The following is a 57,671-nucleotide window of genomic DNA, read 5'->3' on the forward strand; positions in this document are numbered from 1 at the left end:
CTATTGTACGTTATGTGTTTAGAGATGCATTAGAGAGTTCAATGAATGACTATGGTCAACATTTAATAAGTGGATTTGAAAAAGTGAGAGGAATTGAAGAAAAGCACATTGACTTTACACAGAAAATCTTCTTTGAAGGTAACATTAGATATGAAGACCAGCATACAAAGCTTATAGGTGAGCATATTAAAGAACGCATTAATGAGGAGTTCCAATGGAATTTATTTTTCCGTATTTTATTTGCAATCGAACCTGAAAATAACAGGGGCGACTTTGAAACCTTCATGCATTATTATACTAAAAAAATATATGATAAGCTTGCTACCAATAAACTCAGTACTAATTTTACAATAGAGGAAACAAAGGAAATTATAGAAACCTTATTGGCACAATTCTCTAACTGTTTTATTAAAATTAATTCTGTAGAATTACTTTATGACAATATGGCAGACCAGGCGGTTAAACATATTAATAGCGTAGTAGATGCACTTTATAAAAATGTATGGACTTATGAACAGTGGGAAAAGGAAAAAGATATATACAGTGATTTGTTAGAAGTAAAATTATTGATGATGTTTAATATAGATGTAGACTATAATAAAGCCTTATCTTTACTTGATCGCATTCGTGCAACAAAATCCAATATAGAAATACCAAAGGGTATGGTCAAGTATGTATATAGGTTGTAGGGAGGGAAAAGAAATGTTTAATGTACAAATAGTAGATGATGAACCTATTATACGTATGGGTATTGAAAAAATGTTAAATTGGAATGCGTTAGGATTTGAAATTGTCTGTATGGCCCAGAACGGCAAACAAGCTTTAGAGCAATTAGAGGTAGAGAAGATAGATGTTATTATTACTGATATTGAGATGCCTATCATGAATGGATTGGATTTTATTAAAGAAGTAAGACAGCAAGAAGCAAGTACAGGAGTAGCAAGCAGAGAAGTAGTTGTACTGACTGCATATGAAGACTTTGAGTATGCAAGAACAGCTATTAAGTATGGTATTGCTGAATATGTATTAAAGCCTGTAGATATAGAAGAAATGACTCAAATATTAAGTCGCCTTAAAGAACGCCTAGAAGAAAGAAAATCTATATAATGAGGAAAATACACATATAAGTTAGGAGAAGGGCCTTGAATAGGAGAGGAAAAGGAATAAGGGGAGTTCTGATTACAACTTATTTATTGACAATGGGAATAGCTTTAATTATAGGTTTTAGTATTTTTAATAAAATTAACGAACAGATACAGGGGAAAAAAGATTACGTTAACAAGGTAGAAGATACTAGAACCTTCATGAGTTTATTAGACTTGTTTTTAGATAAGAATGTATATATTTCTCAAAAAGTGGCTGTTGATAAAGAAATACAAAATGCATTAGCAAATAAACAAAAAATAGATGAGGTAGCTATTTCAAAAGTACTTAATGATTGTCTAACAAGTAATGAGGCTATTCAATCTATTCATATTGTAGATACTTATGGAACTGTTGTTTCAGAGTATTCTGTACTGCCTTATAAAAAACATACTGTACATTTCTTATCTCAGTTTAATATTCCTAAGATTAATGAAAGGCACGGCGGAGAATATATTGGAATTGGTAGGAACTATATAAGTGGAGAAGTAGAAAATACACTTTATATAGGAAGAAGTATCCGTTCGAAAGAAACCTTAGAACAATTAGGGTATCTTATCATTTTTTTAGATCCGAGCAGTATAAGAGAAGCAACCAAGGATTATATAGAACGTATGAACTTTGAAGCAATATTAGTTGACCAGGAATCTAAGGAGGGTTTTTGCTTTTTACCTACGGGGATATTAGAAGAAAGATACAAGGCCTATTTAGAAGGAAGTTTAAACCAGGTACAGCAAGATAAATGGACGGATCGTTATGATCATGCAGAGTTAGATTATAGTAGAGTAGAGATGAAATTAATTGGTACGTTACAAACAGCTTCCAAAGATGATAATTGGCTAAATATCATGATTGGCGTTACACTCATTAACTTTATTTTCTTATGTATTATGATTGTTATCTTAGGGAAAAAAGTTGTATATCCATTAGAAAATATTGCACTAAAAGCAAAAAGGGTTACTGAAGAAGGTGATCTTAGTATACGTTTCGAAACAGATGAAGCTTATATGGAAGCAGGGCTAATTGGAAAAGCGTTAAACGAAATGCTCAGTAAAGTGGCAGCACTTATATCAGAAGTGAAAGAGAAAGAAAGGATGCAGCGTATATTAGAGCTATCAGTTATTAACCATCAAGTTAATCCGCACTTTTTGTATAACACCTTAAATAGTGTAGCAGTATTAGTTGCTGTGGAAGATAAGGATAATGCCCAAAAACTCATCAAAAGCTTGTCTAAATATTATCGTGCTTGTTTAAACCAAGAGGACCTAAACACAGTAGAGCAAGAACTCACTATTCTCAAAGAATATATTAATATTATGCTTATTAAGAATCCCGCACTACTAGAGGTTACCTACAGTATAGATGAGGATCTAAAAGAAGAAAAACTACCACGTATGATATTACAAACCTTGATAGAGAATTCTATTAAGTATGGTATTAAAACTATGGATGAACCACTAGAAATAAGTGTAAAAATAGAGAAAGACCAAAGTCAGCCAAGGATGATTGTCATAGTCAGAGACAATGGGAAAGGAATGGAAGAAAAGATTAGAACAAGTATTTTAAAAGAAGAAAAGTTACATAATAAATCAGGTTTTGGGCTTCGTTCTATTATTAAACGTCTCAGCTTAATGTATCAACTAACTGATGTAAAGGATATTTTAGAAATTCATACAAGTCTTAATGAATACACTGAGATAGTCATTTATATACCCTTTACCAGTACATTAAACAACAAGAAAGTACAACAATGCAAGCTATTTAAGGAGTCCTAGGGATGTGATATACTCGTGTGATAAATAAAAATATAAAGCACTTAAAAGGAGTAAGGCCCTTGGAAAATAATAAATGGTCAAATAAAATAATTATTTTGACATTATGCAGCTTATGCCTTGTTTTTATTGTGCTCCTTGTAGGAAAAAATCAATATATTTACCGTGAGGTTGAAGCTGTTAATAAAAAAGTTGAGATAGAGAGTAAAGAACAAACCTTTGAAATATGGACAATCAATGGAGGTCTAGAAAATATATTAAAGGAAGTCTTAGAAGATTGTAAGAAAGAATATCCAGATATAAAATTCGTTCTTAAATCTTTCAAAACAGAAGTGTATAATGAAGCACTCTTAAATGCAGCGGCTACGAATGCTTTACCAGATATGTTTTATACATGGGGAGACAGAGGACTGGAAGAACTAGTAAAATTAGACTTAGTTAAAGACCTAACACTTACGATTAAAGCAAATGATCTGGAAAGTAGAATGGTAGACAATGCGCTTAGAAGTTATACCTTTAAAGAGAAAAAATATGGGTTACCGGTCTTTGGATGGGATACAGTACTCTATTGTAACCAAGAATTATTCGAAAAAAGTCATTTGAATTATCCTACTAATTATGGGGACTTCTTAAAGACTGTTGAAATCTTTAAAAGTAAAGGGATTACCCCTCTAGCTATAAGTGGTAATGAAGCGTGGATGAGTTCTTTATATTACATGTCACTTACTTTGAGTGAAGGAAGTGTGGGTGTAAGTACAGAAATTGCAAAGAATAATATATTTTTTAAGAGAAGACCTTTTATAAGGGCCGCAGAGTTATTTAAAGAACTGATAGACCTAGAACCTTGGCAAGAAGGATATGAAAATATGAGTTCCGCTGAATGCGTTTATAATTTTACTAGAGGTGAAGCTGCTATGATGATAAATGGTAGTTGGGCTTCAACTACAATAGATGATGCTAGTCGATCTATTGTGAGTGGAAAGGTTAAAGTGATGCCATTTCCAATTACGAAAATAAAGTTAATAGATGAAGGCGTTGCAGGCTACTCTGATGGTTTTGTACTAAGCCGAAATAGCTCTTTAGGTGAAGCTGATGTGGAGAGTTTTTATGTGAAAGTCATGAAAGCTATTTCTGATAAAGCAGTACTAGAAAAGGGAATGGGCATTCCAGTTTATAAAACTCAAGATTTAAAAAAGACAAGTTTTAAGACTCTTAAAGCCTGTGATAATCTTTTCCCTAAAAACTATTACCATGGTGCTTATGACAAGCTTTTGTCTAGTGAAGCAGCAGAAAAATATAACGTGGCTATTCTTGATTTTTTAACAGGTAAAATAGATGAAGAGACCTTTAGCAATGAGATTACTAAAAGGTAAGCAATAAAGAATGTATTATATTTCTAAAAATTGTGTTATAATTTATAAAATAAAAGACTTTATTGGAAATAAAAACATATAGAAATAGGAGGAGAAAAGTGATTAAGTTATTTGATAATGGAGCTTACTTAATTAACGGCAAAGAGTTAATTGAAAGCCATACAGACGTAGAAAAAGAAATTAAACAAAAATATGGTATAGAAGCTATTTCTAAAGAAGAAGCAGCTAAAAATACGATAGCATATAGTATTTTAGAAGCACATAATACAAGTGGGAATATGGATCAGCTTAAAATCAAGTTTGATGCTATGGCTTCTCATGATATTACATATGTAGGAATTATTCAAACAGCAAGAGCTAGTGGCCTAACAGAGTTTCCACTGCCTTATGTGCTAACCAACTGCCATAACAGCCTTTGCGCTGTAGGTGGTACTATTAATGAAGATGACCATATGTTTGGTCTTTCAGCAGCTAAGAAATACGGTGGTATTTATGTACCAGCTCATCAAGCTGTTATTCATCAATATATGAGAGAAATGATGAGTGGCTGTGGTAGAATGCTACTTGGCTCAGATAGCCATACAAGATATGGTGCCCTTGGAACTATGGCTATTGGTGAAGGTGGCGGAGAGCTTGCAAAGCAGCTTCTTAATAAAACTTACGATATTAATAGACCAGGTGTAGTAGCTGTTTATTTAACAGGAAAACCACAGATAGGAATAGGACCACAAGACGTGGCACTTTCTATTATTGGTGAAGTGTTTAAAAATGGTTATGTTAAAAATAAAGTAATGGAATTCGTAGGAGATGGCATTAAGAACCTTAATGTAGAATACAGAAATGGTATTGATGTTATGACTACAGAAACAACCTGCTTATCTTCTATCTGGGCTACAGATGAAAAGGTTGAAGAGTACTTAGAGATGCATGGTAGAAAAGAGGCTTATAAGAAATTAGAGCCAGGTCAAGTGACCTATTATGATGGGGCCATTATAGTTGATTTATCTAAAGTAAAACCTATGATAGCCATGCCGTTCCATCCAAGTAACACTTATACTATTGAAGAACTTAATGCAAACCTTGAGGATATCCTTGCTAAAGTAGAAAAAGAAGCAGCAGCAAGCTTTGCTAGTAATAAAGTAACATTCACTTTAAGGGATAAAATTGAAAATGGTAAACTTCTAGTACAACAAGCCTTTATCGGTGGTTGTGCAGGTGGTACCTATGATAACATCTGTGACGCAGCGGACATTTTAAGAGGACATAGTATTGGTTCTGGTGAATTTGCTTTAAGCATTTATCCATCTAGCCAACCTACTTTTATGAGTTTAGTTAAAAATGGTGCAGTAGCAGACCTTATGGCAGCTGGTGCTACTATGAGAACTGCTTTCTGTGGCCCTTGCTTTGGCGCAGGAGATGTACCTTCTAACAACGGCCTTAGCATTCGTCATGCAACACGTAACTTCCCTAACCGTGAAGGTTCAAAACCTAGTGATGGTCAAATATCAGGAGTAGCATTAATGGATGCACGTAGTATTGCAGCTACTGCTCTTAATGGTGGTATACTTACAGCAGCGACAGAGATTGATTTAAACTTTACTAAGCCAAAATACTTCTTTGACAAAGCCATTTATGATACACGTTGCTATGACGGTGTTGGCAAGGCAGACAAAGATGTTGAACTTAAATTTGGACCTAACATTACAGATTGGCCAAAAATGTCACATTTAACAGATGACTTACTGATTAAGGTAGTAGCTGAAATTCATGATGAAGTAACAACGACAGATGAGCTTATTCCATCAGGAGAAACTTCAAGTTATCGCTCAAATCCACTTCGTCTTGCTGAATTTACACTTTCACGCCGTGTACCAGATTATGTGGGACATGCTAAAGAAGTTCAACAAGCTGAAGTAGCTAGACTTCAAGGTGAAGATCCAACTAAGGTATTAGATGAAGTTAAAGTAGCATTCGATCAGATTAAAGCTTTACCAGGCTATGCAAGCATTGATCCAAAAGCAACAGGTATTGGTAGCACCATTTATGCTAATAAACCAGGGGACGGTTCTGCTCGTGAGCAAGCAGCATCTTGTCAAAAAGTACTTGGTGGTTGGGCAAATATTGCTAGAGAATATGCGACCAAGAGATACCGCTCTAACCTTATTAACTGGGGTATGGTACCATTTACTTTAGATGGAGATTTACCATTTACCAATGGAGATTATATCTTTATTCCAGGAATTAGAGCTACTGTAAAAGATAAAGTAAGTGAAATTAAAGCGTACGTATTAGGCGATCATATGAAAGAGTTTACTTTGATACTTAAAGATTTAACAGATGATGAGAGAGCAATTATTTTAGCAGGTTGCTTAATCAACTACTATAAAGCATAGACAAGGGATATAAGGACTAAAAGAAGTAGATAAAGTAGAAAGCCATTTGTGATACAAGGGGGGCTTATTCATGGAGGAACTAATAGATAGTGCGCTTGTGCCAAAGATTTTAAAGCTGAACTTACCTTTTAGACTTATATGTGATGGTACTAAAGCTTTTCCTATGATTATTAGAAATAAGAGGGGCGTAGATGGTTATGTTGTAGCCATAGAACTAGGTGATAGGGATATACGTCAATTCCACAAAACAGAGATTGAACTTAAAGGAAGAATTGATATTGAGTACTTAAAGTACAGAGGTGAAGTGGAGCTTAAACCACTACTCGATGAACCAGGCTACTATATTATGAAAAATATTAGGTTATATAAGTATAATCAACGTTTCTATAAGCGTGTACCTTATCGTCGTTTAATCAATATTATGGAGCCTATATCTGTAGAAGCTACACTGATTAACTTTTCGGCTTCTGGTGCGCTTATACATAGTAAAGAGGCTATAGAAGGAAGTGGCTTTAAGTTTTCTATTATCCTTAATAAGAAACCTATTATACTGGAAGCAAGAATCGTAGAGCAGACTTATAATGAAGCCTTAGGCCTTTTTGCCATTAGGTGCCATTTTGAAAATGTAGATGAAAAAACAAGGAAGCTTTTAGTATTAACAGTAAGAGAGATTATTTTACAAGCCAAAAGAAGATTGCAAGGAAGTTAGTTAGTTACCAAAAAGAGGATGCTATATATAGCATCCTCTTTTTGGTAACTAAGAGTAAAAAAGTAATACAGAAGGAACCGTTCGTAATGATTCATTCTGCATTACTTTTTATATTTATTCTTTTAATCAAATTTTACTGTAGTCCGGACTAATATACTTCATAGGTCTATTATCTTCTGTACTAAGACCCGTTAAGTAAGAAATATTAGGAAGATAGAGTCTAAAGTCATCAGCAGATATTTTAGAAATAGCAAAGTCATAAGCAGCTAATAAAAGTAAGGTGCTTTTCTTATTAGCATTTCTTAAAATATCATAGAAGCTAAAGGTATAAACATTACCTGTCACAGGATGAAGCCATACCTTTTTACTACGATTCATATAATCATATAAAGGATTAACACAGTTGTAATATGAAAAAGTTGCAAGGAATGGCGATAGTCCTTTTGGAGTTACAGGGGAAGCCATATTAACAAGAGCTTTCTTCGCTCCAATGCGATCATAGGTTAGTTTATAATAGGTACGAGTATCTTTATAAGCTTCTTTGAAAGTTTGCCCCCCATTATTAATGCCATATAATAAAAACAAAGTATCATCGAATAAACCTGTAATGCTGTCAGGTATGTGTAAGTCTTTTAAAATATGTTTATGCACCTTAAATTTAGAGCTTTTCATGTTGAACTTTTCTTCACATAAAATAGTGTCAATGGCAACTTCCAGTTTTTTATGAACACCTTTATACTTGCTAGTTTCGGGCATATCCTCGATATAGCGACCTCCTAGATAAAAAATATAAGGATGTGCCATGGAATCAAGAATATAATGGCAAATAAACCCACTTAAATAACTGAGACATTCATTGAACTCTTTCGAATCCACTTCGAATTTTTTCATATAACATAAGGCGGAAACTAAAAAATCACCTGTTTTTTCTGCATGCATCTTAGTAGCAATATAGGCTTTTGAGTCTTTTTGCTTTAATCGATGATAATAGATAGGATCAGGTCCTTGAAGTCCTATTAAAAATAAATCTTTATTTTCTTTTAATACTTTGTAAAGAGGGGATTGTTTAATATTATGGGCAGTATCAAGTCCAAAAATATAATGGGTAATAATATCTGGCATTACAAATACTCCTTTTTCTTCCTTTCATATAAATTAAGTATATCACCTAAATTTTACAGGCGATAGAGTGAGTTTTGAATAAAAAAAAACTCCTACTAGAAGGAGTTTTTGTTACTATTATGATTCGTTATCTTTATCATGAGTTGCCATGGTTTTTACTGTGAAATAAAGGAGGCAACCCATCATAACAAAGACAAGCAAGGCAAACTTTAGGTCTCTGTTGAAGAATGCAATAGCAGATACACCAAGAATGCCACTAATACCATAGAGGGTAACAACAGCTTGTTTTTGTGTATAGCCTCTATCTACAAGACGATGATGTAAATGCCCACGGTCTGGCGACATAATAGGTTTTCCAGCTAAAAATCTTCTAAGAATAGCAAAAGCTGTATCAAATATTGGAAGGCCAAGTACAAGCACAGCAATGAAAATAGTTGCTACTGTATAGCCCTTTAAAAGTCCCATAACAGAAGTAATACCTAAGGTAAAACCTAAGAAGGTAGAACCAGTATCCCCCATAAAAATAGAAGCAGGATTAAAGTTATAAGGCAAGAAGCCCATGCATGAACCAGCTAAGATGGCTGTGAGAAATGCTCCCGGTGGATTATCTGAATAAATAGATAATACCATTAAGCAAAGTGAAGCAATAGAAGAAACGCCTGCCGCTAAACCATCTAAACCGTCAATTAAGTTAACGGCATTGGTAATGGCTACAATCCAAATAACTGTAGCTGGGATAGCTAAGAAAGTCGTATAAAATTCCTTGTCTCCAATAAATGGAATAGTAAAGAAATCAATACGTACACCACATAAAGCAACTACTGTTGCAGCGAGGATTTGAATGAGAAATTTTGGTTTCGCAGGAAGCTCAAAAATATCATCAAAAAATCCAAGTAAGAAAATCATGGTGCATCCAATAAAGATTCCAATCGTTTGCTTTATATTAACCAGAGGTAATTTCCAAATAAGAGTTAAAAATGTAATCATAAAACCGGCAAAGATAGCAATTCCACCCATACGAGGAATAGGTACTTTATGCATATCACGTTTTCTGGGTTTTGCGATAGCTCCAACTTTAAATGCAATCTTTTTAGCTAAAGGCGTTGCAAAAAATGCAATTAAAAATGCTAAGACAAATGCAATGGCATATAAAATTGCATAATCTATGTTTCCCATAGGTTCATCTCCTTAAATATGTAGAACATATATGAGTACTAATAGTTTATACCTATCTATTAGTATATATTCATAAATTTCTAAAAGTGATATGTCAAATATTAGGCAAAAAAAGCTTACCACACGTTAAAAATAACAAACCTGACCATATCCTACTAATGTTTTATAATAAAAGCTCGCACTTGTCAACTAGGACTCGTGGAGCTTTTTGTATTTTTAAGATTTATTTTGTACCAAATAATCTATCACCAGCATCACCAAGTCCTGGCATAATATAAGCGTGGTCATTTAATTTCTCATCTAAAGAGGCTGCATAGATCTTAACATCTGGATGAGCGGCTTGAAGCGCTTTGATACCTTCTGGTGCAGCAATAAGGCAAAGGAAATTAATGCTAGTAGCACCACGGTCTTTGATGAATTGAATAGCTGCAATAGCTGAACCACCTGTAGCAAGCATTGGGTCAAGTACAAAGAAATCTCTTTCTTCTACATCTTTAGGAAGTTTGCAGTAATATTCAACTGGATGAAGTGTTTCAGGATCTCTGTAAAGACCGATATGACCTACTTTAGCAGTTGGAAGAAGGTCGAGCATACCATCTACCATACCAAGACCAGCACGTAAGATAGGTACAATACTTAAGTTTTTACCAGCAATACGTTTACAAGTTGTTTTTGTAAGTGGTGTTTCTACTTCATAGTCTTCAAGAGGTAAATTGCGTGTTGCTTCATAGCACATTAATTGTGCGATTTCACGTACAAGCTCACGAAATTCTTTTGAACCTGTGTCATGACTTCTTAAGCGACCTACTTTGTGCTGAATGAGTGGGTGATCCATAATAAATACGTTTTCCATGTTAATATTCCTCCTAAGTAATAAGTAAATTTATTTTTCTTCTATTTTAGAGATTCTCTTGATGTGTCTTTCTTCATTAGAAAATGGCGTTTTTAAGAAAGTATCAACAACTTTTATAGCTAGGCCTGGCCCTATAACGCGGCCTCCTAAAGCGACAATATTGGTATCATTATGAAGACGAGTAGCTTCAGCTGAGAAAACATCGTGGCAAAGAGCACAACGAATACCAGGAATTTTATTTGCTGCAATAGAGATACCAATTCCTGTTCCACAAATTAGAACACCTTTCTCACATTCGCCGCTAAGCACAGCTTTTGAAACAGCTTTTGCATAGTCAGGATAATCAACAGCTTCCTCACTCATACAACCAAAGTCTTTGAACTCTGTACCGTTTGCTTTAAAATATGCGATGATTTCTTGCTTAAGAGCAAAGCCACCATGGTCGCATCCAATTGCTATCATAATATTTCCTCCAGTTTTATTATAGTATAAATCCTATGTGTTGTAACTAAATAAATCACTTCTATATACTATAAGCTATTTTTGAAATTTGTAAACAAAAATTAAAGCTTTATAATATGATACCCGGCAGATTTTTCAAGTCTATTCATAATGGCATTGCCAATTCCCTTTTTAGGGAAAGCTAGGGAGTATACAATATCAATATCCGCATCATCAAATGTACGTAATGCTTCAAAAAGATGGGCAGCGATAGTTGTAAGGTTTTTAGTAGTACCAGCGCTGATAACTAAGTCAGCCTTAAAATGCTCTTTGGTTTCATCAGTAGCTAGAACGCCTACTTTTTTGCCTTGACTATGAGCAGATACAATAAGCTCATTCATTTTGCTTATTACAAGGGATTCTTCGCCATCAACAATAATAACCTCTGCATTAGGCGAATAGTGTATATATTTCATTCCAGGCGCCTTAGGAAGCTCACCTTCTTTGAGTGCATGGCTAATGGCAGGATCTATAGTAACACTGCCTAGGACTGCTTCTATCATTTCGGCAGTAATACCACCAGGTCTTAAGATGGTAGCTACTTCACCTGTTGTATCTACAACAGTAGATTCTACACCATACTTAGAAGAATCACCTACAATAATAGCATCTATTTTACCCTCTAAATCTTCTATAACACGAGAGGCATTAGTTGGGCTAGGTTTGCCAGAAGTATTAGCACTAGGTGCTGCTAGAGGCAATCCTGAGGCTTTAATCAGCTGCTGAATAATAGGATGAGAAGGAAAGCGAATAGCAACTGTATCTAGTCCACCAGTTACGACTTTAGGAACTAATGAACTTGCTTTAAAGATAAGTGTTAATGGACCAGGCCAAAAGTGCTCCATTAAGGTTCTAGCCATAGGAGGTACTTCTTCTACAAGAGGACTTAGCATTTCTAAATCAGCTATATGTACAATTAGCGGATTATCGCTAGGTCGCCCCTTAGCCTTATAAATATTTTTAACAGCATTTTCATTTAAAGCATTAGCGCAAAGTCCATAAACAGTTTCAGTAGGCGATGCCACAAGACCGCCTTGTTGAAGAATATTGGCTGCCTCTAAAAGTGCTGTTGTATCTGTAATAATACTTGTTTTCATGTAAAGGACTCCCATTACTCATTAAAGATATTAATCTGTCATATAGTATATCACAAATGAGGACAAAAGATAACAAGAAGACTAAAATTTCCCCATTACTTAATCAAGTATGAAGGATAATCATATGAAGGATACTCTAGTTAATTCAATTTAAGATAAATAAAACAATCTAAGATAAATAAAAATAAGAAAAAAATAAGTTTTATCAATTAAAAAATTATAATTAAACAAATGAGGTAATAAAACAGAACATCTTAAGCTTAGTTAATAGATAAGTTTGAATAAAAATAAGATAATTAAGAAAATAATTATGGAGGGATCAATATGAGCTTAGGATTAAGAAAAGATTTTAAACTGCGGAGAATATTAGCTAAGACACTAGCGTTATCAATGATAGGAATAGGAAGTTTAACGAGTATAACTATTCCTACGAGTGCTGCTACAGTAAGGCAAGTTGAGGCACTAGATAGAGGATTAGTGGCAGTAAAGGTAAATGAAGGCGTATTTTTATCTTGGAGATTATTAGGCACAGAAGGGTATGCTACTAGCTTTAATCTTTATAGAAATGGCGTAAAAATTGCAGGGCCCATTGTAAGTAGTACTAACTATGTAGATAGTAACGGAAAGGTTACAGACTCATATTATGTTCGAACTGTAGTTAATAGCATTGAACAAACAGAATCTGATAGTGTTGGCGTGTGGAACAATAATTATTTAGATGTGCCTATTAATAAGCCTGGTAGTATTTATTCTGCTAATGATGCTACTGTAGCAGATGTAGATGGAGATGGAGCGTACGAAATTATTTTAAAGTGGGATCCTAGTGATTCACAGGATAATTCAAAATCAGGTTATACCTCTAATGTTTATATCGATTGCTATGAATTAAATGGTACACACAAATGGCGTATTGATTTAGGGAAAAATATTAGAGCAGGGGCACACTATACACAATTTATTGCTTATGATTTTGATGGAGATGGTAAAGCTGAAATTGCAATGAAAACGGCTGATGGGACTAAGGATGGGCGTGGAACTACTATAGGAGATGCTTCAAAAGACTATCGTAATAGTAGTGGCTATATATTAAGCGGACCTGAATATTTAACATTATTTGAAGGAGATACAGGTGAGATTATTAATACTGTAGATTTTACACCTCCACGTGGAACAGTGAGTAGCTGGGGAGATAATTATGGCAATCGTGTAGATCGATTTCTTGCGGGGGTTGCTTACTTGGATGGACAAAAGCCCTATTTAATCATGGCTAGAGGTTATTATACAAGAGCGGTTATTTCAGCATATGAAATAAGTAGTGGCAAGATTAATAAAAAGTGGACTTTTGATAGTAATACCTCAGGTAACAGTAGTTATGCAGGACAAGGTAATCATAATCTTTCTGTAGCAGATGTGGATGATGATGGGTATGATGAAATAGTTTATGGTTCAGCTATAATTGATCATAATGGAAAAGGTTTATATACAACAGGTATGGGACACGGGGATGCCTTACATGTAGGAGATTTTGATCCTACGCATAGTGGGCTAGAAATTTATCAAGTACATGAGGAGAAGGGAAGTAACATAGAAAGTGTACAATTAAGAGATGCTAAAACAGGAAAATCTCTTTGGTCAGTCAAAACAGGAACGGATGTGGGCCGAGGATTGATTGCCAATATAGGGCCTGACTATTATCCATATGTGGCATTATCTTCAGCAGGTAACTTTGATAAAAATGGTAATAAAATCAGCATTAATACAGGTAGCTTCGGAATCAACTTTGCTATATGGTGGGATGGGGACCTTTATAGAGAAGGATTAGACCGTACATATATTAATAAATGGAACTGGAATACAAAGTCAACTGATCGTTTATTAACCGGAAGTAATGTACACTCTAATAATAGTACAAAAGCAACACCGAGCTTATCCGGTGATATTTTAGGAGACTGGCGTGAGGAAGTTATATGGCCAACTTCAGATGATACTGCACTTAGAATCTATACAACAACGGCATTAACAGACACTAAGCTTTATACACTCATGCATGATACACAGTATAGAACAGCTATTGCATGGCAAAACGTAGCCTATAACCAACCACCACACCCAAGTTACTATATTGGGACAGATATGAAATCACCAAGTCAGCCAGCTATTTATGCAGTAGGTGATTATGTAGAAAAAGAAGTGAAGAGTAAGGAGCCAGTAATAGGTGCACAAATCAAAGAAGGGCAATACATGATTAAGAATGTAAAAAGCGGATTGTATTTAGATGTTGCAGGAGGAGTAGCAGCTAATGGAACAAATGTGCAACAATGGGGAGCTAATGGTGCTGCTGCTTATAACACATGGACTATAAAATCTGTAGGTAATGGCTATTATAAGTTGTATTCAGGAGTAGGGGATGGAAGCTATTTATTAGATGTAGATTATGGAAAGACTGCTGATGGAACTAATATACAGATTTATCGAGATACAGCTTCTGATGCGCAATTATTTAAGTTTGTCGCAAACAATGATGGTAGCTACGGTATTGTTACGAAGGTAAGTCAGGATTTATCTAGCTTAGATGTTTATGCTAATAGCACTAGTAATGGAGCTAATGTATGTGAGTGGACATATGCAGGAGGAGCTAATCAAAGGTGGATTTTAGAAGAGGTAGTTACAACGCCCACACCTACACCTACACCAACATCTACACCAATTCCAACACCTACACCAACACCAACTCCAGAGCCATCAAGCGAAATGGCAAAATTGGAGGCTAGCATAAATGACTGGGGAGGGGCTTTTGGGGTAGATATAAAAGTTACTAATCAGGGAACAGTTACATGTGAAAGTTGGAGACTAAAACTATTACAAGTAGATTTTAATGTGACAAGCTCTTGGAACGTAGATATGATATCACAAGGAGAAGAAATTGTTATTACACCAGCTTCATGGCAGGCTAAGCTTGCACCAAATAGTGCAGCAACGTTTGGAATGATTTGTAATGGCAAGCCTAATGCTAATTTTGAATATACATTAGAGTTGTTAGATGCTAGTGGAACTGTGATTGCATCTAGTAGCAGGAAGTAAGATAAACATATGAAAAGTGGCTACTATACATTATTCATGTATAATAGCCACTTCTTTATACTTAAGCCATTTTATCTTCAATTATTTCCCTAGGAAGTACAACGATCTCAATATCTCCAATCTGTGATTTCAGTTGTTCATATACACTAGAGCCTGGAGAAATAGTATTACCATTAGGTGTTTCACCAATGACTAGATGAGTAATATCATTTTCCTTAATAAAACTCGTAATCGTTTCAGGAATGTTATTACTACATAGGAAGTGAACTTCACCACCTAATTCACCACCGTAGGCAAAGAGGTCGGAGAGGAGCTCACTACTTTCTGGCCTGTCAAAGATGGTTTCTCCTTTCCTAATGTGCAAAATATGAAGTGGTGCATCTATAGATTGAGAGAGGTTAAAACCTTCTGCGATTAAACGACGGCTGTTTTCTTGGATAGTGATACCAACTAGGACTTTGTAATTCATGTTCATCACTCCTCTTCATTAAAAAATTCATATCTCAATTATAGCATGACCATAAGGAGTTAATGTGAATATATTTTTATTTTATTTTTAGTGGTTTTAGCCCCCAAATTTCATCAGCATATTGTTTAATCGTACGGTCAGAACTGAATTTACCAGAGCAAGCTGTATTGATGATAGCTTTTTGATTCCAAGTGACTTCATCTAAATAAGCATATTCTAAAGCTTTTTGAGCTGTATGGTAAGCACGAAGATCTTTTAAAATAAAATAAGGATCAGCTAAATTATCTCCAGCTCTATTTAATAGAGACTCATACAATTCTACAAAGAGGCCAGGATTCTTTGGTGAAAGTGCACCATTAATAAGTAGGTTCAATATGCTATGGATTTCAGAATCGTTATGGTAAATATCCCATGGATTATATTGACCTGACTGATAGAGATTAAGAACTTCTTCACAGGTTAACCCAAAGATAAAGATATTATCTTTACCAACTTCTTCGAAAATTTCTATATTGGCACCATCTAGGGTACCGATAGTTAAAGCGCCATTAAGCATAAATTTCATATTACTTGTACCAGAAGCTTCTTTACTAGCGGTAGAAATTTGTTCACTAACATTAGCAGCTGGAATAATAATTTCTGCATTAGATACACAGTAATTTTCAATGAAAACAACTGTTAAGTAATCTTTTGTCATAGGGTCATTATTAACTAAGTCAGCTACAGAATTGATGAGCTTGATGATAAGCTTAGCTCTAGTATAACCAGGAGCAGCCTTAGCACCAAAAATAAAGGTACGAGGTACATAGTTGCCATTAGGTTTAGCTTTAATTTCATTATAAAGCATAAGAATATGAAGAACATTCATAAGCTGACGTTTATATTCGTGAAGACGTTTAACCTGAACGTCAAAGATAGAATCAGGATTAACAACAATACCATTATGTTCTTTAATATAATCAGCAAGACGAACCTTGTTGTTATATTTAATATCTCTAAATTTTTCTATAAAAGCTTTATCTTTACTATATGGTACCAATTTCTTTAAATGAGTAAGGTCTTTATACCATTTATCACCGATTGTATCTGTAATGAGGGCAGCTAATTCAGGATTAGCATGACCTAACCAACGTCTTTGAGTGATGCCATTTGTTTTATTGTTAAATTTATTTGGATAAATATTATAGAAGTTTTTAAGTACATTATTTTTTAGGATTTCTGTATGAATAGCAGCTACACCATTAACAGAGAAGCTTCCAACAATAGCAAGATAGGCCATTTTGATTTGGCCATCACAAATAATACTCATATTGTGGATGGTATGTTCTGGTTGATGATAAACATCTCTAAGCTCCATGCAGAAACGTCTATTAAGTTCTTCAATAATTTGATAAATACGAGGAAGTAATTTTTGGAACAAGTCAATAGGCCAAGTTTCTAGAGCTTCAATCATAATTGTATGATTTGTATAAGCACAAGTGCGGCTTGTAATGTCAAAAGCATCTTCCCAAGTGAGTCCTTCTTGGTCTAGGAGAATACGCATAAGTTCAGCTACTGCAATAGCTGGATGAGTATCGTTCATTTGAAAAACTACTTTTTCAGGAAGCATATATATATTAGGATTAGTGCGTTTAAATTTAGCTACAGCTTGTTGAACAGTGGCTGATACAAAGAAGTATTGTTGTTTTAAACGAAGCTCTTTACCTTTGTAGTGATTATCATTAGGATAGAGGACTTCCACTAAAGTTTTAGCAAGGGTTTGTTGTTCTACGGCTTTTTCATAGGCGCCTTGATCAAAGAAGCGAAGTACAAACTTTTGAGGAGCTTCAGCATCCCATAGTCTAAGGGCATTGACAAAGCCATTTTTGTAACCAACAATTGGCATATCATAAGGAATTGCTAAAACAGAGTCATAATTTTCTTGAACAAAGTGTAGTCTGCCATTCTCGTCCATATAATTACGTACGGTGCCACCGAATTTGATTTCTTGTGCGTTATCATTACGTTTAACTTCCCAAGGATTACCGTTAGCTAACCAATCATCTGGGTATTCTACTTGGTAACCATCTTCAATTTGTTGTTTGAAAATACCATAGTTGTAACGAATACCACAACCATAAGCAGGATAAGAAAGTGTGGAAAGAGAGTCTAAAAAGCAAGCTGCAAGTCTACCAAGTCCACCATTTCCAAGGCCAGCATCAGGTTCCTGGTCCTCTATTTTATTAATATCAATTTTAATGTTAAGTTCTTCTAGAGCTTCTTGTACACTTGACATAATGCCCATGTTTACAAGATTATTACCTAGAGCACGACCTACTAAGAATTCCATGGATAAATAGTAAAGTGTTTTAGGAGTTTTGGTATTATAAGCATGCTGTGTTTCAATCCATTCATCTGTTATGACATCACGCACAGCAAAAGCAACAGCTTGATAAAGCTCTTGGGGAGAAGCATCTTCTAGAGTTTTACGTGAGAAGTTTCTAATGTGGTCTAATATTTCGCCTTTAAATTTTTCTTTACTAAATCCATATGGCATAGGTGTACCTCCAATGATAAATAAGATAAAATCTTAGAATCCATCCTAAAGAAACATGTAGATATTAGAATAGTCAATACATATTATACAATAAAATATTGACTATAGGGAGGAAAGTGGAGATAGATTTTTTTGCTTAAAATATTGAGAAATTTATGGAAAGTATCTAAAAGTAAAAGATTATGTGTTAACGTTAAACAAACAGAAATTTGTCTAGGTGTTTATGGAGAATGACGTCTGGAGGAAAATGAGGGAGAGGACTACCTTCCAGAGTTCCGGTTCAAATTTTTTGAGGCACTAGGCTCACTTATTTGGATGAACGCATGAAAACTCCCGCTGGTCAGACACTCATGCTAAAACCCATCCAAAACGTTCGCCAAGTGCCTCTAAAAAATTCTCCCAAGTCACTCTTCCAGGCAGCCCTCTCCCTCATTTTCACAAACGTTATTGAACTCATAAACATCCACGACATTGAGGCAGCCTGGGAAGAAGGCGTAACGACAAATCATGTTAATAGCAATTAAAGAGCGCAAAAAAACACAAAAAAACACATCTCCAAGTACTATATATACTCGAAGATGTGTTTCCTTGGTCCAGACTCTGGAAATTAACTTTCATAACTAGCTAAATAGACCCTAATCAAGGCGCAAAATGGCTCCTCAGCACGTATGCGTTATTACCTAGTGCCTACTAAGACTAGTGATGAAAGTCAAACCAATGAGTGAGGAGCTCTTATTGTCTTAGCCGGTGCACCCTTATGATAGGAAACTAAGGCTTTAAGACTCTGGTTTAAAACTTTATTTGGTAATGCAAGGTATAAAAACATTTCAAACAACTTATAAGTGGCGCCTTCCTTGCAGCGCACAAGTGAACATTTTCCTTAAGTCCAGAGGTACCTATAACAATAGATTGAGACTTGGCTGACCCGGTCAGTTCCTCAGGTTGAAGCTGTGGTAATTTGCCGTGGGAAGTTATTTAATTTGTTTTTACACTTCTATATATGTGGTCAGAAATCCGAATCCCTAATAAAAAATGAAATAAATACCTAGAAATATAAGTAAGAACTTAAATATATAATTTTGTGCACATATAAAATGTATACTATAGACTAACCTCATTAGTGTCGTTAGGTTCTTTCTTCTTTAACCCATGGGGTACTGTTCTCGAAGTTTATGAGTTCAATAACGTTTGTGAAAATGAGGGAGAGGGCTGCCTGGAAGGTAGTCCTCTCCCTCATTTTCCTCCAGACGTCATTCTCCATAAACACCGAGACAAATTTCTGTTTAGCATTCTCTATTTATTTTAATATTTGTATAATTACATTAAATAATAAAATTTAATAGTGGAGAAAACATATGAAAAAAACTATTTACTATGTTCGTCTATAATTATTTCAGTTGTAGTTATAAGCTTATTTGTAAATCTCAAAAATCAAAAGACAAAATATATCGATATACAGCGATATGAAGTGACAGCAATTCCTAATATTTTTGACAAATATGTAACTTGCCAAGTAGTAGAATTAGAGAATAATGAATTGGGTACTTATATAAAAGTAATGCTGAAGGTAAATATTACTCAAGAGGATGAGTACCGAATTGGTGGAGATTTGATAAAAAAAGATGATTCTGGAAAGGAATGATCTTTTTTTCAAGAAGGTTACATGAACCCTCCGAATATACCAATGGCTAGGATACATGTAGATCCATTAGTAGAATTAGAGCAAGGTATGCATGATATAAATATTTATTTTTGGACTGATAGATTAATATCAGGTAAAGTTAATGGACCTTATGATGTTAAGCTATTTATAGAAGGCAAAGAAACTGGCATACATGAAGAAATAGACTTTAAAACAAAAGCTTATAAATATACGGAATTTAAAAGAGTGCATTAAATGAAATATACATAGGTATTTGGCTATTGACAGATATGTTCGACAAGTGTAGAGTGAGAAATAAGAGAATGTTCTACGTTTGTCGAAGGAGAAGAAAAAATGGAGCAGATAAAGAGATTACCAGATGCAGAATTAGAGATTATGAAAATTATATGGGAAGCTAATGAGGAAGTAACCTCAGCTTATATTATGGAGCAATTAAAAGGTGTGAAGACTTGGGGGAATACGACAGTACTCAATTTCTTGGCACGTTTAGTAGAGAGGGGATTTATACAAAGTGAGCGTGTAGGTAAATCTAATGTTTATACAGCCATTATGGATGAAAAGTGTTATTTACAAAATGAAAGCAAATCTTTTCTTGAAAGACTACATGGTAATTCTGTAAAAAGTCTTATAGCAGCTTTATACAATGGACATACTATTACAGAGCAAGATTTAAAGGAACTGAAAGATTTTATTGATGAAAATACAAGGGAGGGCTAAGCATGTTAGGGGAGGTTTGGCTTAGTACAATAGATTTATCGATTGTGATAGGCGGTATGATTATTGTTTTATTGATGTTAAGGCCCTTTTTGTATAAGAAAATTGCACTTAAATGGTGGTACGGTATATGGCTTGTTTTAGCCATAAGATTATTGATTCCTTTTAATTGGGGAGCACAAATGAATTTAATACAGATAGGTGAAAGTTTATTTAAAAATTATCAGCAAGAAGAAATACTGGCACAAAGTATAGATGCCTCTCAAGCTGATGCTTTAGTGGAATTAACCACAGAAAAGGATTCAACAAATGAAAAATTAAGTAGTAGTTTAACAAGTAATGATTCAATAAATAAAGGTAAATTAGAACATCAAATAGAAGATTTAAAGATGGGGGATAATAGCAAGTATGTAGAAAGTACTCTAAAGTTGCTCCTAAGTTATTTTTGGCTAATAGGCAGTACACTGTTTCTAAGTTATCACTTGGTGCTATACCTAAGTTTTCGTAAAGCATGTAAACGATGGAACCAGACAAGTAGAGACCAGGTTATTAACCAGGTATTTAAAGAAATCTGCAGAGAACTCCATATTACAAAACCTATTGAAATTCAAGTGTGTAAAAAGATAGATTCACCTATGGTAATGGGCTATTGGCGCCCTAACATTTTAATACCTAGTAAGAAGTATGAGGAACAAGAATTATATTTTATATTAAAGCATGAACTACTACATTATAAATATGGGGACCTATGGTATAAATTATTGTTAGTAAGTGTAAGGGGAATACATTGGTTTAACCCATTAGTACATATTATGGCTAAATATGCAGAAGAAGATTTAGAAGTTGTTTGTGACAGTCGGGTTTTAAAGGGAGAAGTACCTGAGACTAAGAAGAGTTATATGGAAGTTATTTTAAAGGTGGCAGATAGCTCTCATCAAAAAAGTATAAGCCTTTCTACACAGTTTAGAGGCAATAAGCAAACTTTAAAACAACGCTTTGAAGTTATAGTTAATGGGCATAAGAAGAAAAAAGGCTTGGTAACATTTATTATGGTTACTTGCATCGGCTTAGTAAGTGGATGTGTAGGAATTACAAGAGAAGTAGGAAAGCCCTTAGAAGAGACAATCATAGAAGATATAGGCAAAAAAGATTTAAAATCAGAGAGTCAACAACCTACTGGTGTAGTAAAAGAAGAAATAGAAGATACACAGGTATTAATGATAAATGGATATGAAATAAGGGTACCTGAGCAGTGGACGATACAAAATTTTAATCAGGGAGATAATCAGGGTCAAGATGTTTATTCTGGAATTAATTGGCTATATAAAGATAATCAAAGAGCAGGGGGAGTGCGATTAATAAACAATAAAATATCCATGGAGGACGCATTTAATGTATTTGGCTTGCTAGTAAAAGGGAGAGAGATAGAACAAACCAGTATACAAGGCTATAGCGTGCCATTAATAGAAACGCAGTATAAATTAAATGGTACAACTTTCTATATACAATATGCTTTTTATGATTTACCGAATCCACCTCCCTATGGTTATGTTCTTTTCTTTGATTTGGAGCAAGTGAATAAGGAAGAAATTAATCAAATTTTATCCAGTTTTAAAATACCAGATTTAGGGATGAATTTAGACAAGCTTCCCCAAAAAAATAGAAAGCCACTTACGTTAGGAGAGGCTAAAACTAGTGCTACTTATGGAGTAGGTTTAAAGGATGGCACTGAAGAGGCTTTTAATTTGGATAAACTAGACAACTTTATAGATAATCAGAAGAAAGGTATTCCAGATCAATTAGATGTACTTAGTTATATAGAAACAGAAAATGGTTTAGTCATTAAAGACTGGTATTATATTATTTTTGATGGGAAAGTAGCTAGAAGTTTTGGATATTACATGCTAGATGATGAGACTTATACATATGATAATATCCCAGTTACTTTTAGTAAAATTCTCAAAAAATATTACCCACAAAAAGATATTATTACCTATCGATTGGTTGGTGAAGATGGAAATGAAGAAAACACGATGCGTTTTTTAGAAGTACCAGCGCCCAAACAATCAAAAGTAAAATTTAAGCTAACTAGAGAGGAACAAGACATATATGAATTATTTAAGAAAAGTAAAAAGGAGGAACTACTTAGTAATCTAAGTCCTATTAGTATTGCAAAACTATATATTCAGTCAGAGCTTGACCAAGATTATGAAACCCAATATGCCCTTTACATAGATTATGATCCTTCCCCCAATATGATAGGCTGGACCAAAGAAGAACATTTACAAATACCAGATCAAGACAGAGGGACCAAGGAACAAACACTAGAGCAGTTAGGGAATGTGGAAACAGGTGAATTTATAATGCAAGAAGAGGATGAAGGATATATTCTCTATACTAATATAGATAGCGATAGTGGAAGAGAAATTAAAATGGGCTTTGGCATGACTAAAAATAAAGAAGGCATATGGAAGGTGAATTTTATGCCTATTCAGTAATTTGTAATATTACATTTTTTTAGCGTAGTTGTAAGTAATAAGTGTGATGAGTGTAAACCAAGGGTTGCTAAAAAGAACTTTAGGGTTGGTAGAGTTTCAGAATGGTTTTTGATACATTCATTACAGGAGGGATAAAATGAAATTATCAGAAAAAATTAAAGAGCTTCGTAAGCGAAAAGGGTATTCACAAGAGGAGCTAGCTGCAATTTGTAATGTAAGCCGTCAATCTATTTCTAAATGGGAAGCAGATATGGCACTACCAGAAACTGAAAAGCTATTGATACTAAGTAATGTTTTTGAGGTGACGATTGATGTTTTATTAAGAGACGAACTTGTAATTGAAGGGGTCAAGGAAGTCTTTAATTGTGGAAGTAATGCTATTAGAGATAAAAAAGCATCTATGCTTGAAGGAGCACTGATTAAAGAAAGCATTGAGGACGAAGCTATATTAGATTATCTAAGTGTGCATAAGGTAGAGTTATGGAACACAGGAGGCAATCCAAAGTATTGGACAGTTATCTTTTTTACATCTGCTGAGCCTAATCTCCCAGAATTGGTATCAAAAGTTATGATTGCAGATGAGGGACGTGGAGGCAATTGGTTTGTTGACTTTAAGAAGGATAACATGAAATATATCGTATTTAGAGATAAGATTTTAAAATATGAGATTGGAAATGATGCGCAAAAATTAGAGGTTTGTATGGCATGTCGCAAGCTAGGAATACCTGATGAACAAATGCATTGGGGGGAGTAATGAATGAGGGAAGAAGATCTTTTAGAAATGCAATAGGATAATAATAAGAAAGCCTCGGTAGAAGACTTAAATAGTCTCTAGCGAGGCTTTTATAATGCAATCTAATGCTAAGTTTAGATGCTAAAGAAAGCTTTCATAGCTTCACATGTATAAATAAAATCTTCAGCTGCCATAAGTTCTCTAGCTGAGTGCATAGCAAGCATTGGTGTTCCAATATCTACTGAGCGGATTCCTAAGTGAGAGGCTGCTACAGGACCAATAGTAGAGCCGCCTCTTTCATCAGAGCGATTAACAAAAGTCTGGAATGGAATATTATTAGCCTTACAAATACCAGCAAATACAGCAGCAGAATCGCTATCTGTACTATAACTAAAGTTGGCATTTACTTTAATAGCAGGTCCTTTACCAGGAAGTACTTTATTAGTAGGATCGCTTTTTTCCATATAGTTTGGATGAGAAAGGTGAGCTACATCTCCAGATAGTATAAAAGAGTTATCAAGAGCTATGAAAAGCTCTTCTCTCGTTTTACCAAAAGCTAAAAGAATACGTTCTAAGGTGCGAATTAAGTAAGGAGAATCTGCACCCTGTCTTGTGTGACTTCCTACTTCTTCATTATCAAAGCAAACAAACATAGAGATACCTTTTTGTGAGCTGTTATGAAGGATGGCATTTAAACCACTATAAGTCATAGAGAGGTCATCAAGTCTTGGTGCTGAGATAAATTCTTCCTTTAAACCTACACACATACTTTTTTCAAAAGGATAAAGGAAAAGATCAGCATCAAGAATATCTTCAGCTTTAACGTTAAGCGCTTCGGCTAATACTTCAAGGATATAAGATTCTTTAACTGCTTCGTGAGTATAGGTAAGGATTGGAAGTGTATCTTTTTGTTTATTAAAGTTAACTCCTGTATTTACCTCACGATTCATATGAATAGCTAAGTTTGGAATAATAACAATAGGTCTATTTAAGTCTACAAGGCGTGTTTCTGGATGAAGTAAATCATCAGATTTTAAAGCCACACGACCAGCAATAGAGAGGGGTCTATCAAACCAAGTACTTAAGATAGCACCACCATAGCCTTCTGTATTAAGCTTAACATAGCCATCTGTATTCATTTCAGCATTTGGTTTAATTCTAAAGCCAGGTACATCACCATGAGTACCAATGATTTTAAAGCCTTCATTAATAAAATCGTTAGAGTTAATAACAAAAGCAATAAGAGCAGAATCATTAAGCGTCGTATAGTATTTGTCACCTACTTGAAGGTTCCAAGGTTTATTAGGTTCTAAATAGCAAAAGGACTCTGTTTCTAAAATATTTTTACAAGATGCAATGGTATGGAACATAGTTGGACTTGCATCAATGAAATTCATTAGGTTAGTTGTTAAAGTATTAATCATTGTAAGCCTCCTTAAATGTAATCTTGCGTAAAAGCAAGTTCTGTAGTTATTATACATGGAAGCTAACCTTTTTCATACGGTTAAGTGTAATTAATGTACTTGAATTTCTAACACAAAAGTTTGTGGAGGAATAGAGAGTGTCATAGCAGGACTTACACGAAGTGTAACAAGTGAACCTACTTTAAGTGAATTAATATTAGATTTTTTTGAACTGTCATCAAAGCTGAGTTTAGTTTTTTGATCATACCTAATAATAGTTTGTACATTAATATCTTTTGCATCAGCACCTTGAGGTGTCACTATAAAGTAATTTTCTTTATGGTTTACTTCTGCAACTACCATTTTGTCTAAAGTAATAGCTTCAGAAGTAATTTCAGTTGTTGACTCTTCTTCAAGGATGGTAATGGTAAAGGCCGCTGTTTGAGGAGGAATAGAACGTGTCATAGCAGGACTATGAGTAGCACTAATAGTCATTCCAGTCTTTAAATCATTGATTTTGTAGATTGCCTTGTTAAGATAATGTTTGATGTGGGTATCATCACCAATATTTAAAACTATGTAATTGTTTACTTCATCAGTTTTACCTTCAGGTAAGATAGTTACTTGTTTAGTTTCAAGAGAAATTTCTTTAATAGTAGCTTTGGCAATGGTTATACTTTCAGAAGCTGGTGTTTCTGGAGTTACAGGAGTAGTTGGTGTTACAAAGCTTACCACATTGTCCTTGTAGCTTACTTCAAGCCCGAGTGCATTTGCGAGCTCAGCTACAGAAACATAGTTCTTATTATTGTAGTTAAGTGTTTGTGTACCCTTTAAAATAGTATTGCCGTCTAAGGTATATTGAACTGTTGGATTAAGCATGGCTTTAACATGCTTTAAAGCTGGAGCGGCAATAAGAGATGTACAAAGTAAAAAAGATGTCCCTATAAGGGTAATAGTAAGTTTTTTAGATAACATATAAATACCTCCCAAAATTTAATTATATTGTTTAGACGTTTATATAAAGCTAAAAGTTTCGTTTTATTTAGAAGATAAATAAAAAATATTTGTATTTAAGAGATAATGTTGACAAATGAATAAAGTAGGCATAATATATAAGTAAATATATGAGCAATCATTCATATGAGGAGAGGTGGAAGTATGAAGTATATATTCAGAATTGAGAATTTGGATTGTGCCAACTGTGGTAATAAAATAGAAGTAAGACTTAATAAAGAGCCTTATATTAAAGAAGCTATTTTGAACTTTATGTTAAAGAAACTCACTATTCATGTTAAAGAAGAGGAAGCGGAGCATTATCCAGAGGAAAAGCTTAGAAAAGACATAGAGAAGCTAGCAGATGAGATAGAAAAAGGTATTAAGATCCTTAGCGTTGTAGATGAAGAAGAGGTATATATAGCACCACCTCATGAGGATTGTCATTGTGATGTTCATGACCATGAAGGAAGCTGTGAATGTCATACACATAATAGTGAAGGAGGACTGAGTAGAAATGGGCAAAAGCTTACTTCAGCTCCTAAGGCTAAAAGGGATAATGCTATCAAAAATTTTTTGGAGTCTGAGAAATTAGAGCCTACTTTATTAATAGTAAGTATTATTTTACTTGCTATAGGAGCTGTTTTAGACCAATCCATTCTTCTTATCATAGCATATATTTGTGTAGGCTATGATGTTGTCATTAATGCAGCTAAGAATTTTGTAAAAGGTAAAATGCTAGATGAAAACTTCCTTATGACTATAGCAACAATAGCTGCCTTCGCAATTGGTGAATATCCAGAAGCAGTAGCAGTTATGGTGTTTTATAAAATAGGTGAATACCTTCAAGGTAAAGCTGTTAATTACTCTAGAAAAGAAATCGAAAAGGCTATGGATATTCGTCCAAGTTTTGCTAGAGTCATTCGTAATGGAAAAGAACAGGTGGTATCACCAGAAGCAGTTTTAAAAGGTGAGATTATTGAAGTAAGAGCGGGAGAAAAATTACCACTAGATGGTGTTGTAATAGAAGGAACAAGTACTTTGGATACATCAATGCTTACAGGTGAAGCGCTACCTGTTGTGGCACAATTAGGAAGCAAGGTCTTAAGCGGTTCTATTAATAAAGAAGGTGTTATTAAAGTAGAAGTTACAACTAGCTTTAAAAATAGTACAGTTTCAAAGATTTTAGAACTTATTGAGAATGCTAGTAGTAAAAAGTCTAAGTCTGAGAATTTTATTACTAAATTTGCTAGATGGTACACACCTATTGTAGTAGGTTTAGCCGTTTTAACAGCAATTGTACCTTCTTTAATCACAGGAAACTGGCAACACTGGGTTTACTCAAGTATTATTTTTTTAGTTATTTCTTGTCCATGTGCATTAGTTGTTTCTGTACCTCTTGGTTTCTTTGCTGGAATAGGTGCAGCAGCACAAGTTGGTGTTTTGGTTAAAGGAAGTAACTATTTAGAAGAGCTTAATACAATTGATACAGTTGTATTTGACAAGACAGGAACCATTACAAAGGGTGAATTTGGTGTAAGTCAAATCATTACTCAAGGAATGGCAAAGGAAGAACTTTTAGCACTAGCAGCACGTATTGAAGCAAAATCTAATCATCCCATTGCAAAATCTATTGTAAGTGCCTATGGCAAACTAAAAGATGAGGAGATCATAGGCGAGTATAAAGAAATAAGTGGTGAAGGGATTGTCGTTAATCAAGGTGACTCAGTATTGTTAGCAGGAAATGAAAAGCTAATGGCACATTATCAAATTGATTATAAACAAGAAGAGGAGATTGGCTCTCATGTTTATGTAGCAAGAGATGGGCAGTATCTTGGATGCATAGTTGTAGCTGACCAAATTAAAGCAGACAGTAAAGCTGCTATAGCCAAATTAAAAGCAGGTGGCATTAAAAAGGTGATTATGCTAACTGGAGATAAAAAAGAAAATGCATATAAGATTGGTAATGAAGTAGGTATTGATACAGTTCATGCAGAGCTTTTACCTCAAGATAAAGTAACAAAATTAGAAGAAGCTTTAAAAAATGGTAAAGTTGCTTTTGTGGGAGATGGTATTAATGATGCTCCTGTACTTGCTAGAGCAGATGTAGGTATTGCTATGGGTGGTGTAGGTTCAGATGCAGCTATTGAAGCTTCTGATATTGTATTAATGACAGATGAATTATCTTCCATTGCTGATGTGATGAGCATTGCTAAACGTACTAGAAAAATTGTAACGCAGAACATTGTATTTGCATTAGGGGTTAAAGTAATTGTACTTGTACTCGGCATTTTAGGAATTGCAAATATGTGGTTAGCTATTTTTGCAGACGTAGGCGTTTCACTTTTAGCAGTTATTAATTCTATTCGCGTTCTAGGAAAGAATGTGGGTTATGCTTTAAGAATGGTAAGAGGCAAGTAAAATGTATCGGGACTTTACTAGCTATTTGGAAAAGCTGAGTGAGGGTGACTATCCTGCGTGGCTCCGCTCCGCATTTTCATTAGGCACTAAGCTCACTTTTTTGGATGAACGCCCACAAACTCGCTACGCTCAAACACGTGGGCTAAGTACCATCCAAAACGTTCACTAAGTGTCTAATGAAAATACTCCGAAGTCACCCCGCCAGGACAGCCACCCTCACTCAGCTTTATCAACAATAACGCATAAAGCCACTCTCCTGAAGTGTTTTCAAGAAAAAAGATGAATTGCTATCGTTACGCCCTCTCCCTCATTTTCTCCCAGACGGATTTTTATTTTTAATAGAATAACACCTCTAAAAAACAAGAAGGAATGTTACCTAGTAACATTCCTTCTTGTTTTTTAGCCATGATTATTCATAAGCGATAAGGTCTAGATAGTATTTGCGTAAATGTTCTGCTACTTGAAATTTATTTGCTGGAATGGGGATTGAAATGATACAAGTTGGCGTATCATCTATATCATATTGACCATAAACGAGTTGAAGAACAGCTTCTGGGCCTTGAGTGATAATGACGTTTTCGAGAAAATAAATAGATTTTTGTAAGCCGTAAAGTTGATTCATGAAGTAAATAGAGTCTTCTCCAAAAATGACTTCTGTAGGAATTTTCAAAGCTTTTTCGTAGTAAGTTAGTATGCATCGAATGCCTATAATGAATGCAAGAATAATTAAAATAGCAAGGGTATATCCTGTGTAAAGGATATGAGTACCGCCGCTATAAGCAAACACAAGAGAAAAGATAATTCCAAGTATTAAGCTTAAGATAGCTGTAGAAATAGTGTTACTTTTCTGTTCAGATAAAGCTGCTTTAAGTGTGGAAGAACTACTAATATCATAAGTCCAGTGTGCAAGCACAGGAGCATGATGATCAATAAGGGTCTTGATTTTTACATATTTTCTATAATGAACAGCAGAGGCGATTAAACCAATGATAATAAAGCAAATAGAAAAAAGGAGTAATGCACTTTTGCTGGAATTAGGAAGAGTCTGTAGTAAAGCAGCAGAGATAGTAAAAGTAATGCCTAATAAAAAAATGGAAAACCATAAAATACAGTGAATAGATTCTTTTTTCATAGTATCCCTCCTTCGGACTTATGAAAGGAGTGTCTATAGTCATTATATGTAGTAGGAAGAAAAAAGGTTAATATAAAATGATAAAGATTATGGTGAATTAGCTTTCCACTCAGGAATAAATATGGATAGTAGTATACTTTCATACTAGGGAGATAGGTATTTACATAGAGAGTAGATTTTGATACAATAAAATCAAACGTATGTTCGATTGGAAGAGTGATGAAATGGCAGAGAAAGTTATTTTTCATGTAGATGTTAATTCAGCTTTTTTAAGTTGGGAAGCAAGTTATAGAAAGCAAATTTTAGGGGAAGAAATAGACTTAAGGGATATACCCTCTGCTATTGGAGGGGACATAGAAAAGCGTAAAGGTGTCATTTTAGCAAAATCTACTTCTGCTAAGAAGTATGGGATTGTCACCGGAGAGCCCATTGTGGCAGCATTAAGAAAATGTCCAGGACTTACTATTGTAAAGCCTAATTTTAGTGTATATGTAGAGTATTCTAATAAGTTAATGACACTTTTAAGGGAGTACTCTCCAATTGTTCAGCAATATTCTATAGATGAGGCATATATAGACATGACAGGGACGGAAGGATTATATGGAAAGCCTTTGGATATAGCTTATAAGATTAAAGATAGAATTTATGAGGACCTAGGTTTTACAGTTAATATAGGGATTTCTTGTAATAAGCTACTAGCTAAAATGGCAGGAGAATTAGAAAAGCCTAATTTGGTGCATACTTTATTTCCAAGTGAAATTGAAAAGAAAATGTGGCCATTACCTGTAGGTGAACTCTTCTTCGTAGGTAAAGCAACCGAGAAAAGTTTAAAATTATTAGGAATTAGAACTATTGGCGAATTAGCAAAAGCTGATGTGAAATTATTAAAGCTTCATCTAAAAAAACAGGGGGAGATTATTCATCAATATGCTAATGGTGTAGATGCTTCAGCAGTAGAGGAAGAACAAGCACCTCATAAAGGCTATGGAAATTCTATGACGATTCCTTATGATGTGAATTCGGTAGAGAGTGCTTATCTCGTATTATTGTCCTTGTGCGAAACAGTAGGCACTAGATTAAGAGCAGCAGAGGTAGAAGCTAGTTGTTTGGCAGTAAGTATTGTAGATACTTTTTTTGAAAGAAAATCACATCAAATGGTATTACCAAGCTCAACAGCAGTGACTAAAGAACTATATAAGTATTCTTGTAAAATATTTGAAGAACTATGGGATCACAAAACACCTATTAGGCAATTAGGCGTGCATACAACAAAACTGGAGAAAGAAAGCCATCATCAATTTAATTTATTTGAAACACCTAAGAATAAGAAGAATGAGAAACTAGATAAAGCAATAGATACCATTAGAAATAAATATGGGGAAGATGCAGTCATGAGAGCGGCTTTTGTCGGATCAAAGTTAGACCATATGGCAGGTGGCATTTCAAAAGAAAAGAAAAGCAGCATAACAACAAGTAAGCTTTAAGCTATAAGAATAAATTGCTACTGAGTATCTCATACTAATGAAGAGATGCATAAAAAGGAGGCGAGCACATGGCTAAAGCTGGTATGAGAAGACCAGGAGTTAATGAACCTCATGGCACAGAAAGTAATAGTAAAGGGCATTATAACAAAAATGCTATGGAACCTGTTCCAGAGATTCAAGGCAAAGCAAAAACTGGTAATAAAAAAGCTGGGAGAATTTATTAAAATGTAGAAATAAATTACCACAAGGAACAAATCTTTGTGGTAATTTATTTTTTTTTGTTAGCATGGGTAGAATAAATACTTATGCAACTTATGTATGGATTACCTACACTATATTCAATATGAATTGATAATTAAATTTATGAAATTATAATGAAGACATGAAAAGTAAGAATATGTTTTATATTATCTAATACTAGAGAGATATAGGACTAAAGTGAATTTGGTTTGATTATAAGTATGGTAATAGATAATAAAGAAGGGAGTTGTCGCCTATAGGAGAAAAATGTTGTAAATACCCGTATTAAAAAGTAAATAAAAAAATTAGGAGGAATAGTATGAATAAGAGAAAAACGATGGGGCTTATGAGTGCTTTATTAGTTGGAGCACAATGTTTAACTCCACTTAGTGTTTTTGCAGCGGCAAATACACCTGTGGTTGTACCAGAATCGACGAATGTGTATGAACAGAGATTTTTAGACCTGTATGAGGATATTAAAGATAGTAGTAATGGCTATTTTAGTCCACAGGGCGTACCTTATCACTCTATTGAAACATTAATGGTTGAAGCACCTGACCATGGACATGAATCAACTAGTGAAACAGCTAGCTATTATGTTTGGTTAGAAGCTATGAATGGTAAATTCACAGGAGACTTTAGTGGTCTTAAAGAAGCTTGGAATGTTATTGAAAAATATTATATTCCAACAGATTTAGATCAACCAGGTCAAACAGATTACAATCCAAATAGCCCTGCTACATATGCATCAGAATATCCTTTACCAGATTATTATCCTAGCCAATTACAATTTGGTTTACCAGTAGGTACTGACCCTATTGCTAATGAACTTAAAAGTACCTATGGAACTTCTAAAATCTATGGTATGCACTGGCTTATAGATGGTGATAACTTCTACGGTTATGGTAGAAGAGGAGATGGTGTATCAGCTCCTTCTTATATTAATACATTCCAACGTGGAGAACAAGAATCTACGTGGGAAACTATTCCACAACCATCATGGGAAGATTTTAAATGGGGTGGAAAAAGTGGTTTCTTACCTTTCTTCACAGGTGATGCTAACTATTCAAAACAATGGAGATACACAAATGCACCAGATGCTGATGCACGTTTAGTACAAGCTATGTACTGGGCGAAAGACTGGGCAGAAGAGCAAGGCCAAAATATTGATACTTATGTAGCTAAAGCAAGTAAAATGGGTGACTACCTAAGATACGCTATGTTTGATAAGTATTTCATGAAGATTGGTGCACAAGGTAAAACACCAGGACAAGGTTATGAAGCAGCACACTACTTAATGTCATGGTATTATGCTTGGGGTGGTGGACTTGATGCTAACTGGAGCTGGAGAATTGGTAGTAGCCACAATCACTTTGGTTACCAAAGTCCAATGGCAGCTTGGGTTCTTTCAACAGATAGTGACATGATTCCAAAATCACCAAATGCTAAACGTGACTGGGCTAAGAGCTTAGATAGACAAATTGAATTCTATCAATGGTTACAATCTGCTGAAGGAGCTATTGCAGGTGGTGCAACTAACTCATATGGTGGATCTTATGAGAAGTATCCAGCAGGTACAAGTACTTTCTATGGTATGGCTTATGATGCTCATCCAGTATACGAAGATCCAGGCAGTAACCAATGGTTTGGTATGCAAGGTTGGTCAATGCAACGTATGGCTGAGTACTATTATGAATCAGGAGATTCAAGAGTTAAAGGCCTTCTTGACAGATGGGCTGCATGGGCTAAGTCAGAAATTCAATTATATGATGATGGTACTTTTGCTGTTCCTTCTACACTTCAATGGAGTGGACAACCAGATACATGGACAGGGTCTTACACAGGTAACAAGAACCTCCATGTAGATGTTATTAACTATGGTACAGACCTTGGTACAGTAGCTTCTATGGCTAATACACTTACTTTCTATGCAGCAGCAACTAAGAAATACTCTCCAGAACAAGATTATCAAAGTTATGTAGATATAACAAAAGAAGTATTAGATCGTATGTGGACACTTTACAGAGATGATAAAGGGGTAGCTGCACCTGAAGTTCGTGCTGACTACAAACGTTTCTTTGAACAAGAAGTTTATGTACCAAGTAATTACACTGGAAAGATGGCAAATGGAGATGAAATCGTACCAGGTGTAACATTTATTGAATTACGTTCTAAATATAAGAATGATCCAGACTTTGCAAGACTTGAACAAGCTTACAAAAATGGTGAAGACTTCGAAATTACATATCACAGATTCTGGGCACAAGCAGAAATCGCTATTGCAAATGGTACAATGGCTATGTTATTCCCAGGTGATGAAGTAGTTATGAACGTAGCAGTTACAACTCCACAAAATGGTGATGTAATTGAAGTGGCAAAAGATTCAACAGGCATTGCAGTAAAAGCTGATGCTTCTATTGATAAAGGTTCTATTTCTAAAGTAGAATTCTATGCTGATGGTGTTAAATTTGCAGAAGATACAGATGTTAATTATGAAGCAAACTATGTACCAACTAAAGATAATTTAACAGCAGCAGGAACAAAACAAGTAACATTTAAAGTAGTTGCATACTCAGATAAGAATGTTGCTAAAGAATCAGCACCAATCACAGTAACACTTAAGTTCCCAGGAATTGAGTTACCAGTAGTTAACATTGTAAAACCAGTAACAGGTGATGTTATTGATTATAAAACAACTCAAACTCCTATTACTGTAACTGCAGAAGCATCTGTTAAAGATAGTACAATTGCTAAGATTGAATTCTTTGCAGATGGAACCAAGATTGGTGAAACAACAGGTAATGGTAGTGTATCATTTGTACCAACTAAAGATGGTATGGATGCAGAAGGCATAAAAGAAATTACGCTTACGGCAGTAGCTACATCAGCTGAAGGTGCAAAAGCAACTTCTGAAGCTGTTAAAATTAAAGTTCAATTTAAAGTAGCTAATAAACCAGTTGTTGTTGTTACAGCTCCAGCTGCTAATACAGTAATTGATGCTACAAATGGAAAACAAACTGTAGCCGTTTCAGCTGAAGCAACAGTAAAAGATGGTACTATTAAAGAATTAATTATTTACGCTGATGGTAAAGAAATTGGCAAAGCTAATGGTGCTACATGTACAGCAACTTATACTACACCAGATGGATACGGTCCAAAACCAGATGGTATTGTTAATGTAGTATTTACAGCAAAAGCAACAACTACAGAAGATATGAGTGCGACATCTGATGCAGTTAAAGTACAAGTTAAATTACCAGTTGAACAAGTAGTTGAACCAAGTGTAAATGTTAATGTAGCACATAATAATAAAGGTGGTGCAACTACAAATACACTTGGAGGACAATATGTAGTAACATCAGATGGCCCAGTAGATTTATCTAAACTTGCTATCCGTCACTACTATACTTTAGAAGGTAACGCAGCACAAACAGCATACAAAGATAATGCTGGTATGAATCTTAATGCAGCACCTTGGTATGTAAATCTTACTCCTGATGTATCAGTAAATGTTGTTCAAGTTAGTGGCGATCAATACTACATGGAAATTACATTTACATCAAACCAAGTATTAAATGCAGGTGGAAAGATTGACATGGGTATTCGTCTTTCTAAGAATGATTGGTCAAACTATGATCAAACCAATGACTACTCATACACTTCAGGAACAGTTGTATTATACAATGGTGAAGTTGTAAGTGGTACTATGCCATACTAATCATAAATAAATCCCCTAAAAGTTTAATATACTAATTTCAATATAATCTCGGTAACTTAGGTTACCGAGATTATACTCTAAAAGGAGGAAAAGTAATGATAGGGTTTAAGAAAAAGTCAAGACAAATAGTCAGTTCTGCATTAGCTGTAGGGTTAACATTAGGCACTATGGCTTTTAATGGTATAGAAGTAAAAGCGGCTACAAACTTTAATTATGGAGATGCTTTTCAAAAAGCATTAATGTTTTATGAATTTCAAAAGTCTGGTGATTTACCTGATAATCAGAGAAATAACTGGAGAGGTGATTCTGGCTTAAAAGATGGAGCTGATGTAGGTTTAGATTTAACAGGTGGTTGGTATGATGCAGGTGACCATGTTAAATTTAATTTACCTATGGCTTATGCCTCCACAATGCTAGCGTGGTCTTATATAGAAGACACTGATGTTTATAAAGCTAGTGGACAAGATAAATACATGCTTGATGAAATCAAATGGGCGAATGATTATTTTATCAAATGTCACCCTTCTGCTAACGAATACTATTATCAAGTAGGTAATGGTGGAGCAGACCATGCTTTCTGGGGATCTGCAGAAATTATGCAGATGGAAAGACCTGCTTATAAGTTAGATCTTAATAATCCAGGATCAGCTGTAAGTGCAGGAACAGCTGCATCACTAGCAGCTTCTGCAATTGCATTTAAAGATATTGATCCTGCTTATGCAGCAACTTGTTTAAAACATGCAAAAGAACTTTTAAATTTTGCTGAAATCACAAAGAGTGATGCGGGTTATATGAAACAAGCAGCAGGCTTTTATTCTTCACATAGTGGATATAGTGATGAGATTTCATGGGGAAGCATGTGGATTTATTTAGCTACAGGTGATGAGAGCTATTTACAAAAAGCAAAAGACTATTCTTCTGGCTGGTCGAAAGTGGACCAAAGTGATGAGATTGCTTATAGTTGGGTACACTGCTGGGATGATGTACATTATGGTGCCAGTCTTTTATTAGCTCAGTATGGTGGTGATGAAAAGTTTAGAAAAGTAATTGAAAATCACTTAGACTATTGGACAACAGGCTTAAATGGTGACCGTGTAACTTACACACCTAAAGGTCTTGCATGGAGAGACTCATGGGGCTCATTAAGATATGCAACGACAACAGCATTCTTAGCTAGTATTTATGCAGATTGGGAGGACGCTGATGCAAAAAGAGCACAAACCTATCAAAACTTCGCTAAGTCTCAAGCAGATTATGCTCTTGGTAGCACAGGACGTAGTTTTGTAGTTGGTTTTGGAGTAAATCCACCTACTAAACCACATCATAGAACAGCTCATGGTGCATGGGAAAATAATTTATCAGGACAACCATATGAGCCAAGACATGTACTTATTGGCGCTTTAGTAGGAGGACCAGATAAAAATGATAAATATACAGATGTAATTTCAGACTATGTATCAAATGAAGTAGCAAATGATTACAATGCTGGTTTTGTAGGTCTAATGGCTAAAATGTATGAGGATTACGGCGGAATCATCGATCCTAACTTAAATGCTATAGAAGAAGTTGGAGAAGAAATATTTATTGAAGCAGGTATTAATGCACAAGATAAACAAAATGCGATTAATTTTATAGAGATTAAGTCAGTGGTTTATAATAGAAGTGCTTGGCCAGCAAGGGTAACAGATAAACTTGCTTATAGATATTTTGTAGATATTAGTGATGTATTAGCAGCAGGTTATAAAGCTAGTGATATGAAAGTTACATCTAGTTATAGTCAACATTCAGCAAAGGTATCTAGCTTACAACCTTGGGATGCACAAAATGGCATTTATTATGTAGAAATTGACTTAACTGGAGCTAAGATTTATCCAGGTGGTCAAAGTGAGCACAAGAGCGAAATGCAATTTAGAATTGCAGCTCCAGGGAAATGGGATTATACAAAGAGTCCATCATTTGCGGATATAGCATCTTCAAGCCCAAATAGCTTAGCAAAAGCAAATCATTTTGCATTATATGATAATGGTAAATTAATATTTGGTCAGGAACCTTCAGGGGCTACAAAGGTTTATGCACCAACGACAAGTATTGCATCACCAGTAGCAGGAGCTATCTTTAAAGATGTAACAGAAGCAAATCCAGTTGTTATTAAAGCAAATGCAGAGGTACAAGAAAGTACTATTTCAAAAGTAGAATTTTTTGTAGACGGTACTAAGATTGGAGAAAGCACAAAGGCGCCTTATGAAATGAATTTTGTACCAAGTGACTACAGTACAGTTGCAGGTACTACAAAGGATTATAGCTTGACTGTTAAAGCAACAGCAGCTAATGGCAAATCTACTACTTCTGAAGCTGTTAAAGTATCTGTTGTTTTACCAGTACTAGCAGCACCAACAGTAGCTGTTACTGCTCCTATTGATGGAACAAGCATAGATATGAGTAAGGGAATTACAGCCATTACTATGAATGCTACAGCTGAAATAGAGAAGTCTACTATTCAAAAAGTAGTATTTTATGTAAACGGTAAGGTAGTAGGTGAAAGTAAAGTGGCACCATATACAGCATCTTATTTACCAACTGGCTCAGCTAGTCAATTAGGTGAATTAAGTGAGTATATTATAACAGCTGAAGCAATTGCAGCGAATGGTACCAAAACAATATCTAAACCTGTTAATGTATCTGTACAACTTCCTGTCATAGCAGCACCAGAGGTAGAAATTGTTTCACCTGCTAATGAAGAAACTTTTGCAGAGGTAACAAAGCAAATAGAAGTAAGTGTTGCTGCAGATGTATTAGAAGACGATATTAAGTTGGTTGAATTCTATGCAGATGGCAAAAAATTCGCTGAAAGCACTGGCGCAGTGAATGGCGAATATACAGCTACTTATGTAACAGAAGGCACAGTTACAGAAATGGGTCAATTAACACCTATCAGCTTTACAGCTAAAGCAACATCTACAAAAGGAAAAACAACTACATCAGCGGCTGTTAAAGTATATGTACAGCTTGAAGTAGTAGAAGCACCAGTAGTTGACTTTGTATTAGAGGTTGGCAATACAGGCAATGGTCAAGCATCTACTAACACACTTACAAATAACTTTAAGTTAGTACATAAGAGTGGTAATGATATTGATTTATCTAAATTAGAAATCCGTTACTACTTTACTGCTGATGGTAGTGAAGAACAAACGGTGTGGTGTGATAATGCAGCAGCTCAAATGAATAAAGCACCATGGTATAGTCCTTATACAAGTAAAGTAAATGGAAAAGTTATCAAAATGGATGCTACTAAAGCAGGAGCAGACTGTTATATTCAAATAACGATCAATGCATCAGAAATGATTTCAGCAGGTACCACTTTAGAGATTGCTACTAGAACAGCAAAATCTAATTGGAGCAATTATGATCAAACTAATGACTATTCTTACGGAAATGCTGGCAAGGTTTGCGTTTACTATGATGGTAATTTAGTTGCTGGTGTAGAACCATAGATGTAGAAATACGAATAGGTTGTAATTAAAAGTAAAATAGAATAGAGCAAGTAGTTGCAAAAAAGCGATATATTATTCCATGGTATAATATATCGCTTTTTGGAGTTAGTAGTTTATGTTACAAACAGATTAAAAATAGGTGAATTTTTTGTAAAGTTTTAAAAAAATAATAAAAATAGTTAAAAAACTTAAACTAATATGATAATATCTAAGTGTAAAAAGAGTGATATTTGGGTAAGTATACCAATTATTTAGGGGGAGGATAGAATGTTCAGGATTTTTGTATGTGATGATGAAGAAATCTTCCGTAAACATTTAGAAGAGCTTTTAGAAGAATATTTAAAAAGCCGTATAAAACAATATGAAATACAATATTTCTCTTCAGCTGAAGAACTCTTAAAAGCTAACTATGACCAGTGTGATGTATTTTGCTTAGATGTTGAAATAGAAAATAGTATTAATGGCATAACATTAGCAAAGAAAATACGTCAGAAAAATTTAAAAGCAGACATAATCTTTACAACTAGCCATCCAGAAGAGGCTCATTGTGCTTTTGAAGTTAACACGCTTAGGTATTTATTAAAACCTATACAGAAGGAACAGCTCTTTAAAACATTCGATTTGATTTTAAAGAAAAGGAAAGAAAAGCTTTCAAAGTTAATTACACTTAATCAAGGGCAGAGGTTCTTTCAAATTCCATTTGCGGATATTCTTTATTTTGAAACAGTGGATAGAAAGTTACGTGCAGTTACAAGTCAGAAGGAATACATCATTGATAATAAAATTAATGAAGTAGACAAGTTCGTGGCTGATAAGGGATTTTTTAGAATTCATAAATCTTATCTAATTAATTTAGGGTATGTGAAGGAATATGATCAAGCAACTGTAACCATGCAAAATGGTGATGTGGTGTATATGAGTCGTCTAAGGATTAAAGCTTTTAAAGAAAGCTTTCGTCTCTATTTAAAGGAGGCACACCGACTTGGATAGATTAAATTTACTAGCAGGTGCATTAAGCTGTTTTGTGATGCAAGCGATGTGTTTAAGTGTCTTCTTAGATCAAGCTCAATTAACTAGAAAGCGAACTATAAGATATAGTATTTATGCTAGTATAATATTGGCATTTATGTTTATTAGTGTTGAAAATTCTAAATTTGGATTACTTTTTTTGGTATTTGTTTTGCGAATTTTTTATTTGAAGGTAAACTCCTGCAAAAAGTTTGGGTCAATCTTTTAGGTCTTGCAGTGATATATGGTATAGGTACTTTGGATTGGATGGTTGTCGACTCAATTATAAAAGATTATGGAGTTCATTGGCTTGAGAATCAAATAGTAACAGAGATAAGAGGTACCTTAGAAGTTACCGTTTTATGGCTTTTAGCTAAACAAACTAGTGTCATTTATAAAGAAAACGGGCAGTATAAAAGAGTTACGAGAAGACAAGCATTTACCATTATATTACTCACCATTACCGCAGTATATACATTTTTTATATGTGATGCAGCTTATTTTGGTGATATTCAACTCTTGAAAAATATTAGTTTAGCACCGTATATCATGATATTATTTATTTGTATAATACTGTTAATTCTGGGAGTTAATCAAGAAATGAATAAACTCTATTATAAATGGAGTAATGAATGTATGAGTGAGCAACTAGAGAGGCAACTTAAATATTATCATAAATTAGAAGAAGTAAATAAAGAAACAAGAGCTATTAAGCATGATATGCACAATCATATGCTGATTATTAAGGGCTTGGCGCAGCAAGGACAATTACATAAGTTAGAGCAATATATAGGAGAAATGGAACAGACGACAGAGAGGCTGGGTTGTATGGTTCATACTGGAAATTCTATTGTGGATGCTATTTTAAATGATAAATTACAAATAGCTAAAGAAAGAAATATTCAGATGGAATATGAAGTAAGATTAAGTAACCAACTCACCTTAGATGATATGGATTTATGTGTTATATTTGCTAATAGTTTAGATAATGCTATAGAGGCTTGTGAAAGAGTAGAGGATGGTAGAGTGAAGAAAATTCAAATGAAAGCAGTCTGCGATAGAGGTTATTTTTTCTATAACATAAAAAATACTGCTAATGGTAGGGTGGAGGTGGATCAAAAGAAAGAATTTCCTACTAATAAAAAAGATAGTATTAATCATGGTTTTGGTTTGGCTAATATTAAAAAGAGTGTACAAAAGAATAATGGGAATATCAATATTCTAAGTAAAGAAGAAGAATTTTACTTAGAGATAGATATACCTGTTAACTATGGTATAACAGCTTAGGTATTAAAAATATACATCTTAAGCAACTACAATGTAAATGCAATAAAAATAGTTTATATTAAAGTTACTAGGGGTAATATTAATAATCTATGAGGAGGTAAGTATATGAAAAAGAATCATCAGGTAAAAAAGAATGGATGTTTTCAAGAGCTATCAACGAAAGAAAAGCAAAAAGTTACAGGTGGTGCAATGGGGTTTGCTGCTACTTTATTGAAACAATTAGTACCTTATATCATGCCATAACTAAGATATTACAGAATATAATGGTATAATACTAATGAATTAAAAAAATATTTAGTTAAATAATAGAAATACTGATTAAAATATTATAATATTTTATTAGTATTTCTTTTTTTTGTACACAAATATAGCCGGGGGTAGAAAAGAGGGGCGGTATGGCAAAGTATTATTGTATTATGCAATACGATATGACAGACTGTGGAGCAGCATGCTTAGCAACAGTTTGTAAGCAATATGGACTTAGTACACCTATTACTAAAATTAGAGAAGCAGCAGGGACAGACACAGAAGGAACCAATGTAGCAGGTATGTTAGAAGCAGCTGAGAAGTTAGGCTTTAGTGCTAAGGGGGTTAAGGGTGAAGCAGAAGCATTATTAAGCGAGTTTCCTTTGCCAGCAATAGCTCATGTGATTAAGGAAGGAGGTTTAATGCATTATGTTGTTATACATAAAATCACTAAGGAGCAGGTCATCATAGCAGATCCAGCAGATGGTTTAGTGACTTACAAATTCGAGGATTTTACCCGTATATGGTCTGGGGTGCTTATTTTATTAGTGCCAACCAGTGAATTTAAGAAAGGAAAGGAAACAAAGGGCTTATTTGAACGTTTTCTTCATTTACTTAAGCCACAAAAAGGTATTGTGCTACAAGTATTTGCGGCATCACTTCTTTATACAGCATTAGGATTATTAGGAGCATTTTATATGCAATTTCTACTAGATGATATTTTGCCCTATAATATGTCCAAAACTTTAAATATCCTATCCATTGGGGTACTAGTACTTTATACTTTTCAGATGCTACTTAGTTTATTCAGGTCCCACTTATTACTTTTTTTGAGCCAGAAATTAGATATAGCTCTATTATTAGGTTATTATGAGCATATTCTAAAATTACCTATGAACTTTTTTGGGACAAGAAGAGTAGGTGAGATTATTTCTAGGTTTCAAGATGCAGGCCATGTAAGAGATGCTATATCAGGAGCAACGCTAACCATAATGATCGACACGATTATGGTAATAGTAGGAGGCATTATTTTATATATGCAAAATGCGCTGCTGTTTGGAATCACCTTAGTGGTCGCTCTGCTCTATGGCGTGGTAGTAGTGAGTTTTAATAAAACCTTGAAGAAGGGCAATAAAGCTACCATGGAAAATAACGCACAACTTACTTCGTACATGGTGGAGTCACTAAATGGTATTCAAACCGTTAAGGTCTTTAATGCAGAGAAAAAAGTAGGGATAGAAACAGAGACAAAATTCATTAAGCTACTAAGAAGTATCTTCAAACTAAGTTTTACGACGAACTTGCAAGGCTTTTTTAAAGGCTTAATAGAATTACTTGGAGGCGTTGTCATATTATGGATTGGTGCCAATCAAGTCCTTCAAGGAGATATGTCCGTAGGTAATTTAATTACATATAATTCATTACTTATTTATTTTTTAAATCCTATTAAAAATTTAATCAATTTACAACCTCAGCTTCAAACAGCTATGGTTGCAGCAGAGCGATTAGGTGAGATCTTAGATTTAGAGATAGAAAATGGAGAAGAAGAATCTAGAAAGATGGAGCCAAAGCATTTAGAGGGGGGAATTTCTTATAAGAATGTCACTTTTAAATATGGCCAAAGGCAAAATGTGTTAGAAGAGATTAATTTAGAGATTAAGCCAGGAGAAAGAATTGCATTAGTAGGGGAAAGTGGTTCAGGAAAAACGACTTTAGCCAAACTATTACTTAATTTGTACCCGTTAGAAGAAGGCGAAATATTAATAGACAACAATAATATCCTAGATATTAAAAAAGAGGTTCTTAGAACCAAGATTGCTTATGTACCACAAGAAACCTTTTTATTCAGTGGGACTATTATGGAAAATCTAGCCCTAGGCATAGAACGGATCAGTATGAAAGAGATAGTAGAAGCATCCAAGATGGCCAAAGCACATGATTTTATCAATGAACTTCCACTAAGATATGAAACACTTCTAGATGAGAATGGTGCCAACTTATCAGGTGGTCAGAGGCAGAGGCTAGCTATAGCAAGGGCTATATTAAAGAAGCCTAATATTTTAATTTTAGATGAAGCTACTAGTAATTTAGACTCAATTACTGAAGCAGCTATAGAGTCTACTATAAGGCAGTTAAGCCGGTCTATGAGTACTATTATTATTGCACATCGATTAAGTACTATTAAATTATGTGATCGCATCTACGTATTAGATAAAGGAAGAATCGTAGAAACAGGGGCACATAAGGAACTAGTAAGTATAGGTGGTAGATATGCATCCTTATGGAGAGAACAAATATCAGGATTAGAAGTAGGGGAGGTAAACTAATGAAAGCCATTATTAAAAATATAAATGAGTTATCAGATAGTAAAGAACTCTATGAGACCAAACCTAATCCCTTCTTTGCCATTTTTATAGGACTATTGATAGGAATAGTTGTGGCAGCTATTATATGGATGTACTATGGGGAGATTGATATTGTATCTAAGGGTAGGGGCATGATTAGACCCAATGAACAATTAAGTATTATAAGAAATAAATCAGGTGGAGTTGTTAATAGTAGCAATTTGCAAGAGGGAAAACGAGTAAAGGCTGGAGATGTCTTAGTAACAATTGACTGTGCAGAGCAGGAAGTAAAGAAATTACAGTTACAAGAAGTGATAAGCGAACAAGAGAAGATATTAGACAATCTAAGAACCTTGAAGAAAAGTATTGAAAGTAGCGTAAATAGCTTTAATAGTGAGCATGATGAAGCTTATGTACAAAAGTACATCCAGTATGAACAAGATTTTGAGACTCTAAAAAGGAGCCAGATAATCGATAGTCAAAACGAGGAGATAGACCTAAAACAGGTGAATTTGAATAAGGCAAGCTATACAGAAAAAATAAAAAAAGCAGAGAAAGATATAGCAGGCTTAGAAACGCTTAAACAATCTGTTAATGAGGAAAAGTCTATTTTTAAAGATATAGATAGTATCTATGCAATAGAGTTTGAGACATATCTGTATGATAGGGATGCTTTAAAGAGTAAATTAGAAGAGGCAAAAACACTTTATAACCTAAATGTAGAGTTAGATGAACAGAATTTGGTAGCCAAAGAAGAATTAAAAGCTTCTAAACAAAAAGTAGGGGAACTCAAAAATCAATTAGATACACAAAAGCTAACACTACTTAAAGAAGTGGAAGAAAAAATTGAAGCCAATCAAACTATAATAGACACATCTACTATAGAGAATAATAAACTAATTATTAGTGAGGAACTCCTGAAAAATAAAGTAGCCAAAAGAAAATTAGCACTTGAGCAGTTTAAGACAGGTGAACTAGTCAAGTTAGATAATCAAATCCAAGAACTAGAAGTTCAATATCAATCGGATAAGAGGAATCTAGAAGGTATACAGATAGCTATAGATGATTGTACTATACGTGCTTCCATAGATGGAACCTTAAATGTAGTACAAGAAATTAATAAAGGTGATTTATTAACGGAGGGAACAGAGCTTGGGAAAATAATTCCCGTTAGTGATAGTATTTATAAGGTTGAGATCTTTGTTCCCAATAATGATATAGCAGGTCTTAAGGTTGGACAGGAAATCGAATATCAATTTGATGCACTTTCCTACCGCGAGTATGGCAAGATCAAGGGTCATATTACTAATATTTCTACAGATGCTAGTCAAACAGAATTAGGAGGAATGAGTGGTTATTGGATAACTGGTAGTCTAGAAGATGTAAATCTTTACAGTTACAAAAATGAGCCCGCTGATTTAAAAATTGGTATGAGCTGTAATGCATACATTATCACAGAACAAAAGAAAATATTGTACTATGTTTTAGAAAAAATCAATTTAAAAGAATAATGATTCAGGTTTACTTGTAGGAACGAAGATTTTTTTGCTTCCTACAAGTAAATTTGCTTGACAGGTGATTTATAATAAAATAGTATAGAAGAGGCTTAAATTAAGAAAGTCTTTGTATGAAAAATAAAAAATGATAAATACTAAAGGGAGTGTGAGTATCCGTGGACGTCGGACCGAGTTATAGGCGTTTAAAAAATCAATTAAATAATGAGAATACTCACCTTGTTTTAATGCAAAGGTAGCTTTTTGTGCTGTCACAAAATCACCACTTGCACTAAAAAGGTGAGGGGTGGAGGATGTGAAAAGATGAAACAAATTTATAAAACATTTGATGCAGGGCTAAAAGCTATTGAATCCTTCGAAGAAGGCGCATGGATTAATTTAATTAATCCTACACCACAAGAGATTAACGAAATTTCTGAGGCTTTCAATATTGAAGTTAATCATATTTTATCCGCACTGGATGAAGAGGAAAGAGCTCGTATTGAAGTAGATGATAACTGTACAGTTATTATCGTAGACGTACCTATTAAAGAAACAGAAGAAGGTATGGGTGATTATGCTACCATTCCAATGACTATTATTTTAGGCGATAAGTTCATTATTACAACTTGCTTAAAAAATATTCAGTTACTAGAGGATTTTAGTTCTGGTAAAATTAGAGGTTTCTTTACCTATAAGAAAACAAGATTTATATTACAGCTTCTTTATAAAAATGCGTCTTACTACTTACAATACTTAAGACACATCGATCGTATGAGTCATAAGATTGAACAAGAGCTTCATAAATCTATGAAGAATAAAGAGCTTATTCAGCTTCTTGATTTGGAAAAGAGTTTAGTATACTTTACAACATCACTTCGTTCTAATGAAATTGTACTTGAGAAGATGATGAGAATGGAAAATGTAAAGCAATATCCAGAGGATGAAGATTTGCTAGAAGATGTTATTATTGAAAATAAACAGGCTATTGAGATGGCCAACATTTACAGTAACATTTTAAGTGGAACCATGGATGCATTTGCATCTGTTATTTCTAACAACTTAAATATTGTGATGAAGACTCTTACTTCGATTACTATTGTTATGTCTGTGCCAACAATGATTGCTAGTTTCTGGGGAATGAACGTTATAGTACCATTCCAAGATGGCAGCCCATATGCTTTTGTGGGAATAGTAGCTTTCTCAATTGCTTTGACAGTATTACTAGCATTATTTATGATTAGAAAAAAATTATTTTAAATAGATAAAATAGCTATACGCCTAATAAGTTTAGATTATTAGAAGTATAGCTATTTTTGCGTGTTCATAAAGATTTATGACTTTACTAGGCTATTTGGACGGAACTGAGAGAGGGTGGCTGTCCTGCGTGGTTCCGCTCCGCATTTTCAGTAGGCACTAAGCTCACTTTTTTGGATGAACGCCCACAAACTCGGTTCCCTCAAACACGTGGGCTAAGTGCCATCCAAAACGTTCGCTAAGTGCCTACTGAAAATACTCCGAAGTCACCCCGCTAGGACAGCCACCCTCTCTCAGTTCTACCAACAATAAAGCGTAAAGCCTCCTTTATGAAGTATTTTTAAAAAGAAAGAAAAGCTAATTAATTTTATTTATAGCAGCTAGAGACAGCAAAAATAGCTCCCCAAGTATTATAACTTGAAGAGCTATTTTTGTTCCGGACTCTTGAAATGAACTTTCACGGCTAACTAAGTAGACCTTAATCAGGGCGCAAGATGGCTCCTCAGCACGTATGCGTTATAGCGTAGTGCCTACTAAGGCTAGTTATGAAAGCCAAACCAATGAGTGAGGAGCTCCTAAAAGTCTTGGCCGGTGCACCCTATGCTAGGAAGCTAAGACCTTAAGACTCTGGTTTAAAACTTTATTTGGTAATGCTAAGTATAAAAACCTTTAAAACAACTTATAAGTGGCGCCTTCCTTGCAGCGCACCAGTGAACATTTTCCTTAAGTCCAGAGGTACCTATAACAATAGATTGAGACTTGGCTGACCCGGTCAGTTCCTCAGGTTGAAGCTGTGGTAATTATGCCGTGGGAAGTTATTTGTTTTGTTTTTACACTTATGTATATGTAGTCAAGTAGCCGAATCCCTAATAAAAAGTGAAAAATACTTTTACAATCAATAGAAATTGGAAATATAAATTAGGCTATTTGGGCGGAACTGAGAGAGGGTGACTATCCTACGTGGTTCCGCTCCGCATTTTCAGTAGGCACTAAGCTCACTTTTTTTGATGAACGCCTACAAACTCGGTTCCCTCAAACACGTGGGCTAAGTGCCATCCAAAACGTTCGCTAAGTGCCTACTGAAAATACTCCGAAGTCACCCCACTAGGACAGCCTCCCTCTCTCAGTTTTACCAACAATAACGCGTAAATTCACTCTCCTGAAGTATTTTCAAGAAAAAATAAAAAGAATAATTGCTATTATGTCTTTTTTGCACTTCTCGTTTAGGGGCTTGAACGTTTATGATGTCAATAACGTTTGTGAAAATGAGGGGGAGGGCTATCTGGAAGAGTGACTTGGGAAAATTTTTTAGAGGCACTTGGCGAAAGTTTTGGATGGGTTTTAGCACGAGTGTTTGACCAACGGGAGTTTTCGTGCGTTCATCCAAATAAGCGAGCCTAGTGCATCAAAAAATTTGAACCGGAACTCTGGAAGATAGCCCTCCCCCTCATTTTCCTCCAGACGTGATTCTCATAAACGCCCCCGACAAATTTCTGTTTGTATAGCTGAATAGTTACAACTTTTTTATAAAAGGCATATTATGTATAAAAATAATGCATCTTGGGATAACCATATTGGACTACATAACGAGCGTAATATAATAGAGGCATAAATGAAATTAATAAAGAGGCTTTATAAAAGTGTTTTATTAATCGAGGAGGGGTATGATGAGTAAGAGAATATTGAGTAAGTTAAGACAAGCTATTAGCTGTTATGCAAGAAAATTTGTTTTACCTATTGGACTTGCAATGATGTGTATTGCGCCTAATTGTGTATATGCCTATAGTACTGAAACCAATGAGTGGAAGAATGTACAAATTTATGGTGGGGGAATGATTACAGGTATTACTTTTAGTGAAGCAGAAGAAAATCTTATCTATGCCAGAACGGATATGGGTGGTATTTACCGCTGGCAAGAAGATACCGGGAGCTGGAAACCTCTCACTGACTGGGTAGGACCAGAAACATGGAGTAATCTAGGTTGTGATGGTATTGCTACAGATCCAACAGACCCTAACCGTGTTTATGCACTGATGGGAGAATATGATAATGGTTGGACAGATGTACCCGGAGCAGTATTTTGTTCTAATGATAAAGGAGAGACTTGGGACGTAGTAGAATTACCATTTTTCTGTGGTAGTAATATGCAAGGAAGACTAATGGGAGATAGGTTGATAGTTGATCCTAATAAAAATTCCAACTTGTATCTTGCATCACGTAATAATGGTTTATGGAAGAGCGAAGATTATGGGCACACTTGGAAAGAAGTGACTTCATTTCCCACCAAGGGAACTTTTAAGTACGACAAAGGAACGCAGTATGAAGGTAATCTAGGTTTAACCTGGGTAATTTGTGATGAGAATTCAAATAAAGTAGGCTCAGGTTCTCAAACTATTTATGTAGGTGTAGGAGATCAGGCACATTCTATTTATAGAAGCAAAGATGGCGGGAAGACATGGGAAGCACTCCCTAATGAACCTAGAGGAAAAGTAACCAATGAAACAACAGGTGAATGGAAAATAGAGGAGGGGGTAACTTACTTACCTTATCAATCTTATCTTACTAAAGATGGCATTCTTTATGTAACTTACTCAACTACGGCAGGACCTTATGAAACAGGTTATGGTGATGTATGGAAATTTGATACGAATACAGATACGTGGACACTTATTAGTCCTAAATCAAGTAAAACAGCACCTGATGATCCTTACTATCCTTATAATGGTATTGCTGTAGACCCACAAAATGAAGATAATATTGTGGTTATTTGCCAATCCTGGTGGCCAGATATCTTCATGTATAGAAGTACAGATGGTGGAGAAACTTGGAAGAATGTTTGGGAATGGACAAGTTATCCAGATCGTAAGCTCTACTATAAGATGGATATTTCAGATGCACCATGGTTAGATTGGGGGAATAAAAGTCAAGCAGGTGGAAGTGCTGAAATTTTCCCTAAGTTGGGTTGGTGTGTAGGGGCTATAGATATTGATCCATTTAACTCAGATCGTTTAATGTACGGTACAGGTGCTACTTTATATGGTACCAATAACTTAACCAACTGGGATCAAGGTGGACAGATGGATATTACCGTTATGGCAGATGGTATAGAAGAAGTTGTATCTAATGCTTTAGTAGTAGTACCAGGTGAAGATGATGGACTTATTAGTAGCTTATATGATGTTAATGGCTTCTATCATAGTGATATTACAAAAGTACCTAGTATTTTGGCCAATGTGAAGGCTGGAGATAAATATTCTAGTTTAAATAGTTCAGTAGATATGGATTATGCAGAGCTAAATCCTAATATGGTTGTACGTGTAGGAGAAAGAAAAGAAGTAGATGGCTATGGCAATTATTTAAATGGTATGATGTGGTCAAAAGATGGAGGAAAAACATTTTCTCCTATTAGTAGTAGAATAGGTAGTAGTGCAGGGGGAGGAAAAGTTGCACTTTCAGCTGATGGCAATACAGTTGTTTGGGCTACTCCGGATGAGCCTGTAAGCTGGTCTAATGGAGGCTATAACTGGACTGCTTCTAAGGGTATTCCTACAGGAGCTAGAATTGCTTCTGACCGTGTGAATCCAAAAGTATTTTATGGTTATAAAGATGGTAGTGCTTATGTGAGTACAGATGGTGCGAAGACTTTTACAGCTGTGACAGTTAATGGTTTACCTAGTTTAAAAGATATGAATATTAAAGCAGTTAGAGGTCATGAAGGTAATGTATGGATGGGAACAAGTAAAGCTTCAGATGAAAATGAAAATGGCTTTTGGTTCTCAGAAGATTATGGTACAACTTATACCAAGATTCCAGATGTTGATGCAGTAACTTCTTTTGGATTTGGTAAAGGCAAAGAAGGCGCTAATTATGAAGCCATTTATATTGTTGGAAAAGTAGAAGGTCAACATGGTTTCTTTAGGTCTGATGATAAAGGACAAAGTTGGGTAAGAGTTAATGATGATAATCACCAATATGGTTTAGTTGACCCAGGCTGTGATGTGACTGGAGATCCTGATGTATATGGTAGAGTCTATATAGGAACTAATGGACGTGGTATTGTTTATGCTGATACTGGTAATGACACGCCTATAGTAAGTAGTAGCATTACCCCTAAATCAGCCACCTTTGATAAAAAAGAGGAATTACAAGCTGATGTCAGTGTAGAGGTTGTAGATAATGGCAATAAACTAGTGGCTATTAAAAATGGAACCACAGTTTTAACAGCTGGAACAGATTATGTAGTAGAGGGTAACAAGGTTACCGTTCTAAAAAGTTATCTAGCTACATTAGTTAATGGCACAGCTCAACTAAGCTTTGATTTTGATAATGGTATAGACCCAGCATTAACTATTACCGTTAAGGAAACAGTTAATAGTGCAAGTTTAAGTACTAATGAAGCAGTTTTTGATAAAAAAGAAGGATTACAAGCTGATATTACTGTTGACTTTGAAGCAAATGGTAATACATTAGTTGCTATTAAAAATGGTGAAAAGACATTAGCTTTAGGTAGTGATTATGTAGTAGAAGGAAATAAAGTAATTATTTCAAAAGCATACTTATCAACATTAGCTGAAGGAGTAGCTATGTTGACCTTTGACTTCAATAAAGGAAATGATCCAGTACTAAATGTTACAATATCAAAAACAGTAAATAATGCCAGCTTAGAGACAACAAGAGCTGAGTTTGACAAAGCAGTTCCAAAGGATGTTCAAGTTGTTATGAATCTAAAGGGTAACGCACTAGAAAACATTAATGTAGATGGTAAAGTCTTAGCTAAAGGTACAGATTATGTAGTGGAAGGTGAAACTGTTACTTTAAATAAAGTATTTTTAACCACACTTGAAAAAGGTGAACATACCTTGAGTTTTGTATTTAATGAGGGTTCTTCAGCTGATTTTGTAGTAAAAGTAGTTAATACTGCAGAAAAAGATGCTGTTGTTACACCAACAGAAGTAAGTTTTGATAAAAAGGTAGAAGCTAGGGCAGATATTAACTTAGAGGTAGCCTTTAATGGAAATAGTTTAGTAACCATTAAAAATGGTGAGGTTGCTTTAGTAGAAGGTAAAGACTATATAGTAGATGGAGATCAAATAACTATTTTATCTAGTTATTTAGCAACTTGTCCTTTAGGAGAGAGTAATTTAATTTTTAACTTTAGTGCAGGAGCAGTACAAAAAGTGAAATTGAAGGTAGTGGATACAACAGAGGTTGTTGTACCTACAGGAGGGCTTAGCCTTGCTTTAACTTCAACAGGAGGAACAACAACTAACACGATTGGCAGCACATTTAAAGTTCAAGTAACAGATGGAAATACATATGATTTATCTAAAGTGACAATCCGTTACTACTTTACAGCAGAAGATAGTAGTGTAGGTCAAAGCACATGGATAGACAATGCAGCTATTCAATATAGTAAATCACCATGGTATGTTAATATCAATAGTAACAGTGCTTGGAAGATTGTTAAGATGAGTGAAACGACATCTACGGCATCACACTACTTAGAGTTAAGCTTTAGTGGAGATTATTCTTTAGATACAACAGCTAAAGTGGAAGTAGCTACAAGATTAGCCAATACTAATTGGTCAAACTTTAACCAAAGTAACGACTTTTCTTATAATGATGCAAATCATGTAGCTGTTTTCTATGATGGCGTATTAGTAAGTGGAGTAACGCCTCAGTAAGTAATAATGATTTTTAGAAGGAATCACTAGGTTTAGGCTTAGTGATTCCTTTTTCTATTTTTTTGGGGAAAGAAAGTTTTTGTATTCTTTCAGTAGGAAGAAAAGGTGGGAGTAATATAGAGGTTACTGGAAAGAAGTTTACTTTTATGAATAAAGAATATATGATTACACCTAGAGGATATGTGTTATGATTCTAATTTTAGGTGAAACTTCATATAGTCTGCATATAGCTACAGTTCCAGAAACAGCAGGATATGATTACTTGCTTTCTGTAGCGACAAACCATGGTAAAGCACTAGCGACTAAAAAGGTAAATCCATTAAGCGTAATAGGTAGGCAAAACCAAAGCTAGCAGATAGTAAAAAAAGAGGGATAAGGGATGAAAAGAGCGGTACTAGTAGTGAGTTTTGGATCAAGTTATAAAGAGACGAGAGAAAAGACGATTAAACCATGTGAGGAGCTTATTGCTTCAGCCTTTGAAGGATATGACTTCTATAGAGCTTTCACGTCTAACATAATTATTAGAAAAATTGCTAGGGTAGAAAATATAAAAATTAATAATCCTATAGAAGTACTAGATGAGTTAGTTGCAGCAGGCTATGAGGAAGTTGTTGTACAAACGCTTCTTGTGATTTGCGGTGAGGAATATTGCAAGCTTAAAGGGCAAGTAGAGTGCTATAAAAATCAGTTTAAGAAGATTGTATTAGGTAGCCCCTTACTTACACAAATTGAGGATTATAAAGCAACAGTTGAAGCTGTGAAAACAGAGCTTCCAACATTGAAAGAGGGAGAAGGAGTAGTTTTAATGGGGCATGGGACGGAATATGAAGCACATTCAGCTTATTGTGCACTGGATTACATGTTTGACCAGGAAGAATTACCAGTTTATATGGGAACAGTAGAAGGATATCCAGAAATTAGAGAGATTATTAATCGTCTTAGAAAAGCAGGAGTAAGAAAAGCTTATCTCATTCCGTTTATGTTAGTAGCAGGCGGTCATGCAATTAATGATATGGCAGGAGATGAAGAGGATTCGTGGAAATCAATTTTAGAAGCAGAGGGATTTGAGGTAGAATGTATTCTTAGAGGTTTAGGAGAAAATCCTAATATTAGAAAATGCTTTTTAGCCCATGCGCAAGAAGCAGAGAAGGCTATAACGATATATACAGGAGACGAAGAAAAAAATTCATATTTCTCCACCATACTTATTAATAAAGATAAAAATACGAAATGATAGAAGGAAGGGGGCACACTATGTGTTTTGCAGTTGTTGGGGTCAACCATAGAAATTGTCCCATAGAAATACGAGAGAAGGTAAGCTTTACCCGTGCTAAGCTAGTAGATTGCCTACATGAGCTTAGGGTAGAAAAGAACTTACAAGAAGTAGTCATTCTCTCGACTTGTAATAGAAGTGAGATTTATATCTATGAGGAGAACATAGAAAGTGCTATTTTAAAGGGCATAGCGTTTTATCAAAGCTATTTTGTAAAGGGAGACATCACTCCTTATTTATACATAAGGCAAGGTGAAGAGGCTGTTAGACATTTATTTGAAGTGGCAGCGGGACTGGATTCTATTGTTGTTGGTGAAGACCAGATATTAGGGCAAGTAAAAAAAGCACATGAGGAAGCCATGAGTGAGCATACTAGTGGAAAGGTGCTTAATAAAATTTTCCGTGAAGCAATTTCTACAGCTAAGCTCATTAAAAGTGAAGTCAAGATATCTGAGCATTCCTTATCTATTAGTCATATTGCCGTCAAGTTTTTAAAAGAAAAACAAGAAACGCTTAGAGGAAAAAAAGTACTCGTTATTGGGACGGGCGAAATGAATGAACTGACCATTAAATATTTATTAGAGGAGAATATAGGAGAAATTTATGTGACTAATCGTACACATACTAAGGCAGTAGAATTAACAGAAGTATATGAGGGACTGATTCCGGTAGCTTATGAGGAGCGTTATGAAGTGCTACCTCAAGTGGATATGGTGATTTCTGCTACGGCATCACCTCATATTATTTTACAAGCAAAGCAAATGCCAAGTTTAACAAAAAAGCTGGATATTATGGATATAGCCATGCCGAGAGATATTGACCCGGCTATTAATGAAATGGAACTTGTAAATGTCTATGACATTGATGCACTAAAAATGATTGCTGAGGCTAACAATGAACGTCGCTTGGAACTTGTTATAGCAGCCCAGAAGGAAATAGAAAAAGCAATTCAAAAGCTCATGAGATGGTTAGAAGCACTCAGTATAGAAGAGGTGATTCATGGACTAGATGCTTATTGTGAAGACATTAAAGCGCATACAACAAGGCTTCTTGGTAAGAAAATAATAAGCGAGGAAATAGATGAAGAAGCTATGCATATGATTATGGAAGAGGTCTTAAAAAGATGCATACGTACGCCAATTGCGAAGTTGATGACTACTGAAAACCTAGAGCTAAGAGCACAGTATGCAAAGACGCTATCAGAGTTATTTGAACTAAACTAAGAAGGTGAGAGACAAGATGAAAGTAGTTATAGGAACAAGGGGAAGTAGACTAGCACTTACTCAAACAAAGTGGGTCATTGATGAATTAGAAAAGCATTACCCAGAGCTTGCTTGTGAAATGAAGATTATTAAAACAAAGGGTGACCTTATTCAAGATAAACCACTAGACAAAATAGGAGATAAAGGTATTTTTACTAAGGAAATCGAAGCTGAGCTACTAAAAGGGAATATTGATATGGCTGTGCATAGTATGAAAGATATGCCATCGGAACTACCTTTAGGATTAAGATTCACTAGAACACTAAAAAGAGAAGATGCAAGAGATGTACTCATCTTAAAAGAGGGATACGCTAGTATAGAAGATTTGCCTATAGGTGCAACCATTGCAACAGGCAGCAAAAGGAGAAAGTATCAACTACTTGCTTATAGATCAGATTTAAATATAGTACCAATTAGAGGAAATGTAGATACGCGTCTTTGTAAATTAGAGGAAGAGAAGTTAGACGGTATTGTTCTGGCAGCGGCTGGGCTTCACCGATTAGGTCTTGCCGATAAAATCACCTGCTATTTGCCTATGGAAATCATGCTTCCTGCACCTGCACAAGGCGCATTGGCTATAGAAATAAGACAAGAGGATACAAAGGCGTATGACTTAGTCAAGGTTTTAGAAGACCCTGTTAGTAGCATACAGGTTGAGGCAGAACGGGCTTTTATGGATGCTATTAATGGAGGATGTCATATGCCTATAGGTGCGTATTGTGAAGTTATAGGTACAAAACTTCGAATGAGAGGTTTGTTAGGGGATGAGTTGGGTAAGAAACTTGTGATTAAGGAACTCTGTGCGCCAATAGGAAGTGAAAAGCAGTTGGGAGAAGAGTTAGCGAGTGTATTAAGAAAGGAATTTGAGAAAAATGACTGGTAAAGTATATTTAATAGGTGCAGGTCCAGGTGATTACAAACTCCTAACACTAAAGGGAAAAGAATGTTTAGAAGAAGCGGATGTCATTATTTATGACCGCTTAGCAAATGAAGATTACTTGAGGATAAGCAGCTCTACGTGTGAATGTATTAATGTTGGAAAAGCCTCTAGTAACCACACCATGCCTCAAGATAAAATTAATGAGCTTCTTGCAGCAAAAGCTACAGAAGGCAAAGTGGTAGTTAGACTTAAGGGAGGAGACCCTTATGTTTTTGGAAGAGGTGGTGAGGAAGGTGAATATCTCTTTGATAGAGGGATTCCTTTTGAAGTCATACCAGGTGTTACTTCGGCTATAGGTGGATTGTGCTATGCGGGCATTCCTATTACTCACAGAGAATGTGCATCTTCTTTTCACGTTATTACAGGTCATTTAAAAGATGGTTCGAAGGATGAAATAAATTGGGAAGCTTTAGCAAGTTTAAAGGGGACTTTAGTATTTTTAATGGGTATTAGTAATTTAAAGAAGATTACTGAAAATCTTTTAGGAGCAGGTAAGGTAAAAGAGACACCAGTAGGGCTAGTGAGCTGGGCCACGAGATATAATCAGAGCGTTGTAATAGGAACTCTAGAAAATATTTATGAAAAGGCACTGGAGAAAGGTGTAAAGCCTCCTACGATGATTGTTATTGGTGAAGTCGTGAATCTAAGAGAAAAGTTAAATTTTTTCGAAGAAAAACCACTCTTTGGAAAGCAAATTGTAGTTACAAGAACGAGAAAACAAAGCAGTCAGCTGATGGAGATGATTAATGATTTAGGTGGAAGAGCTATAGAATTTCCTACTATAGAGATTACACCTATTAAAGAGAATACTAGGCTTAAAGTAGCTATTGAGCACCTTAAACAGTATACATATTTGGTATTTACAAGTCTTAATGCAGTAGAGGTTTTCTTCGAGGCATTAGAAGCAAGTGGCAAAGATGCAAGGGTACTTGCTCATTTGAAAATAGCTGTTATAGGTGAAGCAACGAAAAAAGCTTTAAAGCAAAAAGGAATAGTTGCTGATAGGATGCCAACTAAAGCAGTTGCAGAAAGTTTAGCAGATTGTTTAAAAAAAGAACTTACAAATAAGGATTATATACTGCTTCCTGACTCAGCTATTGCACGAGAAGGTTTAGTGAGTAGTTTGGAAGCAGTCTGCAAGGTAGATGAAATTCCACTCTATACCACAGTTCCAGTAAGGAATGTAGCAAAGGGTGAAATGAGTAGCAAGGAGCTAGTAGAAAAGCTGATAGCAGATGAAATAGATTATATGACTTTTACTAGTTCGTCTACAGTACATCATTTGATTGGACGTATAGGGCAAGAGCATATAGCAGCCTTAGCGCATGCAAAGCTTATTTCTATAGGGGAAATAACCACTCATACACTTAAGACGTATGGCCTAGAGGTATACAAAGAAGCTAAGAAAGCGACCATGACGGATTTAGTAGATTGTATGAAGGAAAAGTAGAACGTAAAATTGAAATATAAAAATGCAGCTGAGACAAGAGAACAATAGGAAAAGAAGGGAAAGGTAGTATGTTAGAAAGACCAAGAAGATTAAGAGTAAGTGATTCAATAAGAAGTTTAGTAAGAGAAACAAAGCTTCATGTGGAAGAACTCATTTATCCACTTTTTATAGTAGAAGGTGAAAATATAAAAAGTGAGATTGCCTCTATGCCAGAGGTTTATCATTTTTCTTTAGATAAGCTTAAAGACGAGATAGAGGAAATTAAAGCATTGGGTATTTGTGCTGTATTACTATTTGGTATTCCAAAGGAAAAGGATACATGTGGTAGTGAAGCCTTTGCCAAAGATGGTATTGTACAAAAAGCAGTTCGCCTTATTAAGTCTATAGCCCCAGAGATCATAGTGATTACAGATGTTTGTATGTGCGAATACACAAGCCATGGTCATTGTGGCATTTTAACAGAAAGTGGTTATGTAGATAATGACAAAACATTAGATTTTTTAACTAAGATTGCAATAAGTCATGCAGAGGCAGGGGCAGATATGGTAGCTCCCTCAGATATGATGGATGGACGTATTGTAGCCATTAGAGAGGGACTAGATGCAGCAGGCTATATAAATGTAAGTATTATGGCGTATAGTGCTAAGTATGCTTCTAGTTTTTATGGGCCTTTTAGAGAAGCAGCACATTCAGCCCCTAGCTTTGGGAACC

The 57,671-nt window shown here is 34.9% G+C and carries 41 protein-coding genes (2 of these 41 running past the window's edge); 31 read left to right on the forward strand and 10 right to left on the reverse strand.

The features are described from left to right. From QTL86_RS21215 to QTL86_RS21240, 6 genes are all read left to right on the forward strand, one after another. On the forward strand, positions 1-689 hold the end of the coding sequence (locus QTL86_RS21215) for a GTP pyrophosphokinase family protein (protein ID WP_127064623.1). Its footprint begins 796 nt before the window's first position; the window shows 689 of its 1,485 coding nt (coding positions 797-1,485); the start codon falls outside the window, past its left edge; the stop codon is at positions 687-689. Positions 690-702: 13 nt separating this feature from the next. Continuing rightward, complete coding sequence (locus tag QTL86_RS21220) at positions 703-1,107, forward strand: response regulator (RefSeq protein ID WP_013658650.1); 405 nt, start codon at positions 703-705, stop codon at positions 1,105-1,107. Between the two features lie 35 nt (positions 1,108-1,142). Further along, positions 1,143-2,918 (forward strand): histidine kinase, encoded by a 1,776-nt coding sequence (locus QTL86_RS21225; RefSeq protein ID WP_410495975.1) that lies wholly within the window; start codon positions 1,143-1,145, stop codon positions 2,916-2,918. A gap of 59 nt (positions 2,919-2,977) precedes the next feature. Continuing rightward, on the forward strand, positions 2,978-4,288 hold the full coding sequence (locus QTL86_RS21230) for an ABC transporter substrate-binding protein (protein ID WP_190283431.1): 1,311 nt from the start codon (positions 2,978-2,980) through the stop codon (positions 4,286-4,288). Positions 4,289-4,386: 98 nt separating this feature from the next. Then, positions 4,387-6,681 carry a hydratase gene (locus tag QTL86_RS21235; protein WP_410495976.1) on the forward strand — a complete coding sequence of 765 codons (2,295 nt, stop codon included), beginning with the start codon at positions 4,387-4,389 and terminating at the stop codon, positions 6,679-6,681. 70 nt (positions 6,682-6,751) lie between these two features. After that, on the forward strand, positions 6,752-7,390 hold the full coding sequence (locus QTL86_RS21240) for a PilZ domain-containing protein (protein ID WP_127064618.1): 639 nt from the start codon (positions 6,752-6,754) through the stop codon (positions 7,388-7,390). Between the two features lie 126 nt (positions 7,391-7,516). Here QTL86_RS21240 and QTL86_RS21245 read toward each other — a convergent pair whose 3' ends face one another. The 5 genes from QTL86_RS21245 to QTL86_RS21265 all read right to left on the reverse strand — a co-directional run bounded on the left by QTL86_RS21245 (position 7,517) and on the right by QTL86_RS21265 (position 12,139). Next, positions 7,517-8,512 (reverse strand): zinc dependent phospholipase C family protein, encoded by a 996-nt coding sequence (locus QTL86_RS21245; protein WP_127064617.1) that lies wholly within the window; start codon positions 8,510-8,512, stop codon positions 7,517-7,519. Positions 8,513-8,629: 117 nt separating this feature from the next. Continuing rightward, on the reverse strand, positions 8,630-9,688 hold the full coding sequence (locus tag QTL86_RS21250; protein WP_127064616.1) for a glycosyltransferase family 4 protein: 1,059 nt from the start codon (positions 9,686-9,688) through the stop codon (positions 8,630-8,632). A 223-nt stretch (positions 9,689-9,911) separates the two neighbouring features. Next, a complete protein-coding gene (gene upp / locus QTL86_RS21255) occupies positions 9,912-10,541 on the reverse strand; it encodes a uracil phosphoribosyltransferase (RefSeq protein WP_013658643.1) in 630 nt (209 codons plus the stop codon). Positions 10,542-10,571: 30 nt separating this feature from the next. After that, positions 10,572-11,003, reverse strand: a complete 432-nt coding sequence (gene rpiB, locus QTL86_RS21260; RefSeq protein ID WP_127064615.1) for a ribose 5-phosphate isomerase B — start codon at positions 11,001-11,003, stop codon at positions 10,572-10,574. Between the two features lie 101 nt (positions 11,004-11,104). Then, positions 11,105-12,139, reverse strand: a complete 1,035-nt coding sequence (locus tag QTL86_RS21265; protein ID WP_013658641.1) for an L-threonylcarbamoyladenylate synthase — start codon at positions 12,137-12,139, stop codon at positions 11,105-11,107. 324 nt (positions 12,140-12,463) lie between these two features. Here QTL86_RS21265 and QTL86_RS21270 point away from each other — a divergent pair, with 324 nt between their 5' ends. Next, on the forward strand, positions 12,464-15,220 hold the full coding sequence (locus tag QTL86_RS21270) for an RICIN domain-containing protein (protein WP_410495977.1): 2,757 nt from the start codon (positions 12,464-12,466) through the stop codon (positions 15,218-15,220). A 61-nt stretch (positions 15,221-15,281) separates the two neighbouring features. Here QTL86_RS21270 and QTL86_RS21275 read toward each other — a convergent pair whose 3' ends face one another. Continuing rightward, on the reverse strand, positions 15,282-15,689 hold the full coding sequence (locus QTL86_RS21275; RefSeq protein ID WP_013658639.1) for a UspA domain-containing protein: 408 nt from the start codon (positions 15,687-15,689) through the stop codon (positions 15,282-15,284). A gap of 76 nt (positions 15,690-15,765) precedes the next feature. After that, positions 15,766-18,225: a glycogen/starch/alpha-glucan phosphorylase gene (locus tag QTL86_RS21280; protein WP_127064611.1), complete on the reverse strand. Its 2,460-nt coding sequence runs from the start codon at positions 18,223-18,225 to the stop codon at positions 15,766-15,768. A gap of 1,342 nt (positions 18,226-19,567) precedes the next feature. On the opposite strand from QTL86_RS21280, the gene QTL86_RS21285 reads away from it, so the two are divergent. The 5 genes from QTL86_RS21285 (at position 19,568) to QTL86_RS21305 (ending at position 23,854) form a co-directional block, all read left to right on the forward strand. Then, the gene (locus tag QTL86_RS21285) at positions 19,568-19,867 is read left to right on the forward strand and encodes a hypothetical protein (protein ID WP_410495978.1); all 300 of its coding nucleotides are present in this window, start codon (positions 19,568-19,570) and stop codon (positions 19,865-19,867) included. Between the two features lie 42 nt (positions 19,868-19,909). Then, positions 19,910-20,122 carry a hypothetical protein gene (locus tag QTL86_RS21290; protein WP_410495979.1) on the forward strand — a complete coding sequence of 71 codons (213 nt, stop codon included), beginning with the start codon at positions 19,910-19,912 and terminating at the stop codon, positions 20,120-20,122. 99 nt (positions 20,123-20,221) lie between these two features. Then, positions 20,222-20,605: a BlaI/MecI/CopY family transcriptional regulator gene (locus QTL86_RS21295; protein WP_410495980.1), complete on the forward strand. Its 384-nt coding sequence runs from the start codon at positions 20,222-20,224 to the stop codon at positions 20,603-20,605. A 2-nt stretch (positions 20,606-20,607) separates the two neighbouring features. After that, complete coding sequence (locus tag QTL86_RS21300; protein ID WP_410495981.1) at positions 20,608-23,100, forward strand: M56 family metallopeptidase; 2,493 nt, start codon at positions 20,608-20,610, stop codon at positions 23,098-23,100. 136 nt (positions 23,101-23,236) lie between these two features. Further along, on the forward strand, positions 23,237-23,854 hold the full coding sequence (locus QTL86_RS21305; protein ID WP_410495982.1) for a helix-turn-helix domain-containing protein: 618 nt from the start codon (positions 23,237-23,239) through the stop codon (positions 23,852-23,854). 113 nt (positions 23,855-23,967) lie between these two features. On the opposite strand, the gene QTL86_RS21310 is transcribed toward QTL86_RS21305, so the two are convergent. Both QTL86_RS21310 and QTL86_RS21315 read right to left on the reverse strand, forming a co-directional pair. Next, positions 23,968-25,257 (reverse strand): M18 family aminopeptidase, encoded by a 1,290-nt coding sequence (locus tag QTL86_RS21310; protein WP_410495983.1) that lies wholly within the window; start codon positions 25,255-25,257, stop codon positions 23,968-23,970. A 90-nt stretch (positions 25,258-25,347) separates the two neighbouring features. Next, on the reverse strand, positions 25,348-26,211 hold the full coding sequence (locus QTL86_RS21315) for a hypothetical protein (RefSeq protein ID WP_410495984.1): 864 nt from the start codon (positions 26,209-26,211) through the stop codon (positions 25,348-25,350). 183 nt (positions 26,212-26,394) lie between these two features. Between QTL86_RS21315 and QTL86_RS21320 the strand changes: the two genes are divergently transcribed. Continuing rightward, positions 26,395-28,650, forward strand: a complete 2,256-nt coding sequence (locus tag QTL86_RS21320) for a heavy metal translocating P-type ATPase (RefSeq protein ID WP_410495985.1) — start codon at positions 26,395-26,397, stop codon at positions 28,648-28,650. Positions 28,651-29,059: 409 nt separating this feature from the next. Here QTL86_RS21320 and QTL86_RS21325 read toward each other — a convergent pair whose 3' ends face one another. Continuing rightward, positions 29,060-29,782 (reverse strand): hypothetical protein, encoded by a 723-nt coding sequence (locus tag QTL86_RS21325; RefSeq protein ID WP_410495986.1) that lies wholly within the window; start codon positions 29,780-29,782, stop codon positions 29,060-29,062. Between the two features lie 224 nt (positions 29,783-30,006). Here QTL86_RS21325 and QTL86_RS21330 point away from each other — a divergent pair, with 224 nt between their 5' ends. The 18 genes from QTL86_RS21330 to hemB form a co-directional block, all read left to right on the forward strand. Then, positions 30,007-31,266 carry a DNA polymerase IV gene (locus QTL86_RS21330; RefSeq protein ID WP_410495987.1) on the forward strand — a complete coding sequence of 420 codons (1,260 nt, stop codon included), beginning with the start codon at positions 30,007-30,009 and terminating at the stop codon, positions 31,264-31,266. 68 nt (positions 31,267-31,334) lie between these two features. Beyond that, positions 31,335-31,490 (forward strand): hypothetical protein, encoded by a 156-nt coding sequence (locus tag QTL86_RS21335; protein ID WP_013658628.1) that lies wholly within the window; start codon positions 31,335-31,337, stop codon positions 31,488-31,490. Between the two features lie 335 nt (positions 31,491-31,825). Further along, complete coding sequence (locus QTL86_RS21340; protein WP_127064600.1) at positions 31,826-35,224, forward strand: glycoside hydrolase family 48 protein; 3,399 nt, start codon at positions 31,826-31,828, stop codon at positions 35,222-35,224. 95 nt (positions 35,225-35,319) lie between these two features. Next, positions 35,320-38,715, forward strand: coding sequence for a glycoside hydrolase family 9 protein (locus QTL86_RS21345; RefSeq protein ID WP_410495988.1), 3,396 nt, complete (start codon positions 35,320-35,322; stop codon positions 38,713-38,715). A gap of 267 nt (positions 38,716-38,982) precedes the next feature. Next, complete coding sequence (locus QTL86_RS21350) at positions 38,983-39,705, forward strand: LytR/AlgR family response regulator transcription factor (protein ID WP_410495990.1); 723 nt, start codon at positions 38,983-38,985, stop codon at positions 39,703-39,705. Then, positions 39,698-39,952 carry a hypothetical protein gene (locus QTL86_RS21355; protein WP_410495991.1) on the forward strand — a complete coding sequence of 85 codons (255 nt, stop codon included), beginning with the start codon at positions 39,698-39,700 and terminating at the stop codon, positions 39,950-39,952. Before QTL86_RS21350 ends, QTL86_RS21355 begins: the two co-directional genes overlap by 8 nt. A gap of 38 nt (positions 39,953-39,990) precedes the next feature. Continuing rightward, entirely contained in the window at positions 39,991-41,010 is a 1,020-nt protein-coding gene (locus QTL86_RS21360; RefSeq protein WP_410495992.1) for a sensor histidine kinase, read from the forward strand. Positions 41,011-41,115: 105 nt separating this feature from the next. Next, a complete protein-coding gene (locus QTL86_RS21365) occupies positions 41,116-41,253 on the forward strand; it encodes a hypothetical protein (protein WP_190283430.1) in 138 nt (45 codons plus the stop codon). Between the two features lie 152 nt (positions 41,254-41,405). Continuing rightward, positions 41,406-43,583, forward strand: a complete 2,178-nt coding sequence (locus tag QTL86_RS21370; RefSeq protein ID WP_410495993.1) for a peptidase domain-containing ABC transporter — start codon at positions 41,406-41,408, stop codon at positions 43,581-43,583. Beyond that, the gene (locus tag QTL86_RS21375; RefSeq protein ID WP_190283429.1) at positions 43,583-45,112 is read left to right on the forward strand and encodes an HlyD family efflux transporter periplasmic adaptor subunit; all 1,530 of its coding nucleotides are present in this window, start codon (positions 43,583-43,585) and stop codon (positions 45,110-45,112) included. The genes QTL86_RS21370 and QTL86_RS21375 overlap by 1 nt, the downstream gene beginning before the upstream one ends. A 306-nt stretch (positions 45,113-45,418) precedes the next feature. After that, positions 45,419-46,354 carry a magnesium transporter CorA family protein gene (locus QTL86_RS21380; RefSeq protein ID WP_013658620.1) on the forward strand — a complete coding sequence of 312 codons (936 nt, stop codon included), beginning with the start codon at positions 45,419-45,421 and terminating at the stop codon, positions 46,352-46,354. Between the two features lie 1,664 nt (positions 46,355-48,018). After that, positions 48,019-52,035, forward strand: a complete 4,017-nt coding sequence (locus QTL86_RS21385; protein WP_190283428.1) for a X2-like carbohydrate binding domain-containing protein — start codon at positions 48,019-48,021, stop codon at positions 52,033-52,035. Positions 52,036-52,222: 187 nt separating this feature from the next. Next, entirely contained in the window at positions 52,223-52,387 is a 165-nt protein-coding gene (locus tag QTL86_RS21390) for a precorrin-6A/cobalt-precorrin-6A reductase (RefSeq protein WP_150132750.1), read from the forward strand. A gap of 27 nt (positions 52,388-52,414) precedes the next feature. Further along, positions 52,415-53,269 (forward strand): sirohydrochlorin cobaltochelatase, encoded by an 855-nt coding sequence (locus QTL86_RS21395; protein ID WP_410495994.1) that lies wholly within the window; start codon positions 52,415-52,417, stop codon positions 53,267-53,269. Between the two features lie 20 nt (positions 53,270-53,289). Beyond that, on the forward strand, positions 53,290-54,531 hold the full coding sequence (hemA, locus tag QTL86_RS21400) for a glutamyl-tRNA reductase (protein WP_410495995.1): 1,242 nt from the start codon (positions 53,290-53,292) through the stop codon (positions 54,529-54,531). Between the two features lie 16 nt (positions 54,532-54,547). Then, positions 54,548-55,453, forward strand: coding sequence for a hydroxymethylbilane synthase (gene hemC, locus QTL86_RS21405; RefSeq protein WP_410495996.1), 906 nt, complete (start codon positions 54,548-54,550; stop codon positions 55,451-55,453). Next, entirely contained in the window at positions 55,443-56,960 is a 1,518-nt protein-coding gene (gene cobA / locus QTL86_RS21410; protein ID WP_410495997.1) for a uroporphyrinogen-III C-methyltransferase, read from the forward strand. The genes hemC and cobA overlap by 11 nt, the downstream gene beginning before the upstream one ends. A gap of 68 nt (positions 56,961-57,028) precedes the next feature. Further along, positions 57,029-57,671: the 5' portion of a porphobilinogen synthase gene (hemB, locus tag QTL86_RS21415; protein WP_127064589.1), read on the forward strand. Its footprint extends 326 nt past the window's final position; the window shows 643 of its 969 coding nt (coding positions 1-643); it begins with the start codon at positions 57,029-57,031; the stop codon falls past the right edge of the window.

Origin of the sequence: Cellulosilyticum sp. ST5 (genome assembly GCF_046529625.1) — a bacterium.
In the GTDB taxonomy this organism is placed as follows: Bacteria; Bacillota; Clostridia; order Lachnospirales; family Cellulosilyticaceae; genus Cellulosilyticum; species Cellulosilyticum lentocellum.

What these genes read in the sequence shown, in the direction of transcription:
- QTL86_RS21320 (WP_410495985.1), top strand. Translation starts at nt 26,395, where the DNA reads ATGAAGTATATATTCAGAATTGAGAATTTGGATTGTGCCAACTGTGGT.
- QTL86_RS21265 (WP_013658641.1), bottom strand. Translation starts at nt 12,139, where the DNA reads ATGAAAACAAGTATTATTACAGATACAACAGCACTTTTAGAGGCAGCC.
- hemA (WP_410495995.1), top strand. Translation starts at nt 53,290, where the DNA reads ATGTGTTTTGCAGTTGTTGGGGTCAACCATAGAAATTGTCCCATAGAA.
- QTL86_RS21315 (WP_410495984.1), bottom strand. Translation starts at nt 26,211, where the DNA reads ATGTTATCTAAAAAACTTACTATTACCCTTATAGGGACATCTTTTTTA.
- upp (WP_013658643.1), bottom strand. Translation starts at nt 10,541, where the DNA reads ATGGAAAACGTATTTATTATGGATCACCCACTCATTCAGCACAAAGTA.
- QTL86_RS21305 (WP_410495982.1), top strand. Translation starts at nt 23,237, where the DNA reads ATGAAATTATCAGAAAAAATTAAAGAGCTTCGTAAGCGAAAAGGGTAT.
- QTL86_RS21365 (WP_190283430.1), top strand. Translation starts at nt 41,116, where the DNA reads ATGAAAAAGAATCATCAGGTAAAAAAGAATGGATGTTTTCAAGAGCTA.
- QTL86_RS21370 (WP_410495993.1), top strand. Translation starts at nt 41,406, where the DNA reads ATGGCAAAGTATTATTGTATTATGCAATACGATATGACAGACTGTGGA.
- QTL86_RS21330 (WP_410495987.1), top strand. Translation starts at nt 30,007, where the DNA reads ATGGCAGAGAAAGTTATTTTTCATGTAGATGTTAATTCAGCTTTTTTA.
- rpiB (WP_127064615.1), bottom strand. Translation starts at nt 11,003, where the DNA reads ATGATAGCAATTGGATGCGACCATGGTGGCTTTGCTCTTAAGCAAGAA.
- QTL86_RS21345 (WP_410495988.1), top strand. Translation starts at nt 35,320, where the DNA reads ATGATAGGGTTTAAGAAAAAGTCAAGACAAATAGTCAGTTCTGCATTA.
- QTL86_RS21395 (WP_410495994.1), top strand. Translation starts at nt 52,415, where the DNA reads ATGAAAAGAGCGGTACTAGTAGTGAGTTTTGGATCAAGTTATAAAGAG.
- QTL86_RS21325 (WP_410495986.1), bottom strand. Translation starts at nt 29,782, where the DNA reads ATGAAAAAAGAATCTATTCACTGTATTTTATGGTTTTCCATTTTTTTA.
- QTL86_RS21290 (WP_410495979.1), top strand. Translation starts at nt 19,910, where the DNA reads ATGGCTAGGATACATGTAGATCCATTAGTAGAATTAGAGCAAGGTATG.
- hemC (WP_410495996.1), top strand. Translation starts at nt 54,548, where the DNA reads ATGAAAGTAGTTATAGGAACAAGGGGAAGTAGACTAGCACTTACTCAA.
- QTL86_RS21280 (WP_127064611.1), bottom strand. Translation starts at nt 18,225, where the DNA reads ATGCCATATGGATTTAGTAAAGAAAAATTTAAAGGCGAAATATTAGAC.
- QTL86_RS21240 (WP_127064618.1), top strand. Translation starts at nt 6,752, where the DNA reads ATGGAGGAACTAATAGATAGTGCGCTTGTGCCAAAGATTTTAAAGCTG.
- QTL86_RS21350 (WP_410495990.1), top strand. Translation starts at nt 38,983, where the DNA reads ATGTTCAGGATTTTTGTATGTGATGATGAAGAAATCTTCCGTAAACAT.
- QTL86_RS21295 (WP_410495980.1), top strand. Translation starts at nt 20,222, where the DNA reads ATGGAGCAGATAAAGAGATTACCAGATGCAGAATTAGAGATTATGAAA.
- QTL86_RS21270 (WP_410495977.1), top strand. Translation starts at nt 12,464, where the DNA reads ATGAGCTTAGGATTAAGAAAAGATTTTAAACTGCGGAGAATATTAGCT.
- QTL86_RS21335 (WP_013658628.1), top strand. Translation starts at nt 31,335, where the DNA reads ATGGCTAAAGCTGGTATGAGAAGACCAGGAGTTAATGAACCTCATGGC.
- cobA (WP_410495997.1), top strand. Translation starts at nt 55,443, where the DNA reads ATGACTGGTAAAGTATATTTAATAGGTGCAGGTCCAGGTGATTACAAA.
- QTL86_RS21250 (WP_127064616.1), bottom strand. Translation starts at nt 9,688, where the DNA reads ATGGGAAACATAGATTATGCAATTTTATATGCCATTGCATTTGTCTTA.
- QTL86_RS21340 (WP_127064600.1), top strand. Translation starts at nt 31,826, where the DNA reads ATGAATAAGAGAAAAACGATGGGGCTTATGAGTGCTTTATTAGTTGGA.
- QTL86_RS21390 (WP_150132750.1), top strand. Translation starts at nt 52,223, where the DNA reads ATGATTCTAATTTTAGGTGAAACTTCATATAGTCTGCATATAGCTACA.
- QTL86_RS21275 (WP_013658639.1), bottom strand. Translation starts at nt 15,689, where the DNA reads ATGAATTACAAAGTCCTAGTTGGTATCACTATCCAAGAAAACAGCCGT.
- QTL86_RS21385 (WP_190283428.1), top strand. Translation starts at nt 48,019, where the DNA reads ATGAGTAAGAGAATATTGAGTAAGTTAAGACAAGCTATTAGCTGTTAT.
- QTL86_RS21220 (WP_013658650.1), top strand. Translation starts at nt 703, where the DNA reads ATGTTTAATGTACAAATAGTAGATGATGAACCTATTATACGTATGGGT.
- QTL86_RS21380 (WP_013658620.1), top strand. Translation starts at nt 45,419, where the DNA reads ATGAAACAAATTTATAAAACATTTGATGCAGGGCTAAAAGCTATTGAA.
- QTL86_RS21375 (WP_190283429.1), top strand. Translation starts at nt 43,583, where the DNA reads ATGAAAGCCATTATTAAAAATATAAATGAGTTATCAGATAGTAAAGAA.
- QTL86_RS21245 (WP_127064617.1), bottom strand. Translation starts at nt 8,512, where the DNA reads ATGCCAGATATTATTACCCATTATATTTTTGGACTTGATACTGCCCAT.
- QTL86_RS21310 (WP_410495983.1), bottom strand. Translation starts at nt 25,257, where the DNA reads ATGATTAATACTTTAACAACTAACCTAATGAATTTCATTGATGCAAGT.
- QTL86_RS21360 (WP_410495992.1), top strand. Translation starts at nt 39,991, where the DNA reads ATGGTTGTCGACTCAATTATAAAAGATTATGGAGTTCATTGGCTTGAG.
- QTL86_RS21300 (WP_410495981.1), top strand. Translation starts at nt 20,608, where the DNA reads ATGTTAGGGGAGGTTTGGCTTAGTACAATAGATTTATCGATTGTGATA.